The following is a 57,671-nucleotide window of genomic DNA, read 5'->3' on the forward strand; positions in this document are numbered from 1 at the left end:
GATCGACAGGATCGAAGGCGGCAAGCTGGCCGGGTTGGCCTGCAGCTGCGCCGCCGACGAAGACAGGCCCAGTGCCCACACAGCGCCCAGGCCCAGGTAGGCGGCCGCACCCGCAGCACGGTAATCCATCTTCAGGTCGGTGCGCCGCGCCAGGGCGCGCACCAGCAAACCACCGAACACCAGCGACAAACCCCAGTTGAGCAAGGAAGCCAGCATCGAGATCAGTGCCACCCAGCACACGGCCGAGCGGCCATTGCCAGGGATACGCGCCAGGCGATCGATCAGGCGTGCCGCCGGTGGCGAACTGGCGACCACATAGCCACCGATGACCACGAAAGCCATCTGCATGGTGAACGGAATCAGGCTCCAGAAACCATCGCCAAAGGCCTTGGCGGTGTCGGTCGGCTTGGCCCCCATGGCCAGCGCGCCGATGCACACCAGCAGCACCGCCAAGGCGGCGAATACCCAGGAGTCGGGGAACCAGCGTTCGGCCCAGTTGGAGCAGCGCAAGGCAAAGCGCGCGCTACGGCTGTCTTGAATTTCAGCGGCCACAGTGGCATTCCTTTTATTGGTTTTATGAGGTGAAACAGACAACGCAAAAACCCTGTAGGTACAGGTTGACTCGCGACCATGCCGGTAATGTACCGATACACTCAGCGGTGCAACCTACGCCTACAGGGTTGGGTGGCGTAACGCCTTAGAACGTCATTTCCTGCACATCATCCGGCACGATCAGTTTGCCGGCAGTCTTCTCGACGATTTCCTCGATGCTCACCCCTGGTGCGGTTTCGCGCAGGATGAACGCACCGTCTTCAATTTCCAGGTAGGCCAGGTCGGTCAGCACCTTGCGGATGCAACCGGCACCGGTCAGCGGCAGGCTGCACTGCGCCAGCAGCTTGGACTCGCCGTCCTTGGACGCGTGGGTCATGGTCACGATGATGTTCTCGGCGCCCGCCACCAGGTCCATGGCGCCGCCCATGCCCTTGACCAGCTTGCCCGGGATCATCCACGAGGCGATATTGCCCTGCACGTCTACCTCGAACGCACCCAGCACGGTCAGGTCGACATGGCCGCCACGAATCATGGCGAACGACTGCGCCGAGTCGAAGATAGAGGCACCCCGGCGGGCGGTGACGGTCTGCTTGCCGGCGTTGATCATGTCGGGGTCGAGGGTGCTTTCGGTGGGGAACTCGCCCATGCCGAGCAGGCCGTTTTCCGATTGCAGCATCACATCCATGTCAGCGGGTACATAGTTGGCCACCAGGGTCGGAATGCCGATACCCAGGTTGACGTAGTAGCCGTCCTTCAGTTCACGGGCGACGCGTTGCGCCATCTGTTCGCGGGTCAGTGCCATGGTCAGGATCTCTTTGTTGTTCTGGTGGAGGCCGCTCAGGCCTTGACGGTGCGCTTTTCGATACGCTTTTCGAAGGTGCCGACGATCACCCGGTCAACATAGATGCCTGGGGTGTGGATCTCGCTCGGCAGCAGCACACCCGGCTCGACAATTTCTTCCACTTCGACCACGGTGATCTTGCCAGCAGTGGCCGCGAGCGGGTTGAAGTTCTGCGCGGTGTTGCGGTACACCACGTTGCCGTAATGGTCGGCCTTCCAGCCCTTGACGATGGCGAAGTCACCGGTGATGGACTCTTCGAGGATGTACTTGCGGCCCTTGAATTCGCGAACCTCCTTGCCTTCGGCAACCGGCGTGCCGTAGCCGGTGGCGGTGAAGAACGCCGGGATGCCGGCGCCGCCAGCGCGCATTTTCTCGGCCAGGGTGCCTTGGGGTGTCAGCTCCACTTCCAGCTCACCGCTGAGCAACTGGCGCTCGAATTCGGCGTTTTCGCCCACGTAGGAGGCGATCATCTTGCGGATCTGCCGGTCTTCCAGCAGCACCCCCAGGCCAAAGCCGTCCACCCCGCAGTTGTTGGAGACCACGGTCAGGCCCTTGACGCCACGGCGCTTGATTTCGCTGATGAGGTTTTCCGGAATGCCGCACAGGCCGAAACCACCGGCCAGTACCGTCATGTTGTCGGTCAGCCCGTCGAGGGCCTGTTCGTAGGTTGCAACGCGCTTGTCCAGTCCGGCCATGCTGATCCGCCTTTTGTAGTTGTTGAACCGACGAGGCTGTCGGTGAGCGTGTGCAGACATCTTCACCGCAAGCGACTGATTTGTTAATTTTGTTTTCATCATCGATTGATAAATTTCGCAAAACAAACGATAGGCCCGTCATGAACGTCAAGCAACTGCGCGCCTTTGTCGCCGTGGCCAAGTACCAGAGCTTCGCCCAGGCCGGTGAACACCTGCACGTATCGCAACCGGCACTGAGCCTGACCATCAAGGCCCTGGAAGAGAACCTGGGCGGCGCCCTGCTCAGCCGCACCACCCGCAGCGTCAGCCTGACGGCCGAAGGCGAAGTGCTGCTGCCGCTGGCGCGGCGGCTGCTGGCCGACTGGGACGATACCGAAGAGATGCTGCGGCAACGCTTCACCCTGCAACTGGGCCGGGTCTCGGTGGCGGCGATGCCGTCGTTCGCCGGTAACCTGCTGCCCCATTCGCTCAAGGTCTTCCGCCAACGCTACCCCAAGGTCAACGTCACCGTGCACGATGTGATCAACGAACAAGTGCAGGAACTGGTGCGCCACCGCCGAGTCGAACTGGGCATTGGTTTCGAGCCGGACAATACCGACGGCCTGCACTTCCACCCGCTGTACATGGACCGTTTTGTCGCGGTGGTGCCCGCTGACTCACCCTTGGCGTTGTTAAATCAGGTCAGTTGGGCGCAACTGATGGCCGAAGATTTCGTGGCCCTGCAGCGGCCGTCGGCGGTACGCCTGTTGATGGAGCAGAATGTTGCCGCCCAGCACGGCAAACTGGCCGTGGCTTTCGAAAGCCACCAACTGGCGACCATCGGCCGCATGGTTGCCAGCGGCCTGGGCGTTAGCGCGGTGCCGGCCCTGTGCATCAACCAGATGCAGGAACTGGGCGCACGCTGCGTGCCCCTGGTCGAACCCACGGTCGAGCGGCGCATTGGGGTAATTGCCCTGAGCGAGCACAAACTGTCCACCGCAGCGCAGGCGTTGCTTGAAGTTCTACTGTCCAATACACAGCCCCCGGAGGTGACATGCATTACGTGAAACTGGCAGGCGCGAGCGTGCCGGCCATTGGCCAAGGCACCTGGTACATGGGCGAAGACCCTGGGCGCAAGGCGGCAGAGGTAGCGGCCTTGCAACAGGGTATCGAGCTGGGCCTGAGCCTGATCGACACCGCCGAAATGTATGCCGAAGGCGGTGCGGAGACCGTGGTTGGCCAGGCCATTGCCGGGCGCCGCGACCAGGTGTTCCTGGTCAGCAAAGTCTACCCGCACAATGCCGGGCGGCAGGGCATGGCAAGCGCCTGCGAGCGCAGCCTGGCACGCCTGGGTACCGAGTGCATCGATCTGTACCTGCTGCACTGGCGGGGCCAGCACCCGCTGGAAGAAACCGTCGACGCCTTCGAGCGTTTGCGCGAGCAGGGCAAGATCAAGCGCTGGGGCGTTTCCAATTTCGATATCGACGACCTGCGCGAATTGAACAACCCTGCCTGCGCCACCAACCAGGTGCTGTACAACCCGGCCCAGCGGGGCATCGAATTCGACTTGCTGCCCTGGTGCCAACAACGCGCGCTACCGACCATGGCCTACTGCCCGTTGGCCCAGGCCGGGCGCTTGTTGCAGCACCCGGTGCTGGCAGAAATAGCCGAGCGCCATGGTGCCACGCCGGCTCAGGTCTGCCTGGCCTGGGTTACCCGTGATGATGGCATCATTGCCATCCCCAAAGCCGTGGCGCCCGAGCATGTTCGGCTGAATGCAGCAGCGGGTGCATTGGCCTTGACCCGCGAAGACCTGCGCGCAATCGACCTGGCCTTCCCGGCGCCCACCCGCAAGCAGCGCTTGGCGATGGTGTAGTCCGCCAGGGCATTTTCGTGAATGCGTGGCCGCGCCGCCGCGGGGTAGCCCGCGGCGTTAATGAAAGTCGCGGCTACGCACGTCCAACCCCTGCAACAGCGCGGTCACATCTTCCAGGCGCCGTGCTATCAGGTGGCGCACGCCATCTTGCTGCTCCAGCCGCCCGCTGACCTTGAGCAACTGCGCCCCCACCAGCGCCCGCCTTTGGCGCTCGGCCAGCGCCCGCCATACCACCACGTTGACCATACCGTGTTCGTCCTCGAGGGTGACGAACGTCACCCCGCTGGCGGTCTGCGGCCGCTGCCGCCCTACCACCAGCCCCGTCACGGCGATGTTGTCGCCATGCTCCAGGCCTTGCAGTTCTGCAGAACTGCGGCAGCCCAGTGCCCGCAGACGCGAACGCAGCAAGGTCAACGGGTGCGGCCCCAACGTGGTACCCAATGCCTGGTAATCGGCCACCAGGTCCTGCGCCACTGTCGGGGCCGGCAACTGCACCGCCACCTCCGGCACGGCCTGTACATCGGCAAACAGCGGCAGTTGCGCCTGCACGGCCGCCACCTGCCAGCGCGCCTGATGCCGGTCGCTGGCCAAGGCGCGAAGCGCGCCGGCATCCGCCAGGCAGGCCCGCGCGCGGGTGGCCAGCCCGGCACGCAGGCACAGGTCTTCCACGTCGCGCCATGGCTGCTGCGCCCGGGCCTGTTCCAGGCGCCTGGCGTCGGCTTCGGCCAGGCCCCGGACCAGGCGCAAGCCCATGCGCAAGGCCAACGTGCCCAGGGCGTCCGGCTCCAGCGTGCAGTCCCATTCGCTGTGGCAGACATCCACCGGCCGTACCTCGATGCCCTGGCGCCGCGCCTCCTGCAGCAGTTGGTCGGGGCTGTAGAAGCCCATGGGCCAACTGTTGACCAGGGCGCAGGTGAAAATGGCCGGTTCATGGCACTTGAGCCAGCTGCTGGCATAGCACAGCAAGGCAAAGCTGGCGGCATGCGACTCTGGAAAACCATAGCTGCCGAAGCCTTTGATCTGTTCGAAAATGCGCTCGGCGAATGCCAGCTCGTAGCCATTGCGCAACATGCCCTGCAGCAAGCGCTGGCGGTGCGGTTCAAGACCGCCATGGCGTTTCCAGGCGGCCATGCTGCGCCGTAACTGATCGGCCTCGCCGGGTGAATAGTCGGCTGCGACCATGGCCAGCTCCATCACCTGTTCCTGGAACAGCGGCACACCCAAGGTGCGCTCGAACACCTCCTTCAGTTTTGGCGACGGGTAGGTCACCGCCTCTTGCTTCAGCCGCCTGCGCAGGTAGGGGTGCACCATGTCGCCCTGGATTGGCCCCGGGCGCACGATGGCCACCTCGATCACAAGGTCGTAGAAGGTGTTGGGCCGCAGCCGCGGCAACATGGCCATTTGCGCGCGTGACTCGATCTGGAATACCCCCATGGTCTCGGCGCGGCTGATCATGGCGTAGGTGGCGGGGTCTTCGCTGGGGATGGTCGCCAGGGTCAGTTCACGGCCACGGTGGCGCTGCAGCAGGTCGAAGCAACGGCGCAAGGCACTGAGCATGCCCAGCGCCAGCACGTCCACCTTGAGCAGGCCGACCATGTCGAGGTCGTCCTTGTCCCACTGGATGACGGTACGTTCGGCCATGGCGGCGTTTTCCACCGGCACCAGCTGGTCCAGCGGCTGCTGCGAGATGACAAACCCGCCCGGGTGCTGCGACAGGTGCCTGGGGAAGCCGATCAACTCTCCGGCCAGTATCAGCACCCGCCGCAACAACGGGCTGCCAGCTTCGAACCCGGCCTCGGCCAGGCGTTGTTCGTCGGGTATGCGGTCGCTCCAGCGGCCACAGCATTTGGCCAGGGCATCGACCTGGTCCATGGGCAAACCCAGCACACGCGCGACATCGCGCACGGCACCTGCAGCATGGTAGGTATTGACCACCGCCGTCAGCGCAGCACGGTGCCGCCCATAACGGCGGAACACGTACTGGATCACTTCTTCACGGCGGTCGTGTTCGAAATCCACGTCGATATCGGGCGGCTCGTTGCGCTCGCGTGACAGAAAACGCTCGAACAGCAGGCGGTGCTGCATGGGATCGAGCTCGGTGATACCCAGCACGAAGCACACCACCGAATTGGCCGCCGAGCCGCGGCCCTGGCAGAGGATACCCTGGCGCCGGGCGAAGGCGACAATGTCGTGCACGGTCAGAAAGTAGCTTTCGTACCCCAGCTCTTCGATCAACCCCAGCTCCCTGTCCAGCACCTGCCGCACCTTGGCACTTGGCCCTTGTGGCCAACGCACCGGCAACCCCTGCTCGCACAGTGTTCGCAGCCAACTGGCCGGGGTATGTGCTTCAGGCACCAGTTCTCGTGGGTACTGGTAGCGCAGTTGGCCAAGGTCGAACTGGCAGCGCTGGGCAATGGCCAGGGTCTCGGCCAGCATCTCGGGCGGGTAGAGTTCTGCCAGTTGTGCCGGGCTGCGCAAGTGCCGTTCGCCATTGGCAAACAGAAAACGCCCGGCTTCGGCCACCTGGCAATGCTGACGAATCGCAGTCATGCAGTCCTGCAACGCCCGGCGGCCGCGCACATGCATATGCACATCGCCACAGGCCACCGCGCGAATACCCAGCTCGGCCGCCAAGGCTTGCTGGCCCTGAAGGTGCCGGGCATCGTCACTGCCACGGTGCAGGTGCACGGCCAGCCACAGGCGCTGGGCAAACAGCCCGCGCAACCACTGGCCGGTGGCCGTATCGCCCCTGTCGCCCGCCACCCACAAGGCCAGCAAGCCGTGATGGTGCTGCTGAAGGTCATCCCGAAAAAGCTGGTACTGGCCCTTCTCCGCCCGCCGTCGGGCGCGGGTAATCAGTGCGCACAGGTTCTGGTAGCCCGCCAGGTCGGCAACCAGCAGCACCAGCTTGGGGCCGTCGTGCAGCTGCACTTCGCTGCCGACGATCAGCGGCACCTGGTGCACTTTGGCAGCCTGCCAGGCGCGCACGATACCGGCCAGCGTACATTCGTCAGTGATCGCCAGGGCCTGGTAACCCTGCTCTTTGGCCCGCCGGAACAGTTCGTCGGCGCTCGAAGCGCCGCGCTGGAAACTGAAATTGGACAGGCAATGCAGCTCGGCATACGGGGCGGGGTTCATGCGAACCAGCCCTGCAACCAAAGCGGGCCGGCCTGGCCCAGGTCACGGTAGGCCCAGCCACGCAGGCCGTCGCGGGTTTCGATGCGGTAGTAATCGCGGCGTACATCGCCACCATCCCACCAGCCCGACTCGATGCGCTCGCCAGGGCCCAGCAAGCGGTAGCCAGCCTCGTCCAGCGCCAGCGGCGCGGGCAGCAACCAACCAGGGCGACTGCCCGGGGCCACCGGCATGCCCCCGAGCGCCCCCTGCTCTGCCAGTTGCCAGGCACATTCGGGCCGGTGATCGGCGGCCGCGCTCAGGCCTTGGACAGCCTCATCGCCCAGCCGCGCGCGCAAGCGCTCGCGCAATTGCTCCCAAGGTTGCGCCTGTTGCGCCCGTGGGTCGAACAACGCCTGGTGTTGTGGCACAAAGGCTGGCAGGTCTTCGGCGACCAACCGCAGGTTGCGCACCGGGGCCGGAATACGCAGCGGCTCCAGGCGCCCACGGGCCAGTTCGAACAGCATCGCGGCGTCGCGCTCGGCGGCCAGCAAGCCGACCTTCAGCAACGTGTCCGGGCCTTCGACATGCTCCAGGTGCAGGCAAAAGCGCTGCACGCCACAATCGCGACCGGCCAGGAATGCGGCCAGGTCGTTGAGCATGCGCCGCAGCGGAAACAACAGCGCCTGGTGCGATTCAACATCGAAGTTCAGCTCCAGCCGGCTCTCGAAACGATCGGGCGGCAGGTAGAAGTCCAACCCCAGGGTGCGCAGGCCGAGCAACTGATCCAGGTGCAGTTGGACCTGGGCGGGAAAGCGTTTGGCCAAGGTGTCGCGCGGCAACGCCAGCACCTGGCCGAGTTGCCGCAAGCCCATGCGGGCAAAGGCTTCGGCAGCCTCTGGCGGCAAGCCGATGCGCTGGATGGGCATGTTCAGCAACGCGTTACGGGTGGCTTCGGCATCGGCGACCACCAGGCCATCGTGGGCATTGGCCAGCATGCGCGCTGCCACCGGGTTGCTGGCTACCACGATGCGCTGGCGCAAGCCCAGTTCAGCCAGTTCCTGGCGCAGGCGTGCTTCCATCACCGGCCATGGGCCGAACAGCTGCAGGCTTGAGCCCACCTCCAGCAACAGCGCACGCGGGTAATGCAGGCTGACCTGGGCACTGAAACGGTAGGCCCAGGCGGCCAGCAGTTGCTGCATGCGCTCGATGCGCCTGGGGCCTGTTTCGATACAGGTGAAACCATCGGCCAGCGCACGTGCAGCGGTCAGGGTTTGCCCGGCCCGCAGGCCGAGTGCTGCCGCTGCCGGGTTGACTGACTGCAACACCCGCCGCTGGCTGGGCCCGCCAATGATGACCAGGGGGTTGGCTGGGTCTTCGCGCTCGCGCAGGACGGTGTCCAACGCCAGTTGCGGAAGCAGGATGCAGGCCCAGAGCATGTTGCATCAGCCCTGCCACGGGCTGGCAATGGGCAGGGCCGGCGGCATGCCGCCGCGGCTTTTCAGCACCCGCCATTGGGCTGGGCGGGTATCCACGGCGATGCGCAATGCTGCCGGTGACGGGTTGTGGGCGGCCTGCTGCGGCCGGCAGGCAAAGGCCAGCGCCTGGCCGGTTTCCGCCGCCACTTGCAGGCGCCGCAGGGCACGGTCATCGGCACGCTCGGGCCAGCACAGCACTGCCGCGCAACTGCCCGAGCGCAGGCACTGCTCGGCGGCCCACAGGGCGTCAGCGGGCTCGGCGTTTACCTGCACCAGCCAGCGCAGGTCTACCCCCGCGGCCTGCCAGGCCGGCGCATAGGGAATGAAAGGCGGCGCCACCAGCACCACGCGGCTGGCTTCTGCGCTCAGGCGTGCCAGGGTTGGCCACAGCAACTGCAATTCGCCACAACCCGGGTTCGCCAACAGCAGTTCGCTCAATGCGGCTGCCGGCCAACCGCCTTCCGGTAAACGTTGGTCCAGCGCGGCATGGCCGGTTGGCTGCAGCCCCAGCGGTCGCGCCTGGGCCTGCCGGCCGCGCCATACCCGGCGCTGGTCCAACAACCGGTCGAGGTCGACCACCGCGCCCATCAGTCACGCCTCAGCAAGCCACAGAACACGCCTTCGATGAAGAACTCCTGTGTGGGGAGCACATCGATAGGCGCATAGGCTGGGTTACGGGGCAACAACCGGTAGTGCTTGCCCACGCGTTGCAGGCGCTTGATGGTGACTTCGCCGTCGAGCCGGGCTACCACGATCTGGCCATCACGGGCATCGGCCTGTTGCAAGATGCCGACCAGGTCACCGTCGAAGATGCCGTCATCGATCATCGAATCGCCACGCACCTTGAGCAGGTAGTCGGGGGTGCGGCGGAACAGGCTGGGGTCGAGCAGCAACTGCTCGTGGATGCCCAGGTCCGGGCCGATCGGGGCGCCTGCCGCCACTTGGCCGAGCACCGGGACTTCGAGCATTTCTGGCCGGCGCAGGGGGTCGGCCAGGCGAATGCCCCGCGCCTGGTTGGGGGTGACATCGATATAACCCGCCTGACACAGGGCGGTGATGTGTTTGCGCGCGACGCTGCGCGAGGCAAAACCGAAGCGCGTGGCGATGTCCGCCAGGCTCGGCGGCTGGCCGTGGTCGCTGATGCGCTCGCGGATGAAGTCGAAAATGGCGCGGCGTTTGGGGGTAAGGTTATTCATGGAGCACATTTGTACTCCTTTCGCCGCGTGCTGAACAGACCCCTTCGTCGTCTGCATTGGTTATGATCCCCCGGCTTGTGTTTTTCTGAACGGGATACCCCATGCTCACCGCCCTGCTGTTCGACCTCGACGGAACCCTTACCGACACCGACAGCCTGCACTTGCAGGCCTTTCGCCAACTGCTGCGTGACCATGACGGCCGCGAGCTGAGCCAGGCCCAGTTCGAGGCCCAGGTCAGCGGCAGGGCCAATGGCGAGCTGTTCGCCGAACTGTTCCCCGGCGCCAGTACCGAACAGTGCGCCAGGCTGGCCGACCGCAAGGAAGCCTTGTTCCGCGAGATGTCACCGGCGTTGCAGCCCATGCCAGGCCTGCTGCGCCTGCTGGAACATGCCCAGGCCCACGCCCTCGGCATGTGCGTGGTCACCAACGCGCCGCGGCTCAATGCCGAGCACATGCTCGCTGCCATGGGCTTGGCCCAGCGCTTCGAGCATGTGGTCGTGGCCGACGAGCTGGCCCGGCCCAAACCCGACCCGCTGCCCTACCTTACCGGGCTGCAGCGGCTGGGCGCCGCGGCCGGGCAAGCGCTCGCTTTCGAGGACTCCTTGCCGGGGGTGGCTGCAGCCACTGCGGCCGGTATCTTTACCGTCGGGGTAGCCACCACGCAAACGCCTGAGCGGTTGCGGGCAGCGGGGGCACAGTTGGTCATCGCTGATTTCAACGATACCCAGTTGTGGGCATTGCTCGAGTAACGCCACCGCGCTTGATCCTCGACAGCACTATTGAAGCCCTAGCCATCCCAACCACCGCCCTGCCCAGGCCACCCCATGCTGATCGACGAAGAACTCACCCTGAAAAAGCTGGAAACCTTCCTCGCCTTCATGCGCAGCGGCAACCTCAGCCGCGCTGCCGCCGAACTGTGCACCAGTTCGGTCAGCGTGCACCGTGCCATCCACTCGCTGGAAAGCGCCCTGCGCTGCGCCCTTTTCAAGCACGAAGGCCGGCAGCTGATTCCGCTGGAAAGCGCCTACGTACTGGAAAAGAAAGCCCGCCTGCTGATCCAGGACGCCGAGCAGATGGTGCGCCAGACCCGCGAAGCCGCCGGCTTCTACGCTGAACGCTTTCGCCTGGGCGCGCTGTACTCGCTAACGGTAAAAACCGTGCCCAAGCTGGTGATGGGGCTTAAGCTGCGGCGCAGCGAACTGAACATCGACCTCACCCTGGGCTCCAACCTCGACCTGCTGCAGCGCCTGAAAAACCATGAACTGGAGGCCATTCTCGTCTCCCTGGACGAGAGCGTCAGCGACCCGGCCTGCGAACAACTGCCGCTGTTTTCCGACGACATCTTCCTCGCCGTACCCACCGACTCCCCCTTCGCCGAGCAGGCCGAGGTGGACCTGGCCGACCTGGCCGACTCCACCTTCATCACCCTGACCCAAGGGTTTGCCACACACCGCGATGGCGCCCGGGTCTTCCAGCAAGCCGGCTTCGAGCCAAAGGTGGCCATGCAGGTCAACGACATCTTCACCCTGCTGAGCATGGTCAGCTCGGGCGTGGGCTTTGCCCTGCTGCCGGGGCGCATCGCGGCCGTCTACGAAAACCGCGTCAGGCTGATAGCCCTGCAGCCGCAGTACCGTTTGCAGCAGCATATCGGCGTGGTGTTTCTGAAGGCGCGGGAGCGGGAGCCGAACCTGCTGGCCTTGCTGGCGGAATGCCGGATGTACAGCCTGGAGCGCTAGGTTGTTGCACTGGCAACGATGCAGGGCGGCACCAGGAGCGTAGTGCTGTCCACTTGAGCAGTTGGGGCCGCTCCGCGACCCATCGCAGGCAAGCCAGCTCCCACAGGGATCGCCTTAGGGCTGACTGGTGTTTGTCAGAAGATATGCAGCGCCTGTTAGAGCGAGCGCCGCCCGCGCGGCGCATCGCGAGCTGCGCTCGCTCCTACGTTTGTTTCGGGCCAGTAACCCCTGTGCCAGATGCGCGCGGCCGCCTTGTTCGTATGACGCGATTTTGAGGCATGCGCCAAGGCGTTCGCGCGCAAATCCCACAGGAATAATTGGCCCGAAACAAACGTAGGAGCGAGCGCAGCTCGCGATGCGCCGCGCGGGCGGCGCTCGCTCTAACAGGCGCTGCATACCTTGTGGCAAACACCTGTCTGCCCTGATGCGATCCCCGTGGGAGATTCTATGGTTTTAGGGAAGTTTTTTAAGCGGCTTTTGACCGATACTCGTCTCCGCTTTTCAGTAGGGCAAATACTACTCGCGCCAGTTTGCGTGCGAGCATGACAAGCGATGCTGTCGTGCTAAAACCACGCGCCAGGCGCTCTTCGTAGTACGACTTCCATGCTGCTGTGCGGGATGCTGACATAGCCGCGTTGTGAAGGAGGCGTCGAGCTTCGGGGTCTCCTCGCTTCGTGAGCTTGGATTGCCCTTTTTTCTGCCCCGACTGCGCAATCCTCAGATCCATACCCAAAAAGGCGATAAACGCATCACCCCCGCTGAAGTTGCCACGCTGAAACGTCGCTGTCAGGCGAGCAGCAGTTAGAAAACCCACCCCTTCGACCTTCATGCAGCGCTTTACCTGAGGCATCAGCCCGGCCTTTTCCAGCAGGCCCTTGATCATCTTCTCCACCAGCAGCTCAAGCCGCTGCATCGCACGCAGATGCGTCTTGAAGGCGGCTTTGAGTAGCGGTTCATTGGCCCACCCCTGAGTCAGGCTGGTTCGTGCCTGAACCAGTCCTGCACGTCGCCGGAACAAGCTCAGAAGCTGTCGATAGATAGCCGGTGGCGGCGCCCAGGGCGTTAGGTCCTGCCCTTCGTTCTTCAGATAGCGGGCCAACAGCTGGGCATCAATTGCATCTGTCTTAGCGCGTACGTTGACACCTTTACGGTAATGGCTCAGGGCGTACCCATCTACCACGTAAATCGTATGCCCGAACTCAAAGGCCAGATCCGTAAACAGGACGTGATAGATGTTGGTCGCTTCGATAGCGACGGACATCGCACCCGAGAGGCCTTTGAGCCATTTCTTGATAGCTGCTTTAGTATTGGGGATTGCTATGAGTTCTGCTGATTCATCGTCCCAAATGACCAATTCTGTTTTGGCCACATCCACGCCAATCAGCCGCTTTGAATCAGCAACCACCATTGCCATGAGCAACTCTCCTCGATAGTGTTGGAGTACTTGAAGGGTCACCCAGAGGCGCTGGCTTGTGTCTTTCGTCGGTCCGAGCCCGGAAGCATTCTTTATCGGCGCTTGGGTGAAAAGGGAGGAGGGGCGAGGTCTCCCACGGTCTGTACTGCGCTAACAGTCAGAAGCTGGCTTTGTCCCTCCTCCTCCCTTCAAGTCTAACCATACAAGCTGGCTTGCCTGCGATGGGCTGCGCAGCAGCCCCGATCAGTGTGGCATCACCCTCAAGTAAGCAGCATCAGGCACCAAGAGCGGCCATAGGGTGCGAAGGCACCGCCGCCAGCCTCAGGCCAACGCCCGCTGCACCTCGCCAACCGTGCTCGCCAGGCTGCTCAGGTGCAGGCTCAGTACCCGCTCGACCGGCGCCTGGTCCAACGGCCAGTGCAAGGCGATGCTCCCGGCCAGGCGGCCTTCGGCATGCACGGGCAAGGCAATAGCGCGAATCAGGTGCGGCAGGCGTACCGGGTACTCCCAGTGGCCCTCGGTGCGCTGGCCGAAACCTTTGTGTGCCTCTTCTTCGATATCGCGCAGCAACGCATCGTCCCCCAGCCGCGCATCGGCCGCCAGGCGTTGTACCTCCTCCAGCCCCAGCTCACCCAGGCAGGCACGGCCCATCGCCGAATGGAACAGGCTGGCATGATGGCCGACGATCTGGCAGGTATGCGGGTAACGCTTGCGCAGGATCTGCGGAATGGCGCTTTCCATGACCTCCAGCCGCTGACCATCGAAACACGACAGGTCCACTACCAACCCGGTACGTTCGCTCAACTCCAGCAGCATCGGCGCGGCGCGTTCCACCAGGCGCCGCTTGAAGCGCAACTGGCGGTCACCGTACAAGCGCCGCGAGCACAGCCGATAGCGCCGGTCGCTGAGGCCGCGATAAACCCAGCCCTGCACCTGCAAGGTAGCAAGCATGCGCGACACCGTGGCCTTGGGCAGTGTGGTCAGGTAATGCAGTTCTTCAAGGCCCAGTGCCTGGTGCTCGCCCAGCAGGTCGACGATGGCCAGCGCCCGCTCCACCGAACGCACGCCGCCACCTTCTGCCGTGATGCCCATGGGGATGACCTCCTGGTTGCCAGAGGGTCAGCATAGCCAGCAAAAAGCGCGCCTGGCCAGCACCTCATGGCGCCTGCAGGCTGGGCGGCGGGCAACGCTGCACCCAGCCGGTGAGTTGTTCATGGGCATAGGCCAACTGCAACACGGCATGGTCTGCCTGGGCCGGGCCAATGATCTGCAAGCCCATGGGCAAGCCGCCAGGGTTGAAACCGATCGGCACGCTCATGCTCGGCAAGCCGGCCAGGGTCGGCCCGATCACCACTTCCATCCAGCGGTGGTAGGTGTCCATGGGCCGCCCGCCTACCCGCTGCGGCCATGGCAGGCCCGCATCGAAAGGGAACACCTGGGCCGATGGCAGCAGCAGGAAATCGTAATGCTCGAACAGCTCAGCCATGGCGCGGTACCAGTCACTGCGGTCCAGCGAAGCCTGGTACAGCGCTGCAGCACTCAACTGCAAGCCGCCTTCCACCTCCCACTGTGCTTCGGGCTTGAGCAGTGTGCGCCGGGCCGGGTCGGCATAGGCTGCGCTGAGGTTGCCATGCACCAGGAAGTGGCGGTGCGTGAGCCAGCACTGCCACAAGCGAGCCAGGTCGAATGCCGGTTGGCAGGCCTCGACCCGGCAGCCCAGCTCGGCAAAGTCGGCCAACGCCGATTCGCACAGGCTCATCACCCCGTCATCCATCGGCAGGTAGCCGTTGTAGTCCCCCAGCCAGCCCACCCGTACCCCGCGCAGATCGCGCTGCAAGCCGGCAGCGAAATCGCGCCGGCCTTCGCTCAGCGCCAGCGGTGCCCGCGCATCTGCCCCGGCCTGAACCGACAACAGCCGCGCCACATCGGTCACGCTGCGGCCCATCGGCCCCTCGGTGGCCAACTGCTGCACGAACAATTCCGGCGCAGGGCCGTGGGGCACCCGCCCCTGGGATGGGCGCAGGCCGAACACGTTGTTGAACGCCGCCGGGTTGCGCAACGAGCCCATCATGTCGCTGCCGTCGGCCACCGGCAGCAGGCGCATCGCCAGTGCCGCCGCCGCGCCACCGCTGCTGCCCCCTGCCACCCGTGTCGGGTCGTAGGCATTGGTGGTGGTGCCGAACAAGGTGTTGTAGCTCTGCGACCCCAGGCCGAACTCGGGCACGTTGCTTTTGCCCACGATCACGGCGCCACTGGCCCGCACCCGCGCCACACTGATCGCGTCGTGCAGGGGAACCTGGTCGGCGAACAGCGGCGAACCCAGTGTGGTCCGCAGCCCGGCCGTGGCCGCCAGGTCCTTGATGGCCTGGGGCATGCCATGCATCCAGCCGCGTGAATGGCCGGTGGCAAGTTCGCGGTCACGTTGGTCGGCCTCGGCCAGCAGCGCCGCGGCCGGGCGCAACGAGACCAGCGCATTGACCCGTGGGTTGCACCGCTCGATGTGCACGAGGTAGGCCTGCATCACCTCGCGACACGACAGCTGGCGGGCGTGTATGGCTTGGGACAAGGCTTCGGCGCCGAGGGCGACAATGGGGTCGATGACAAGCGGCTTCACGGTTTCACTCCAAGGTTGAAGGCAGCCCGGTTGCCCGCCCGGGGTGCGTCTTTCAGGCAGTAGGTAGCCAACAAGGTCAGCAGGCAGGCAAACAGTACATAGAACGATGGCGCCACCGGGGTTCCCAGCGCCTGGGTCAGCCAGGTCACGATCAACGGGGCAAAGCCACCGAATACCATGACGGCCACGTTATAGGCCACCGACACGCCGGTGGAACGCACCTCGACCGGGAACTGCTCGGCCAGGGCAGTCGGCGCCGGGCCGAAGAAACCGCCGATGGCCGTGCACAGCAGCAATTGCATGACCAGCAGGCGCTCCAGGGATGGCGCCGCGGCGACCCAGACATACAGCGGGTAGACCATCACGAAGAATGCCAAGGTGAAGGCCATCAGCACCGGCCGCCGCCCAAAACGGTCCGACAGCGCCCCGGCCAGTGGAATGACCACCGTCATCAGGCCCACCGCGAGCATCTGCACCAGCAGCACCTGGTCCAACGGCAGGCCCAGGCTTTTGTGAGCAAACGTCGGCATGTTCACCAGCACCACATAGAACGACACTGTGGCGCCAGAAGCCAGGCCCATGGCCACCAGCACGCTGCGCCGGTGTTCACGCAGCACCTGCGGCAGGCTGGGCGAACGGCCCTTGGCCTGGCGGCGGGCCTCGATGAACGCCTCGGGCTCTTCCATGTGCTTGCGAATCCACAGCCCTACTGGGCCGATCAGCAGGCCCAGCACGAACGGGATACGCCAGCCCCAGCTGTCCAGCGCCGCAGGCGAGCACAGGTGGGTAACCAGTGCCACCATCGCCGCACCGCCGAACACCGCCAGGCATTGCCCCACCAGTTGCCAGGAGCCGTACAGGCCCTTGCGGTGGGCCGGGGCACTCTCCACCAGGAAGGCCGTGGCGCTGGCGTACTCACCGCCCGTGGCAAAGCCCTGGAGCATGCGCGCCACCACGATCAACAGCGGCGCGGCCATGCCAATGGCCAGGTAATCGGGGGCAAAGGCGATCATGGCGATCGACACGGTCATCAGGCGGATGATCAGTTGCATCGCCGCCTTGCGACCCTTGCGGTCGGCGTACATGCCCAGCAACACACCGCCCACCGGGCGCATGAAAAAGCCGACACCGAAGGTGGCCAGGGCCATCAGCAGCGAGGCGTATTCATCGTCGGAGGGGAAGAACTGCCGGGCAATGATGCTGGCCAGAAAGCCGTACACGATAAAGTCATACCACTCCAGGGCGTTGCCGATGACGGCAGCCACCACTTGCCGGGTGCGCGACACGCCATTACTCGAAGTCTGCATAGGGAACACTCCACACGGTGATTGGGTGATCGCCCGGGCACGGTCGCACCCGGGTTCCAGCGGCAGTCGGTAAAACGGCAGGATCAGGCAGGTGCTAGCCAGCGCTCTGCCAGCGCGCCCCAGTAGGCAGCGCCGGTCAGCAGGATGTCGTCGTTGAAGTCGTAGCCGGGGTTGTGCACCATCGGCCCCGCGACGCCGTTGCCGATGAACAGGTAGGCCCCCGGGCAGCGTTGCAGCATCCAGGCAAAATCCTCACTGCCCATCAGCTTGCGGGTGTTGGTATCCACCGCGTCGGCGCCCAGCAACTCCACGGCTACCTGGGTGGCGAAGGCGTTTTCTGCCGGGTGGTTGATCAGCACGGGGTACGCCGGGCGGTGCTCGATGCTGGCGCGGCAGCCGAAGCTTTCAGCCTGGTGGGTGATGATCGCCCGCACCCGCTGCAGGGTCTGCGCCCGTACTTCAGCATCCAGCGCCCGCAGGCTCAGGCGCAGCAGTGCCTGTTGCGGGATCACATTGGCCGCTTCGCCGGCCTGCAGGGCCCCCACCGTCACCACCGCTGCCTCCTGGGCATCGATATTGCGCGCCACCACCGTTTGCAATGCCATCACCACACTGGCGGCGGCGACCAGCGGGTCGACGGTCAGGTGCGGCATGGAGCCGTGGCCCCCCACGCCGTCCAGGGTCACGGTGAGCAGATCTTGCGAAGCCATCATCGGCCCTTCCCGCAAGCCCAGCTGCCCCGCGGGCAACCCTGGCATGTTGTGCATGCCGAACAATGCATCGCAGGGAAAACGCGTCAGCAAGCCATCGGCCAGCATCGCCTCGGCACCACCCTGCCCCTCTTCCGCCGGCTGGAATATCAGCGTCAGTGTGCCGTCGAACTGCCGGGTGGCGGCCAGGTAACGGGCGGCACCGAGCAGCATGGTGGTATGCCCATCGTGGCCGCAGGCGTGCATGCAGCCCTGGTGCTGGCTGCTGTAGGCGGCACCGGTGGTCTCATGAATGGGCAACGCGTCCATGTCGGCACGCAAGCCCAGGCGGCGCTGGCTGCTGCCATTGCGCAGCACGCCCACCACGCCGGTCTTGCCGATGCCGGTGTGCACCTCGTAGCCCCATTGTTCCAGGTGGCGGGCGACCAGCGCTGAGGTGCGGTTTTCTTCGAAGCCCAGTTCCGGGTGGGCGTGAATATCATGGCGGATCGCGTGCAAGTCGCTGGCCACATCGTTCAGCCAGGCCAGGATGTGCTGATGTCGGGACATGTGCAGTCTCCTTGTGCGGGTGGTTTCCCGTTCTTGTTGTTCGCCTTGAGGTCACGACGGGTGAGGCAGGTCGTGCTGGCTGCCAGCTAAACCTGGCCTGCCGTGGCACACAACCGAAACTGGTTTCATGCTGCGGAACAAAAGCCTGGTGCTGGTGGTGCTCCATCCGCGGCCACGCATAGGAAACCGTCGCTGGCGCATAGGTTACAGACGCGAATGATTCTCGGTCAGGCGCTACAATGCCGGCCGTTGCGTGCCCGTGCGGGGTGCGCGTTGCCAACATCGAGGAACGGGCATGGCCAGAACAACGCTGGTGGGGGTTTTCACAGGGCTGGTGGTCGCAGGCGGTATGACGCCGACGAGCGCGAGCGAACGGCTGGTGCTGGAAGACACGGTGGTGGCCAGCGACAAGCTTGAACAAGCCCGCGACCAGTTGCCTGCCAGCCTCTCGGTGATCGACGCCCGGACCCTGCAGAGCACACCGGTGGACTCGCTGGAACAACTGGTGCGGCGCACCCCGGGGTTCACCTTCCAGCCCTTTGGCCAGTCGGGTACGCAACTGCCGGTGGTGCGCGGCCTGACCTCCAATGCCACGGCCTTCTCCAACTCGCTGCTGATGCTGGTCGACGGCGTGCCGGTGTTGCGCGGCCAAGGCTTCGACAATGACCTGGTGGGCGTCGAGCGCGTGGAGATCCTGCGCGGTCCGCAATCGGCACTGTACGGTCGCAACGCCGAGGCCGGCGTGCTCAGCGTGTTCACGCGCCAGCCGGGCGACGCCGACTACGCCCGGGTGGAAACCGGGCTGGGCAGCCGTGACAAGCGCCTGGTCAGCGCCGACCTGAGCACCGCGCTGATAGAAGGCACCCTGTATGCAGGTGCCGCTGGCCAATGGACAAGCCAGGACGGCTACCTGGACGACGACTTCGCCGGTGGCAAAACCGACGACCGCGAGCGCCAGAGCGGCCGCCTGACCCTGCGCTGGACGCCGGATGCGCTCACCGACGCGACCCTGCGCTACAGCACCCTGAAATACCGCGACCAGGCCGCCCAATGGGGCAGCCGCACGGGCCCCGACCGGGCAGTGAATTCCGGGCTGGCCGGGCGTAACCATTCCAGCGGCGACACCTGGTCGCTGGACCTGCGCCGGCAACTGGGCGGCGACCTGGAACTGCGCTCGATCACCGCACGCAGCGTGTTCGACGACCGTCTACGCCAGGACACCGACTTCCAGCCAAGCGACCTCATGCACCTGGCCCGCGACTACCACTTCGAAACCCTGAGCCAGGAACTGCGCCTAAGTGGCAGCCACGGGCAAGGCCGCTGGCTGCTGGGCGCGTACGCCGACCGTGAAGACCACGACCTGGATTACCAGCAGAAACTGCCGATGGGGCTCAGCCGTACCCAGGCCGGCCTGGGTGGCAATACCGCCGCGCTTTTCGGCCAATGGCTGCAGCCGCTGGCCGGGGCCTGGTCGTTGACCTTGGGTGGCCGCTATGAGTACGCACGTGCCTGGATCGACCCGGCAGGCAACCGCAACCAGTCCGACAGCTGGCAGCACTTCACCCCCAAGGTGGCATTGCAGTATGCGCTGAGCGACGATGCCCAGGCCTACGTCAGCTACAGCCAGGGCATGCGTGCGGGCGGCTTCAATGCCTTCGCCAGCAGCGCCGGCAACCCGGCGTACGACCCGGAGCAGGTGCGCAGCCTTGAGTTGGGCCTGAAGGGCCTGACCGCGGACCAGCGCCTGCGCTACTCGGCGGCGCTGTACCGCATGCAGGTGCGTGACATGCAGGTGCAGCAACTGGTGCAGCAGGGGCTGGTGTACATCACCAATGCGGCGGCGGCGACCTCCACCGGCCTGGACCTGGACCTGGAATACCTGCTGGGCGAACGCTGGACCCTCACTGCGGCGCTGGGGCTGAACCGCACACGCTTCGAGCGGTTCCGCGAGGGGAGCAACGACTACGAGGATAACCGCAACCCGTTCGCCCCGGACTTCACCGGCCACCTGGGCCTGCGTTACGACGCCGATGCCGGCTGGTACGTACAGGGCGCGCTGAGTGCGGTGGGCAAGGTGTATCTGGACGCTGCCAATACCTATCGGCGCCCCGGCTACGGCCTGGTGGACCTGAGCGCTGGCTACCGCTTCGGGCAGTACACCGTCAGCACCTACGTCGACAACCTGCTGGACAAGCGCTACGACGCCCAGGGATTGCTCAATGGCGCTGTGACCGTGTACAGCCCGCCACGCGAGGTGGGGATGAGGGTCAGCTTCGAGCTGTAGCGGTGGCGCGCCGCTGCGACCCTCGCCATGGCCTGCAGCGGCGCCCTGACCGGGCTCAGCGCTTGCGCCCGAAGATCGACTTCGGTGACCGGCCAAAATAGCGGGTGAACGCCACGGTGAAGTTGTTCGGGTATTTGTACCCCACCTGCCACGCCGCCTGCGCCACCTGTTGCCCGGCCTCCAGCAAGGTCATGGCCTTGCGCATGCGCAACTCCAGCAGCATGCGTGCCGGTGTGGTGTCGAACAGGTAACGGAACCCCTCCTTGAGCTTGTGTTCGTTCATGCCCACCGCCGTGGCCAGGTAATCCACGGTCAACGGCTTGTCCAGTTGCTCGCACAACAGGTTGCGCGCCCGCTCGATACGCTGCACGTCGCTGGTACTCAAGGCCGCAGCGGTGCTGGGCGGCGGCGCCAGCAGGTTGAACTGCTCGGCCAGCAGGCTGAGGGTATGGATATGCAGGTCCAGCCGGTGGGCCGGGTCCAGACCGCCCGGTTGCAGGTAGCGCACCAGCGCGGCGGCATGGGCTTGGGCGGCCTGGGAGCTGGGCCGGAAATCCAGGCGGTGCAACCGGCCGCTGCCCAGCACTTCAGTGGCGCGTGCCTCGCCCACGTACTTGCACAGCGTCGCGTGGTCGATCACCACGCGCAGTTGCGAAGCGGTTTCATTGGCCTGGTAACGGCGCTCGCCAGGCGTGGCACGGAAGGCGGTGATGGTGGTGTGCCCCGCCTCGAACGCCAGGCTGCTGCCGTCCTGGCCGATGAAGCCGGATTTTCCCTGCAGCCCCACCGTCACCACCATCACGTGGCCGTCATGCGGCCCGCAGGTCTCCTCCACCAGCGGGCGTGTGGGGTGGTAATGCAGGCGCCCCAGCGACAGGCCTTGCTCCAGTTGCAGCAGGTCGGTGTGGCACTGCCCGTAGGCTTCGTCCAGTTGCAGGCGCAGGCGCCCGTCGGCGCTCAGCGAACGGTGCCGGGGCTGGTCCAGGCCCAGGCGGCAGGTGGCGTTGCTCGTGTTCATGAAGACATCCCTGAGGATCTGCGGCCGTCGCACCGCATAGAAACGGCTCCGGCTCGCATATTTTATGTGAATGATTCTTATTTAATATATACCACCCTTTGAGCTGATTCGGCCATGCCCCGTTTCGTTCCTTATCCGTGGGCCCGCAACGGCCACACACGCGACAACTACAGGAAGTTACCGTGACCCGACTTGCACCCCGCCCCCGCGACCTGCACCCCACCGCCACCCACCCCTTGCAAGCCTGTTGGGACCTGCAACTGGGAGGGCTGGCGGCCGACGCCTTGCAACTGGCGCTGGCACACGGCCTGTTCGATCACCTGCAGCAATACCTCGCCCCCGCCCAGGTGGCGCAGGCCCTGGACTGGCATGCCGAGAGCACCGACTACTTCCTCGAACTGCTGTGGAGCCTGGACCTGCTCGAACGCCATGCTCAGCGCCCGGCGCGCTACCGCAATAACCCGCTGGCCGACCGCCACCTGCGCAGCGACGCGGTCCAGTACTGCGGCGCACGATCGCCGCCTGATCCAGCAGCAGCTGGAGCGGGCGATCAGCACCGGCGACCGGCGCTTTCGCCGGGTGCGGGTTCAGCTGTTGGCCCAGCAGAACGGCCACCGCATGTTGATCTTCCGGGTAGACGCTGTATTGCGTCTGCAGGATATCAGCCGCCAGGTGTCATTCGACGCCGTGCTGCAGGTCAACACCCAGGAATACAAAGTACAGAACCTCAACTGATGCTCGACGAACTGCTGCCCTACTACGAAAAGGAACTGTCGCACCTGCGCTTCCTCGGCCAGGAGTTTGCCGCGCAGTACCCGAAAATTGCTTCGCGGCTACTGATCGAGGGCGACAACTGCGAAGACCCGCATACCGAGCGCCTGATCGAGGCGTTTTCGTTCCTTTCCGCGCGGGTGCATAAAAAACTCGATGACGAGTTTCCGGAAATCGTCGAGTCCTTCCTTGAGGTGCTGTACCCGCATTACCTGCGCCCAACCCCGTCGATGTCGATCGCCGAGCTGAGCCTGGGCAAGCACGAGAAGGTGACCGAAGCCTACCGCGTGGCGCGCCATACCGAGATGCATGCCAACGCCGTTGAGGGCGTGGTGTGTAAATTCCGCACTTGCTACCCGGTTGAGTTATGGCCGATTGTCGTGCAGAAGGCCACGTTCGCCGAAATGGAGCGCTCCGCTTTCAACGGCCACAGCGCCGACCTGGTCGCCCGCCTGAGCATCGATCTGGCCGCCACCGGCGACGCCCTGTTCGGGCAAATGCAAATCGACCGCCTGCGCTTCTTCCTCGACGGTGAAGCAACGCTGATGCTGCATTTGTACGAGCTGCTGTTCAACAACCTCGCCAAAGCGACCCTGAGCTTCCACGACCAAGGCCGCAGGCGCGAAATCGTGCTGCCAGCAGGTGCCCTGAGCGCTGTAGGTTATGGGCGTGACGAAGGCCTGGTGGACTATTCCGAACGCTCGTTCCTCGGCTACCGGCTGTTGCACGAGTATTTCACCTTCCCAGACAAGTTCATGTTCTTCGACCTCGGCGGGTTCGCTCGCCCCCTGAATGGTCAGGCCGTGGAACAGGTACAGGTCAATTTCTATTTCAGCGACTACGACCTGGGCGACCGCCTGGCGCGGCTGAGCCAGAACATCGGGCGCAACAACTTCAAGCTCAACTGCACGCCAATCATCAACTTGTTCCGGCAACAGGCCGAGCCGATCAAGCTTACCCATACGCGGCACGAGTACCCGGTCACCCCCGACACCCGCCTGCACAATGCCGCAGAAGTGGTGTCGATCGATCGGGTACGGCGCGTGCGCAAACTGGGTGGCATAGACCAGGTCGCCACCTGCCAGGCATTCTTCGAGCCGCGTGGCGAGCAAGACCCGCACACCAGCTTCTGGATCGCCCGCCGTCGCAACCAAGGCGATGCCACAGCGATGAGCATCCGCGTGGTCGACCGCGACCTGGAGCTGATAGACGCCAGCAGCGATACCCTCAGCATCAGCCTTACCTGCAGCAACCGCGATGTGCCGCTGATGCTGCCTTTCGGTGGTGAACGCGGTGATTTCAACATCCCGGCCAACTCGGTGATCAAGGACATCCGCTGCCTGCGCAAGCCCACCGCCACCATGCGTGTGCCACTGGGCAAAGGCCTTATCTGGCGGCTTATTGCGCACCTGTCGCTCAACCACCTGTCGCTGGTAAGCCAGGGCCGCGAAGTACTGCTCGAGTTGCTGTCGCTCTACAACTACCGCAACGTCTCGGCCATTCGTAAACAAATCAACGGCATCAAGGCTATCGCCAGCGAACCGGTGGTTGCGCGTATCGGCCACCCGCGGCCGAACTTCGTGCGCGGTGTGGGTATCACCCTGACGCTGGACGAAAGCCAGTTCACCGGCAGCGGTGTGTTCCTGTTCGGCATGGTGCTGGACCATTTCTTCGGCCAGTACTGTTCGATGAACAGCTTCACCCAACTGACGCTGCGTACCCAACAACGAGAAAAGAGAGTCGTCCAATGGCCAGCACGCACTGGCGATCAGCCCCTGGTCTGATCGATCAGGCCCGAGCCGAGCCGCACCGATTCGAATTTTTTCAATTGGTGCGCCTGCTTCGCCTGCACTACAGCCGCACCGGGCGCATGGACCTGGCAACGCGCCCGCACGAAGACCCGCTACGTTTTCGCACCCAGCTGTCCCTGGCGTTCCCGGCGAGCGAAGTCAGCGACTTGCATTTCGAACGCGAGGGCAAGGTTTCGCCTGCCGGCCGGCCGTTGTCGGAGGTCCAGGTGACCTTCATGGGCCTGGTAGGGCCGTCTGGTGTGCTGCCACGCCCGTACACCGAGCTGCTGCTGGAGCGGCACGTACAGTATCGCGACGATGCTGCGCATGCGTTCCTCGACATGTTTTCGCACCGCATGACCACGCTGTTCTACGAAGCCTGGCAAAAGTACAAGTTTCATATCGAACACGAGCGCAACGGCACATCGCGCTTCGACGGCTACCTGCTCAACATGGTGGGGTTCGGGCCCATGGCCCAGCGGCTCAAGTTCGAGCAGCAGCCCACGGCGCTGCGCCGCGAGCTGTTCAGCTACTTTGCCGGCCTGCTCAGCCAGAAGCCGCGCAACGCCCTGAACCTGGAGCGCATGCTCGGCTTCTACTTCGCGCTGCCGATCAAAGTCCGCCAGTTCGCCGGGCGCTGGCTGCGCCTGCAGCCGGAACAATGTACTCAGCTGGGGCGGCGCAATGCCCAGCTGGGCCACAGTGCCGTGGCCGGTAACCGGGTCTGGGACTACCAGTCGTGCATCCGCATCGAGCTCGGCCCGCTTGGCCTGGCCGATTACCAACGGTTCCAGCCCGGCACCGCGTGCTACCGCAAGCTGGTCGAGCTGGTGCGCTTCTACCTGGGTGCCGAGCTGGATTTCGAAATTGCCCCGCGGCTCAAGCCCGAGGCTGTACCACCCGCCCAGCTCGGTCGCACAGGCAACCTTGCCCTGGGCTGGCTGGGCTGGCTCAAACGCCCTGGCCGTGACGCGGAGCCATCGCGTTGCGCCGTCTTCCACATTCCTTACGATGGGGTCGCCTTGTGAACCTGAAGTCTTTGTTCGCCAAGCTCAACGAAACCAGCCGCACGGCGACAGAAAGCGCTGCAGCCCTGTGCCTCTCGGAGCAACACTACGACGTGGAAGTCGAGCACCTGCTGTTGCAGCTGCTCGATGCCGGCGACACTGACCTGGCGCCGATCCTGCGCCACTACGATGTGGTAGCCGAGCGCCTGCAGGCGCAACTGGTAACGGCCCTGGGCACATTCAAGAAAGGCAACACCCGCACCCCGGCTCTGTCGCCACATATCACCCGCATGATCGAACAGGCCTGGCTGCTGGCATCGATCGAGTACGGCGTCGCGCAAGTACGCAGTGCCCATCTGCTGCAAGCCCTGCTGGACGATGCCGAACTGCATCGCGTAGTGGTCGCCTCGGCCCCTGAGCTGGAGAAGATCAACCCAGACGACCTTCGCCTGAACCTTGCCGCCCTGGTCGAGGGCAGCGCCGAATCGCGCCACGCCAGCGCCTTGGCTGGCCCAGCGGCACCGGCCCCTGCCCCGGGCAAGGCTGGCGGCAAGACCCCGGCGCTGGACCAATACACGGTCAACCTTACCCAAAGTGCCCGCGAAGGCCGCATCGACCCCGTGCTTGGGCGCGAATTCGAGGTGCGGCAGATGGTCGACATTCTCACGCGCCGCCGGCAGAACAATCCGATCCTCACCGGTGAGGCCGGGGTGGGCAAAACAGCCGTAGTCGAAGGTCTGGCCCTGCGCATTGCCCAAGGCGACGTGCCGGCCGTGCTCAAGGATGTGGCACTGCATACCCTCGACCTGGGGTTGCTGCAGGCGGGCGCCGGGGTCAAAGGTGAGTTCGAGAACCGCCTCAAGGCAGTGATCGAAGAGGTCAAGCGCAGCCTGCACCCGATCATCCTGTTCATCGATGAAGCCCACACCCTGATCGGCTCCGGTGGCCAGGCGGGGCAAAATGACGCCGCCAACCTGCTCAAGCCTGCACTGGCACGTGGCGAGCTGCGCACCATCGCCGCCACCACCTGGGCCGAGTACAAGAAGTACTTCGAAAAGGACGCAGCCCTCGCCCGCCGCTTCCAGGTGGTCAAGGTCGAAGAGCCGGATGAAGACAAAGCCATCCACATGCTGCGCGGCCTGCTAGGCAAAATGCGCGAACACCACAAGGTGGCGGTCATGGACGAAGCGCTGGTGCAGGCAGTGCGCCTGTCCAACCGCTACATCACCGGCCGCCAGCTGCCAGACAAAGCTGTCAGCGTGCTCGACACCGCCTGCGCACGCATCGCCTTGGCGCAAACCTCGCAGCCTGGCGCACTGGAAGACTGCCGTCGGCAGATCGACAACCTGCAAGCTGAAATCAGCGTGCTGGGCGACGAAGCCGGCAAAGGCCACGATCATGCCCGCCGCCTCGGCGAACTGCAGGCTGCCTTGCAAGCCGCGCAGTTGCAGGAACAGCAACTGAACACCCAGTGGCAACAGGAACTGGCACTGGTCGAACAGCTCAAGGCGCTGAGCGCCGCCAGTGAAGCCGACCCCGCGCAGCTCAATGCCCTGCGCAGCGAACTGGCCCGGGTGCAAGGCGACCAGCCACTGGTGCATGCCTTGGTCGACAGCGGCGCCATCGCCCAGGTCATCAGCGGCTGGACCGGTATTCCGCTAGGCAAGATGCTGCGCGACGAGATCGATACCGTTCAGCGCTTGCCTGAACTGCTGAGCCAGCGCGTACTGGGCCAGGACCATGCCCTGCACGAAATCGGCAAACGCATCAAAATTTCCCGTGCGCGCATGGAAGACCCGAACAAACCGATCGGCGTATTCCTGCTGCTTGGCCCCAGCGGCGTCGGCAAGACCGAAACCGCCCTGGCCCTTGCCGACACCCTGTATGGCGGTGAACGCAACCTGATCACCATCAACATGTCCGAGTACCAGGAAGCGCATACGGTATCCAGCCTCAAAGGCTCACCACCGGGCTATGTCGGCTACGGCGAAGGCGGCGTGCTGACGGAGGCGGTGCGCCGCAAACCGTACAGCGTGGTACTGCTGGACGAGGTGGAAAAGGCTCACCCCGATGTACTTGAACTGTTCTTCCAGGTGTTCGACAAAGGGGTGCTGGACGACGGTGAAGGCCGCGAGATCAATTTCCGCAACACGGTGATCATCCTCACCTCCAACACCGGCACCGAGCACATCATGCACACCTGCCTGAATGCCGAGCAGCAGCCCACCCCCGCAGCCATCATCGAAGGCCTGCGCGGTGAGCTGAACCAGGTATTCAAGCCAGCTTTCCTTGGCCGCCTGAGCATCGTGCCGTTCTACCCGGTGCAGGACCAGGTGCTGGAGCGCATCGTCGCGCTCAAGCTCGAGCGCATCGCCAAGCGCTTCGCGCGCAACCACCAGGCCGAACTGAGCTACGAACCGGCGTTGGTGAAGGCCATCGCCGCACGCTGCACCGAAGTCGATAGCGGTGCGCGCAACATCGACAACATTCTGTCCCAGACCCTGATGCCAGAGCTCGCCCAGCGCGTGCTAGAGCGCATGGCCCAGGGCACGCCCATCGAGCGCCTGGTCATCGAGCTGGGCAGCGATGGCGATTTCGCCTATCGCCTGGCCTGACCCGCACCCGGAGGTTTTTGCCGTCATGTACCACAAGCACACTACCCTCAAACGCTTGACTGCCCTTGCCCTGCTGTTGGCAATGGCCGGCTGCGGGGTTACCGACCGCATCGGCAAGCGCATGGAAGACAGCTGGGCGGCCGACATGCTGGCCGACAGCGAAAAAGTCATTCTGACCTCTGATGGCGGCAACCAGCTCAACCCGGATGACGACGGCAAACCGCTGTCGGTGGTGATGCGCGTGTACCAGCTGACCGACCTCGAGCGCTTCGCCGCCAGCGATGCCGAAACCCTGTGGGCTACCCCGCAGAAAGCCCTGGGCAACACCCTGGTGGAGGCACGCGAGATCACCCTGCTACCGGGCATTGGCCAGATCGACCAATGGCCGCTGGCCAAGAGCGCCCGGTATGTCGGCGTGGCAGCGTTTTTCCGCGACGAGCAGGATGCCCGCTGGAAAGTCGCCTTCGACGCCGACTCGCTGCGCAAGGACGGGATCTGGTTCTCATCGGACGGCCTGCGCGTACTGGTGGACAAGACCGAGATCCATGCCATGCGCGGTGTGGACGTATTGAACAAGCCGCCGACCGCCGAGCAGCAGGCCGCCGCCGAGCGCGCCAGGCAAGCCGCGCCTGGCCTCACCGACAAGGTGCGGGACGCCGCGCTCGACAAGGCCAGCGATATGGCTGGCAAATCAGCACAAAACGCCGTCGACAATTCCTTCAACTCTTTCGTGGATAGCGTCAAATGAGCAAGCAGAGCCGGGTGATGTGGTCGGAAGGCATGTTCCTGCTGCCCCAGCACTTTCAGTATCAGGACGAGTTTCACCAACATCAGTTGGCCGAAGCGACCCTGCGCAGCACCCCCTTCCATTGGGGTGTACAGGCGCTGCAAGTGGACGAGGACGCCCTGAGCAACGGTTCGCTGCAACTCAAGCGCCTTAAGCTGGTATTCCCCGATGGCAGCCTGTACGACGCGCCGCAGCACGACCCACTGCCGGCCGCGCGTGACCTCAAAGATCTGCTCAAGGCCAACGACCTCAAGGTGTACGCTGCCCTGAAGCTGCCTGAGCCGTTCGGCCTCAATTACGTCGAAGACGGCCAGGAACACAAGGCAGCGCGGCGCTATCGCAAACAGTTCGACACCCTGCCCGACCTCAACGAAGGCGAGCTGGAGAACGAGATCACCAGCCTGCGCCTGAACGTCGTGCTGCTGGTCGACGGCGATAGCCTCGATGGCTATAGCTACTGCCCACTGGCCAAGCTGACCCGCAACAGCATGGGCGGTTTCAATCTGGACCCGCATTTCGTCCACCCTACCCTGCACCTGGGTTGCCACGAAACCCTGGCCGGCATTGGCAAGCGCCTGCTCGGCGCCTTGCAGGCCAAAAGCAAGGCACTGTCTGGCCGGCGCCGCGAACGCGCCGACCAGATCGCCGAGTTCGGCTCCAGCGATGTCACCTTGTTCTGGCTGCTGAACACCGTCAACCGGGCGCACCCGCAACTGGCCCACCTGCTGGCCCACCCACGCCTGCACCCAGAGCGCCTGTACCTGTTCCTTGCCGACCTTGCCGGTGGCCTGCTGACCTTCACCCTCGACACTCAACTGGCCGACATCCCCGAGTACGACCACCACGACCCAGCCGCATCGCTGGTCAAGCTGGACGAGATGATCAGGGTGATGCTGGACAACGTCGTGCCCAACCAGTGCATCGTCATCAACCTCACCCAGACCAAACCGTCGTATTGGCAAGGGCAGTTGCACGACCCGCGCCTGGTCGAGGCCGACTTCTACGTGTCGGTCCATGCCGACATGCCCGGTGCCAGCTTGCTGGAACTGGTGCCGCGGGCCTTCAAGATCGGCTCGCCCGAAGACATCGAGGTGGTGGTCAACAGTGCCATGCCCGGCGTTACCCTCAACCACGCCGCGCGGCTCCCCAACGCGATCCCGGTGCGCCTGGACAATCAGTACTTCGCCATCGAGCCGCATGGCCAGGTGTATGAGCGAATGATGAACGCCCAGACCATCTGCTTCTACGCGCCCAGCGCCTTTACCAACCTCAAGCTTGAACTGATGGCGGTGCTCAAATGACCGAAGCCGTACTGCAACAGGGCGCTACCGTGCCCACCCCTGCCAAACCGTCGCTCAAGGACCTGGTGCAAGACTTCATCAGCATGGCGCTGATCGTGCGCCGTGGCCGCCAGGTCACTTCGGTGCAGGCCTTCGAAGGAAGTGTCGAACGCTTCTTCGCCAACCTTGAACGTGACGCCCGTGCCGCCAACTACAGCGCCGAACAGGTCAAGGACACCCAGTACGCGCTTTGCGCCTTCCTGGATGAAAGCGTGTTGCGCGCTGGCGACAACGCGTTGCGCCAGCACTTCGAGCTGCAACCCTTGCAGTTCCGCTATTTCGGCGTGCACCTGGCGGGTGAAGGCTTTTTCGAAAAGGTCGAGGCTCTGCGGGGCGATGTCAAACAGAACCTCGATGTGCTCGAGGTTTATCACCTGTGCCTGGCGCTTGGCTTCGAGGGCAAGTTCAGCCTTGGCCAGAAAGACCAGCTGCGTTACCTGGCCAACACCCTCGGCCAGGACATCGCCCGCTACCGCAAGGCACCCAAGGCCTTGTCACCGGACTGGGCACTGCCGGACCAGGTGTCGCAGATGCTGCGCCACGAAGTGCCGCTGTGGGTGTACCTGGCGCTGATCGCGCTGGTTTGCGTCGCCGTGTACCTGACCCTTGACTGGTTGCTGGACAAGGACGTCGCCGCCCTCTCCGAACAAATCCGCCAGCTGTTCAGTGCCTGAGTGCACCTCAGGTAGCCGAGTCAGGAAGACATGAAAACATTACTGCGCCTCTTGAAAAGTTTCTGGGTTCTGCTGCTACTGCTGTGGCTGGGGAGCCTGTTGGTCTGTTGGCTGGTGTCGCCGCTGCTGCCGTGGCTGCAGCAGCACCTGCCCGAAGCCCTGGCCATCATCAGCGCCTGCTTCCTGCTGGCCGTCGTGCTGCGCCAGTACCAGCGTATTCGTGCCGAGCACAACCTGGAGAACCTGCTGCAGATCGAAGTCGACCGCTCGTGGAATGCCACCGGCGAGTTCCGTGACCAGCAGGTACTGCGCGAGCGCCTCAAGCATGCCATCAGCATGCTGCGCACCGACCGCTCCGCCGGCGGCGGTGGCAAGTCGGCGCTGTCCGACCTGCCCTGGTACCTGGTGGTCGGCATGTCGGCGGCAGGCAAGACTTCGCTGCTGACCCACTCCGGCCTGTCAGCCAGTATCGCCACCGCCAACGACAGCGAAAGTGGCACCCAGCACTGCGACTGGTATTTCAGCCCCGACGCGGTGATGATCGACACCGCCGGCCGTTACCTGCGTGACGACCAGTCGGCAAGCGAGTTTTCGGCGTTCCTGCGCATGCTGCGCAAGCAGCGCGGCAAGGCAGCGATCAATGGCCTGGTGCTGGTGGTCAGCCTGCCCGAACTGCTGGCCGCCAACAGCGAAGAGCGTGATGCCCTGGCAGCGCAGCTGGTAGCCCGGGTGGAAGAATACGCCCAGTGCCTCGACACCAACCCACCGCTCTACCTGATGCTCAGCAAGACCGACCAGTTGCCGGGCTTCAGCCAGGCTTTTGATGGCCTGGACTTGCACCAACGCCAGCAACCGCTGGGCATGACCTTCGCGTTGTCGGAAATCCGCAATCAAGGCCTGCAGGCGGTGCTGCAGGCGCGCCTGGGCAACCTGCACAGCCACATTCGCCAGCACGTCGACGCACAAGTGATCGCCTTGGGCGCTGCAGCCGACAGCACGCTGCTGAACTTCCCGCAATACTTCGCCGCGCTGGGCGGTGTGCTCGAGCAGTTCCTCGGGCACTTCACCCACGGCCAGCGCAGCGGCGCCCCACTGATGCTGCGCGGCCTGTACTTCACCAGCGCCCTGCAGACCGGGCAACAACTGGGGCACGTGTACGAAGACGCCATCGCCGACGAATTCGCCTTGCAGGCGGCCGAAGATGGCCAGGCCGAACAGGCTGGCACGGCAGCGGGCAACCGCAGCTACTTCATTACCGACACCTTCCGCCGGGTCATTTTCCCCGACCGTGACCTGAGCCTGTATCACTCGCGCCAAGGCCGCCAAGCGGGGCTCAGCCCGCTGCTGCTGGGCCTGGCCGTCGCCGCCGGCGTGCTGCTTGTCAGCTGGCAGGCAGTGTCGTTCGTCAACAATCGCCAATGGCTGGACAATCTGCGCCTGCAGCTGGCACAGATAGGCCAGGCCGAAGACAGCCAGCAGCAGTTGGCCGCGGGCAAAGGCCTGCAAGTGCTGCGCGAGCAGATGGCCACTGTCGAGTCGCATCGCACACAAGGCGTGCCGCTGCGCCTCAGCGCCGGCCTGTACCACGGTGAGGCGGTTGACCAGGTGACCCGCAGCGCGTATCTGGCGCAATTGCGCAGCCAGGCCCTGGAACCGATCGCCCGTAGCCTGCAAGTGCAAATGCGCGCGTTCAATTCCTTCGCCGCGGGTATCAACCAGTCACTGGAGTTCACCCCGGCCCCGCCGAAAAAGCGCAACGCCAAGCCATTGGCCCCAGCGGTTGCAGCCAAAGCGCAGGCCGCGCTGGCCAACACCCGCGCAGGCGCCCATGCGGCCAAGGTCAACCTGGCCACAGCCAGCGATGCCGCCGAGCTGTCCGCGACCACCGGTGGTCTGTCGTTGTCCGAAGAGATGCTGGGGCGCCTCGACGAGCAGCAAGTCGCCTCGATCATCGACGCCTACAACACGCTCAAACTGTACCTGCTGCTGACGGCACCCGACGCCCACCCAGACCCGGCCTTCATTGCCGCAAGCCTGCCACAGGCCTGGGCCGCGGCGGCCGGCGAAGGCACCCCCGCCAGCGCCGACGTGATCGCCGCAAACACTCCGCTGTATGTGCAGTTGCTGGAGCAGGGCCAGGCGCCTTCACTGCCACGCAACGACCAACTGATCAACGAAACCCGGCAGAACCTCAAGTCGTTCATGATTTCCAGTTCGCTGGTCGATCGCGAATACCTGCGCCTGCAACTCGAATCCAGCCGCCAATTCCCGGCACTGAGCCTCAACGACCTTGTGCCTCAACCTGGGCGCGCACTGCTGTACGGGTCGGCCGGGGTACCTGCGATCTATACCCGCCAAGGCTGGGATACGTTCGTCAAGCCTGAACTGATCAAGCTGGTATCGAGCAACTTGCGCAACGAGTCCGACTGGGTACTGGACGGCGACGGCGGCGATGCCCTGGTGCAGAAGGCCAACTTCGTGCGCGAATTCATGAGCCGCTACAAGCGCGATTACACCCAAGCCTGGTACAAGATGGTCAGTAGCGTGGGCGTGCGCCACTTCGCCGACCTGGCATCGGCGACCCAGCAGTTGGGGCTTTTGAGCGACGTTCAGCACTCTCCCGTAAAGAACCTGCTGCAGGCTGTGAACGACAATACCCAGTGGGACCTGCCGGTCAAACGCGAAGTACCGTCGGCCGGCACTGGTCGTGATGACGGTTTCTGGAGCAAGGTTACCGGGCTGTTCGACGCCAACGACAGCCTGCCTGCCAACGTAGCCCCGGCCCTGCCGGCGGTGGACGACGGCAGCCTCGCCAAGCGCTTCGAACCGGTTGCCCGGGTATTCGCCCAGAACAACGCCGAAGGCGCCGACAGCACCATCATGGACCGCTACCTGGCGGCGCTGCGCAAGCTCAAGGTCCGCATGAACAACATCCAGCGGTCGCAGGATGTCGGCAAAAGCAGCAAGCAGCTGATCAGCGAAACCCTGGAAGGCCAGCCAAGCGAGGTCACCACGGTACGCAATTACGTGGAAACCAGCGTTGACACCAGCCAGGACAGCCTGTCGCGTTCGCTGCAAGGCTTGTTCAACCTGCCGATCCAGTACGCCTGGGCGACCTTGCGTGACCCGGCCGGCCAGCAGATCGCCAAAGCCTGGGCGCAGCAGATCGCCAAGCCCTGGCAGCAGGTCATGGCGCACCGCTACCCGATTGCCGGTGGTAGCCGCAACGAAGCCTCGGTCAAAGACCTGCAACGTTTCGTAGACCCGGACTCGGGGCTGCTGCCAGCCTTCAAACGCAACGAAATCGGCAACCTCGCCGGCGGCGAAGGTCTGGGCGTAGGTGATGGCAAGGCACCGGCGTTGGTCAACCCTGGCATGCTCAACAGCATCGACCGGGCCAGTTCGGTAGGCCAGGTGATCGCCAGCCTGTCAGACCGCGACAACGGCTTTGAAATCATGCTGGAGCCCTCGGCCAACTTCACCGACATCGTGTTCACCCTCGATGGGCAGGAACAGCACTACCGCAACGGCCGCAGCAGCTGGAGCCGCTTCGCCTGGCCAGGCACCAGCAACGCCCCGGGCGCTCGCCTGGATGTGGTAACGCTCAGTGGCGCACGGGTAACGGTGTTCGACTTCCCCGGGCGTTGGGGCCTGCTGCGCATGAACGAAAGCGCCCGCGTCGACGACCTCGACGGCATCCAGCAGCGCTTCAGCTGGAACACCGCCAATGGCCGAGTGAGCCTGGTGGTGCGCAACTTCGGTGGGGTAAAACTGACCGACCTGAGCCAGGTCAAGGCCCTAAGCGCACTCAACGACAGGAGTGCCCAATGATCGGCTGCTTCGGCAAACTGCCATCGAGCGCAGACTTCGTCAGCCTGCATGGCGCGGCGGAGGAAGTCTGCGAATTCGACAGTTGGCTGCAGACCTCGCTGGCCGCCATGCGCCACCGCGAAGACTGGCAGGCACTGTTCGATGGGTTGCCGATGTGCTTCTTCACGTACCGCGCACGCAATGGCAACTGGCTGCTGGGCGGGCTGTTGAGCTCGCGTGACGCCAGTAACCGGCGCTATCCGTTCTTCATCTACCAACTGCTCAAGGGCAAAGAAGGCATGGCCCTGGGCAACCCATTCACCTTGGGCGAGCTGTTCTGCGCACAGATAAAGCCTTTGCTGCACCAGGCCGTGCAAGGTGCCGACGGCCCCCGTTTGTTCGAACAGGTCAAGGCCTTGCGCCCACTGCAAGCCCAGGACCTGGACCTGTTCCGCCGGGTGCACGCCAAGTTCCTGCGTGACTTCAGCTTCACCGATATCGCGCGTGCACTGCACGGCTCCTGGCCAGGTTTCGACAGCGCCGCCGCTTTGACACGGCTGCGCGCATGCCGGCCGGCGCTGCACAGTGACTTCGAGGGTGGCATTGAGTTGCCCCTCCCCGCTGAGCGCGGTTTGAAAAACCCTACAGCCGATCTGTGGCTGACTTGGCTGTGCCACATGAACGGGCAGCCAGATACGCCAGCCGTGAGCCTGCTGGCAGACGATTTCATGCACCCGCGCCTGTTCTGCTTCCCGTCACGCCACGCCAGCAGTGCCTATCGCCTGCTCTGCGGCTGTGCCGAAGCCCAGCAGCATCTGGCGCTACTGGGCCCTGCGGCATCGGCCCGCGGCCAACACGACTTCGATCTACCCCTTGAACGCGTTATCGAGCAATTCGTCGATGCGCTGGATGCGACGCCTGTATGAACAAGATCAAGTACTACTGCCTGCGTTACCAACCCTATCTGCTGGGGGTGGCGTTTTTCCTGGTGATCTTCCTGGTATGGGCGATCGGCAGCGCGTTGGGCTTCGCTTCGCTGCACAGCCTGTTGGCTGGCATCGGGGCTTTCCTGCTGCTGTCGGCGGGCTACGTCCTGCTGCTGTACCGTGGCGCCGGCCAGCATCACAACCTCGAAGGCTTGCTGCGCGACGACGCCGACCAGGCTGTACTCAATGCCACGCCGGCCGACCGCGAGGAGGTCAGCCTGTTGCGCGAGCGCCTGCTGCAGGGCATCGAGCGCCTGCACAAGAACACGCCACGCGGCACCTCTGCCAAAGACGCCCTGTACGCGCTGCCCTGGTACCTCGTGATCGGCCAGCCCGCCGCTGGCAAGAGCACCATGATCCTGCAGTCCGGCCTCAACTTCCCTTACGCCGAGCGCGAAGGTGCACGCGTCGCAGGGTTGGGTGGCACGCGCAACTGTGACTGGTTCTTCAGCTCTGAAGCGGTGCTGCTGGACACTGCCGGGCGCTACATGAACAGCCCGGAAGAGGCCGGCAAGTGGCGTGGCTTCCTGCAGTTGCTGCGCCAGCACCGGCAACGCCGCCCGCTCAACGGTCTGATCGTCAGTGTCAGCATCGCCGACGTTGTGCACGGCTCGGCCGAAGACCAGCAGCGGGTGGCCAAGCGTTTGCGCGAACGCATCCAGGAAAGCTGCGCCTTGCTGGAAGTGCGCCTGCCGATCTACCTGGTATTCACCAAGTGCGACCTGATACCCGGCTTCACCCCATTCTATCGCCAGCTGGATGAGGCCGCGCGCGGCGAAGTGATGGGCAAGACCTTCGCGCACAAAGGCTACGAACAGGCGGACTGGGGCCAGCGTTTTGGCCAGGCGATGGACGACCTGACCCGGTACTGGCAGCAGGTTGCCAGCCAGCAACTGGTGCAGCAGGACATTCAGGTAACGCGGCAAAACGACGCCGCTTACCGCTTCCCGCTGGAGCTGGCCGCAATCAAGCCACGGCTGCAGGCGTTCGTCGACAGCCTGCTGCGGGCCAACCCCTACCAGAATGCCGAAATGCTGCGTGGCTTCTACTTCACTGCCGCCTTGCAGGCCGATGAAGCGCTGTGGGGCAGCCATGGCCAGCATGTTGCCGAGCGTTTTGCCCTGGAACACGGCGAGGGGGCGGTCAGCGCAGGCAGCCAGCCTGCGCCGCTGTTCATCAACAGCCTGTTCCGCAAGGTCATCATCCCCGACCAGCACCTGGTGGCCCTGTACACCAGCAACCACCGCGAGCGCCGGCGCAAGGCCGCCTGGGTGGCCTGTGCCAGCCTCGCCGGGTTGGTGCTGTGCAGCCTGTGGGGCTGGTCGTACCTGAACAACCGTGCGGTGCTGGGCAGCATCGCGAGCGAGCTGGCCGAGGCCAAGCGCCAGGACCAGGCTGCCGATGGCCAGTACGCCGCCTGGCGCAGCCTGGACCGCCTGCGCTTCTGGGCCGCCCATTACTACCGGCAGCACCGTGAGCAGGGTGTACCGTTCAGCCTGCGTCTGGGCCTGTACCAGGGCCATCAGGTTGAGCCGCTGCTGCGCGACCGTTACTTCACCACCCTGCAGCAGGTGATGCTCAAGCCCACCGCAGACAACCTCACCCGCACGCTCTACCTGCTGACCACGCTCAAGGTCTACCAACGCAATACCCGCGAATTGCAACCGGTGAGCGGCGTGGACAGTGTGGAGGCCGAAGCCCTGCCACATGACAACCGCGCCCAGTCGATCGCCGATTTCGGCAAGGCGACACTGGACACCTACGTGATGCTTTCGCCCGCCCAGCGGGAGAAGGCCGACCCGGCGTTTCTCAAGGCGCACCTGCCCGACTACTGGTACCCGGCCATTGCCCGGCACACCGGCCACAGCCTGTCCGAGGCCAACCAGGGCAAGGGCGACCAGGACTACCTGTACGCCAGCCGGCAGATCACCTTCTATGCCGACCAGATCCGCGAAACGGATGTGCCGCGCATTCTCGACAACGCCTTCCTGATTTCTAGCTCGCGCAACTACATCGACAGCCTGCGTGCCCAGTCGCTACGCGCGATCGAGACCATCACGCTGGAATCGGACACCTTGTTCGCCTTTGGCCGGGCAGATTTCCAGAGCCTGAAAAGCGAGGGCCAGAACCAACTCAGTGCCATCGCCAGCAAACTGTTGAACACGCCCAATATCGGCAAGATCGTCATCTCCGGCCACGCCGACCAGCTCGGTGACAGCCAGAGCAACCTGCAGGTATCGCAACAACGGGCGCAAACCATTCGGACTTATCTGGTCGGCAAGGGCGTCCCGGCCGAACTGGTGGTGGCCCAGGGCGAAGGCAGCCGTAAACCGTTGGTCAACTGTGACATGCAACAGGCACGGGCCCAGTTGATCAAATGCCTGGAGCCCAACCGCCGGGTAGAAATCGAAGTGCGCGGGCTCAACTGAGCGCGCGCCGCACCAACCGGCCACCCGGGCTCACAGGAGGAGCACCGGGTGGCGGCACGCTACCTCTGCCGGCCTGTTCGGCGAGGTGAAAAACCAAGGGTCGCATGAGCAACCCTTTACCAGTTGTTAATGGAGAGTTTCACAATGGCATTTGACGCGTATATCCAAATCGACGGCATCCCAGGCGAAGTACTGGACGAAAAGCACAAGGACTGGATCGAAGTGCTGGGCTACGAGTACGGCGCCACCCAGGCGACCTCGGCGACTGCCAGCTCCTCGGGCGGCGCGTCGTCCGAGCGTGTTGCCCTGAGCGACTTCAAGATCCGCAAATCGGTCGACAAGGCATCGGCCAAACTGTTCGAGCACTGCTGCACCGGCAAACACATTGCCAAGCTGAAGCTCAACGTCAACCGCGCCGGTGGTGACAAGGTCACCTACCTGACCATCGACATGGAAGAAGTCGTGGTGTCGTCGGTCAGGTTCGTTGCCGGTGGCAACCAGGCCGGTGAAGACAAGGCGGTCAGCGACCTGCCGATCGAAGAAATCACCTTCAACTTCGCCCGCATCAAAACCACCTACACCCAGCAGAACCGTACCGACGGCCAGGCCGGCGGCAACATCGTCGGTGGCTGGGACCGCACCGCGAACAAAGTCTTCGCCTGATTACCTGCATGCCCAGGGCCGCTTCAGCGGCCCATCCTTCACAGCGTGCCAGCCAGCCTGGCACGCTGTTCACTAGCCAGAACCTGAGTGCTTTATGCCTGACATTCTCAATGACCTTTCGCTGGCCGCACTGGTCGCACCCATCGAAGGTGGCAGTGGCGAAGACTTGAGCTTCTCTGCGTTGTTCGACCAGATCAAGGAGGCGCGCCGGGCCGACCCGGACTACCTGACCCAGGGCGACTGGCAAACCGATTTGAAAACCGCCGACTGGGAGCAGGTGATCAACTTGTCTGCCCAGGGCCTCGCCCAACACAGCAAGGACCTGATGCTGGCAGCCTGGCTCAGCGAAGGCCTGGCCCAGCGCGCGCACTTCGAAGGCATCACCTTCGGCCTGGTACTGACTGAACAGTTGCTGCAGGCGTTCTGGGAAAACTTGTACCCAACTCTCGAAGAGGGCCTTGACGAGCGAGCGGCCCGGTTGTCCTGGCTCAAGAGCACACTCACCGACATCGCCGGTGGCTTGCCCATCACCCAAGGGCAGAATTTTGGCGTGTTGCGTTACGACGAATCACGTCTTGTGGAAAACCTGGCCCTGCGCGACACCAAGGCCATGCAGACTGCATTGAACGAAGGCAAGATCAACGCCGAGATATTCCAGCGCTCGGTGGCGCTGTCCGACACCGAATACCTGCGCAACAAGGCGCTGCAGATCAACGACAGTCTGCAAGCCTGCAAACGCCTGCAGGCCACTGCGGAGCAACTGTTCGGCCACGAGGCACCGAGCTTTGCCAGCCTCGCCGACATGCTGACCCGGGCCAGCCAGCTGGCTGAAAAACTGCTGAAAGACCGTGGTGTCGAGCTGCAGCCGCCAGCCCCCGTGGTCGACGAACCCGAAGCCAGCGTCGCCCCCGTCGAACAGGCAGGTGAAGCCATGAACACTCCCGCCCAGCCCACTGCCCCTGCGCCCATGCGTACCACCCCGCTGACCCGGGACGAAGCCTTCAGCATGCTGGCCGGCATCGCTCAGTTTTTCAAACAGACTGAACCGCAAAGCCCGGTGCCGTATCTGATAGAACGTGCCATCAAGTGGGGCAACATGCCGCTGGAAGGCTGGCTGAGCGATGTGATCAAAGACAGCAATGTGGTGGACAACATTCGCGACGTACTTGGCACCCGCGAACCGAAACCCTGACCCACGTCAGCGACTATGCTGCTACCGTGAGCTTCCCGTACCGCCAAGGAAAGCGCCATGCCGCCACGTTCCACTCCCCCCACCGGTTTCGTTCGTGTCCGTGGTGCCCGCGAGCACAACCTGAAAAACATCGACGTGGATATTCCGCGCGATGCGCTGGTGGTGTTCACCGGGGTGTCCGGCTCGGGGAAATCCTCCCTGGCGTTCTCCACCCTGTACGCCGAAGCCCAGCGCCGCTATTTCGAATCGGTGGCACCCTACGCGCGGCGCCTGATCGACCAGGTGGGTGTGCCGGATGTGGATGCCATCGAAGGCCTGCCCCCGGCAGTTGCCTTGCAACAGCAACGGGGCACACCAAGCGCCCGTTCTTCGGTAGGCAGCGTGACCACATTGTCCAGCTCCATCCGCATGCTCTATTCACGCGCGGGGCAGTACCCGGCAGGCCAGGCCATGCTGTACGCCGAGGACTTTTCGCCGAACACCCCGCAGGGTGCCTGCCCGCAGTGCCACGGCCTGGGCCGCGTCTACGAGGTGAGCGAGGCGACCATGGTGCCCGACCCGTCACTGACCATCCGCGAACGCGCGATCGCGGCCTGGCCAATGGCCTGGCAAGGGCAGAACCTGCGCGACATCCTGGTCACGTTGGGGTATGACGTGGACATACCCTGGCGCGACCTGCCCCAGGCCCAGCGCGACTGGATCCTGTTCACTGAAGAAACGCCCACCGCACCGGTCTATGCCGGCCTGACCCCGGCGCAAACCCGCCAGGCCCTCAAGCGCAAGCTGGAGCCCAGCTACCAGGGCACTTTCATGGGTGCCCGGCGCTATGTCATGCATACCTTCATGCATTCGCAAAGTGCACAGATGCGCAAGCGCGTCGCCCGGTACATGCGCCCCAGCGCCTGCCCGCTGTGCCACGGCAAACGCCTGAAGCGTGAAGCGTTGGGCGTGACCTTTGCCGGGCTGGACATCGCCGAGCTGTCGCAGTTGCCGCTGCAAGCGCTGGCCGAGGTGCTGCGCAAGGTCGCGGCAGCGGGCTACCTGGAGCCACAGCAAAGCCAGCTGACCCTGGAAAAGCGCCTGGCCGCGCAGCGCATCGCCCATGAGCTGCTGGAGCGCATCGACACCCTGCTCGAACTGGGCCTGGGCTACCTGGCCCTGGAGCGCAGCACGCCCACCTTGTCATCTGGCGAACTGCAACGCCTGCGCCTGGCCACCCAGCTGAATTCGCAGCTTTTCGGCGTGATCTACGTACTCGACGAACCCTCGGCCGGGCTGCACCCGGCCGACAGTGAAGCGCTGTTCCAGGCACTGCAACGGCTGAAGCAGGCGGGCAACTCGGTGTATGTGGTGGAGCACGACCTGGACACCATGCGCCGGGCCGACTGGCTGGTGGATGTAGGCCCCGCCGCCGGCGAGCACGGGGGTAGCATCCTGTACAGCGGGCCCCCGGCGGGGCTGGCCAAGGTCGAGCAGTCCTGCACCCGCGCCTACCTGTTCGGCGCCCAGGCCCAGGCCCCACGTGCGCCACGCCAGCCCCGTGGCTGGCTGAAGCTGGAATGCATCAGCCGCAACAACCTCGACAACCTCAGCGCGGCATTTGCGCTGGGCTGCTTTACGGCGGTAACGGGTATTTCCGGTTCGGGCAAGTCGAGCCTGGTCAGCCAGGCCCTGCTGGAGCTGGTGGGCGCGCACCTGGGCCATGCCGGGCAAGGCGACGAGCCTGAGGAGCAGAGCCTGGAAGACGAACCGCAACAGACCAGCAGCGGCCATGTCAGCGCCGGGCTCGAGGCTATCAAGCGCCTGGTGCAGGTAGACCAGAAGCCGATCGGGCGCACGCCGCGCTCCAACCTGGCGACCTACACCGGGTTGTTCGACCATGTACGCAAGCTGTTTGCCGCCACCGAACAAGCCAAGGCGCAGGGCTTTGACGCCGGGCGCTTTTCCTTCAACGTGGCCAAGGGCCGCTGCGCCAATTGCGAAGGCGAGGGTTTCGTCAGCGTCGAGTTGCTGTTCATGCCCAGCGTGTACGCACCCTGCCCGACCTGCCACGGTGCGCGCTACAACCCCGAAACCCTGGCGGTCAGCTGGCAAGGCATGAACATTGCGCAAGTGCTGCAACTGACCGTCGACCAGGCCCTGCAGGTGTTTGCCGAACAGCCGCCGGCACGGCGGTGCCTGCAGGTGCTGCAAGACATCGGCCTGGGTTACCTGCGCCTGGGCCAGCCAGCCACCGAGCTGTCCGGGGGTGAGGCGCAACGCATCAAGCTGGCGACCGAACTGCAACGCATGGCCCGGGGCGCGACCCTGTACGTGCTGGATGAGCCGACCAATGGCCTGCACCCGCAAGACATCGACCGGCTGCTGGTGCAACTGAACCGCTTGGTCGAGGCTGGTCACAGCGTGGTGGTGGTGGAACATGACATGCGGGTGGTGGCGCAGAGTGACTGGGTGATCGATATTGGGCCAGGTGCCGGGGCTGCCGGGGGCAAGGTGGTGGTCAGCGGAACGCCGCAAGTGGTGGCCAACTGCAAGGAAAGCCGCACGGCGGCGTTTCTGGCCAAGGCATTGTAAGGGCCTGTACCGGCACTTTTGTACATTGCCAGTTCTGCAACCCGGGGCATAGAATGCGATCAATTCCTAATTGCACCTATTTCCCGGAAACCCGCGCCCCATGCCGCCCGCCGACCCCACCCTCAACCTGCAGGTTCAGACGCTGTACACCGAGCACCACGGCTGGCTGCAGGGCTGGCTGGGGCGCAGGCTGGGTAATGCCTGCGATGCGGCCGATCTGGCCCATGACACCTTCCTGCGCCTGCTCAGCCGTCAGGGCAACAGCTATTTCGGCGGTGAGCCTCGGGCATTGCTGACGCACATTGCCAAGGGCCTGGTGATAGACCGCTGGCGTCGCCAGGATGTCGAACGGGCGTATCTGCAGGCCATCGCGCATCTGCCCGAACCCGAAGTGCCGTCGGCCGAGACCCGCTGGATGATCCTCGAAACGCTGTACCGCATCGATGCCATGCTGCGCGAGTTGCCGGCGCGGGTTCGCCACGTATTCCTGCTGTCGCAACTGGACGGGCTGACCTACGCGCAAATCGCCGAACAACTGCAGGTTTCGCTGGTGACCATCAAGCGCGACATGCGCACCGCCTTCCTCGCCTGCCTGAGCATGGACGAATGAGGCCACCTATCGACCCACTGATCCTCGGCGAGGCCGCCGACTGGCTGGTGCAGCTGCAGTCGGGCGCAGCCACCGACGATGACCATCGCGCCGTCCAGGCCTGGTGCCAGCGCAGTAGCCAGCATGCCCTGGCCTGGCAGCGCGCCGAGGCCATCCTCGGTGAGTTTCGCCGCCTGCCTGCGCCGGTTACCGGGGAAACCTTGCGCCGGCTCAGCCGCCAGGGTGCGGTCAGCCGCCGCCAGGCCCTGCAGCGTCTGGGGATGTGGCTGCTGACGGCACCAGCAGCCTGGATGGCCTGGCGCGAGGCACCCTGGCAGCAATGGGCCGCCGATGCCCGCACGGCGGTTGGCGAACAACGCTCACTGACACTGGCCGACGGCAGCCACGTACTGTTGAACACCCACACCGCCATCGATATCCGCTTCGATGCCCGCCAACGCCGTATCGCCTTGCTGGCAGGTGAAGTGCTCGTGACCAGCGCTAACGACCCGGCAACCCCGCCGCGCCCGCTGGTGGTGAGCACCCCGCAGGGCCATGCGCGGGCGCTGGGCTCGCGCTTCAGCGTACGTATCGACGGCGCACTGACCCGGGTAGCGGTGTTGCAGGGTTCCGTCGCCAACCGCCCGCTGCACGCCGCCGCCAGCGTGCAACTCACGGCGGGCGAGCGCAGCGCGTTCGATGCCGACCGGGTACTGCCCGCCACCCCGCTGGAAAACGGCGACCTGGCCTGGGAACACGGCATGCTGCTGGCGCGCGACATGCGCCTGGCCGACCTGTTGCAGGAGCTGGGCCGCTACCGCCCGGGCGTGCTGCGCTGCCACCCGGCGGTGCGCGGCCTGAAAGTGTCTGGCGCCTTTCCGGTGACCGATACCGATGCCAGCCTGCGGCTGCTGGCCGACACCTTGCCGGTAACTGTCCAGGGCCTGACTCGCTATTGGGTGACGGTCGAGCCCGTGAGCTGACCCGGACTCAGCGCACACGGAAATCAACGACAGGCTTTTTGATACCTTTTCCGGCGTCGTCCGGTGATCAGTGCAGAACCTCCCTTCTCTGCACCTACAGGACCCTCGCCCAATGCCCCATCTGCCTTTCAAGGCACTGAGCCTTGCCATCGCCATGGCCGCCCTGGCACCAGCGGCGATCGCTGCCGACGCCACCACCCGCGACTATCACCTGGCCGCTGGCCCACTGGCCGATGTGCTGGCACGCTTCGCCGCCAATGCCGGGGTGCCCTTGTCATTCGACCCGGCGCTGCTTCAGGGCAGGCAAAGCCAGGGCCTGCAGGGCAGTTTCAGTGTGCCGGAGGGTTTTGCTCGCCTGCTGGCCGGCAGTGGCTACAGCCTGATCAGCACCGGCAGCGGGGGCTACACCCTGGCGCCGGCAGTGGACCTGGGCAGTGCCCTGGAGCTGGGCGCCACCACCATCAACAGCAACCTAGCCGCCAGCGGCGATACCTGGCAAGGCGGCCAGGTGGCGCGTAGCGCACGCCTGGGTGTGCTTGGTGAACAGCCGACCAGCGATGTACCGTTCAGCGTCACCAGCTACACCGCCAAGACCATTGCCGATCAACAGGCGCGTACCCTGGGTGATGTGTTGCTCAATGACGCGGCAGTGCGCCAGTCGGCAGGCTTTGGCAATTTCTCGCAGGTGTTCACCATCCGCGGGCTGCCACTGAGCACTGACGACATCAGCTACAACGGCCTGTACGGCGTGCTACCGCGGCAGATCATCACCACCGAAGCACTCGAGCGCGTCGAGGTGTTCAAGGGCCCGAACGCCTTTCTGAACGGCGTCGCCCCCCAGGGCAGCGGTATTGGCGGTGCGGTCAACCTGGTTCCCAAGCGTGCCGCAGACACGACAACCCGCCACGTCAGCCTCGATTATGCCACCGGCGCCAATGTCGGCGGCCACCTGGACCTGGGCCAACGTTTTGGTGAAGACAACCGCTTCGGCGCCCGTATCAACCTGGCCCAGCATGACGGCGGCACGGGTGTGCACGACGAAGCGCAGCACGCCACCTTGGTAGCTGTAGCCTTGGACTACCGGGGCGAACGCCTGCGCCTGTCCACCGACCTGGGTTACCAGAAAGAACGCATCAACCAGGGCCGGGCGGTGATCTACCCAACCGGCAGCAAAGTGCCCCATGCCCCCTCGGCGCGCGACAACTACGCCCAACCGTGGACCTGGTCACAGCTGGAAGACACCTACGGCATGCTCAACGCCGAATACGACCTCAACGACAACTGGGTGCTTTATGCCGGTGCCGGGGCCAAGCACACTCGCGAAAACGGCGAATACTCCTCGTTGTACGTCAGCGATGCCAACGGCACTGCGCGGGGTGGCTACCTCTATCCCCCGCACGATGAGGACAACAAGAGCGCCATGGCCGGTATCAATGGCCAGTTCGCCACGGGGGCGGTCAGCCATCGGCTCAACTTCGGGCTTTCGGGCATGTGGGGCGAACAACGTTCGGCTTACGTCGCAGTTGCTGCTGCAAACCGCTATGCCACCGACCTGTACCACCCGGTCAAGGTGCCGCGCCCGACCAATACGTACACGGGCAGTGACCTGCACGACCCGCGTATCGTGGGCAAGAACCGGGTCAAGAGCGTGGCGCTGTCCGACACCCTTGGCTTTGTGGATGACCGTGTGCTGCTGACCCTGGGCGTGCGCCGGCAATCGATCGGTGTCGACGGCTGGTCTACCGCTAGTGGTGAGCGCAACGCCAACTATGACGAGTCGGTGACCACGCCGGTCTATGGCCTGGTGCTCAAGCCTTGGGAGCATGTGTCGTTCTACGCCAACCGCATCGAGGGCCTGGCACAAGGCCCCACTGCCCCGTCGAGCGTGACCAATGCCAATGAAGTGTTCCCGCCCAGGCGCAGCAAGCAGGTCGAGGCCGGGGTCAAGCTGGACTGGGACAGCTTTGGTGCAACGCTTGGCCTGTACCGCATCGAGCAGCCCAACAGCACCACGTTCCGCAGAGCCGGTGCCGAGCGCGACACCTTCAGCATGGACGGCGAGCAGGTCAACAAAGGGGTGGAATTGAGTGTGTTCGGCGAGCCGGTGCTCGGCTTGCGCCTGCTGACCGGTGCAGTGTTCATGCACACCGAGCTCAAGAACACCGCCAATGGCGCCAATGACGGCAACCGTGCGCCGGGCGTGCCACGCTTCCAGTACAACCTGGGCGCGGACTGGGACGTTCCAGGCATCGCCGGCGCGGCATTGAATGCACGGGTGTTGCGTACCGGCGGCCAGTACGTCAATGCCAGCAACAGCCTGAACATCCCGGCCTGGACCCGGGTCGACCTCGGTGCACGTTACCGTTTCAAGCTGGATGAGCAGTGGGTGACTTTGCGGGCCAACCTGGAGAACGTCGCCAACAAGGCCTATTGGGCGTCGGCCTCGACCACCAACAACTACCTCACCCAAGGCACACCACGGGTGCTGCGCTTGTCCGCCAGCGTAGATTTCTGACGCCCCCGTCAGCCAGCAGCCCCGGCCCTTTAGCGAGTAAACCCGCTCCCTTGTGGGAGCGGGCGTGCCCGCGAACACCGGCGCAGCCGGTGCCAGCCACCGCGTGGGGTTCGGTGCCACCCGCGAATACGGTGCTACCGGTAACGCACAATATGCTCAAAACCGAAGCCTGCACCTAGCAGCACCAAGCGCCGCTCAAGTACAGTCTGCCCCATGGACAAATACGCCCCACACGCGTGGCTACCCCACGAAAAACCCACCCTGCCAGGCTCCCCTTCCACGCCTTTGCATTCGCCAGCCAAACGCCTGGCGTATGGCGTGGTCGGCCTGCTGGTAGCCATTACCGGTGGCTTGGGCAACGCGCTGGTCACCGCCAACCTGATGTTCCTGCAAGGTGCGCTAGGTGCCACCACGGCGGAAATGGCCTGGCTGCCAGCGGCCTACGTGATGACCAACGTGTCCATGAACCTGCTGTTGGTGAAATTCCGCCAACAATTCGGCTTGCGCGCCTTCACCGAGGTGTTCCTGGTCCTTTACGTTCTGGTCACCTTCGCCCACCTGCTGGTCAACGACCTCAACTCGGCCATCGCCGTACGCGCGGCCCACGGCATGGTGGGGGCGGCGCTCAGCTCGCTGGGGCTGTACTACATGATTCAGGCCTTCCCCGCCCAATGGCGGTTGAAGGCCATGGTACTGGGCCTGGGCGCTTCGCAGCTGGCATTACCCCTGGCGCGGATCTTTTCCGAAGACTTGCTGCAAATAGCCGAATGGCGCGGGCTGTACCTGTTCGAACTCGGGCTGGCCCTGGCGGCACTGGGCTGTGTCCTGCTGCTCAAGCTGCCGCCCGGTGACCGCTTCAAAACCTTCGAGCCACTGGACTTTCTGACCTTCACCCTGATGGCCAGCGGTACCGCGCTGCTTTGTGCCGTGCTGTCGCTGGGGCGCATCGACTGGTGGCTGGAGGCCCCGTGGCTCGGTGTGGCGCTGGCGGCATCGATTGCGCTGATGCTCAGCGGCCTGGCCATCGAACACAACCGCCGCAACCCGTTGCTGATGACCCGCTGGCTTGGCAGTGGCGCCATCATCCGCCTGGCCCTGTGCGTGGTGCTGATCCGCATGGTCACCTCGGAGCAATCCACTGGGGCGGTAGGCTTCCTGCAGGCCTTGAACATGAGCAGCGAGCAGATGCGCAGCCTGTACTGGATCATGCTGCTGGGTGCCGTGGCGGGCCTGGCCAGCAGTGCCCTGACCATAAATCCCAACCACCTGATCATCCCGCTGTTCGTCTCCTTGCTGGCCATGGCCGTCGGTGCATTCATCGACAGCGGTTCCAGCAACCTCACGCGCCCGGCACAAATGTACTTCAGCCAGTTTCTGCTGGCCTTTGGCAGTACCTTCTTCCTGGGGCCGTCGATGGCCCTGGGTATCAGCCATGTGCGCGCCAACCCCCGTAACCTGGTGAGCTTTTCGGTGCTGTTCGGCATCTGCAACAACGTTGGCGGCCTGATTGGCGCGGCACTGCTCGGCACCTTCCAGACCTGGCGGGAGAAGTTCCATTCCAGCCACCTGATGGACCACCTGAGTTATTTGGAACCACTGGTCAATGCCCGCGTACAAAGCGGTGCAGCAGCCTACAATGGCATCCTCGCCGACCCGGCCCTGCGCACCGAAGCCGGCATGCGCCTGCTGGCCACGGCCGCCAGCCGCGAAGCCAATGTCATGGCCTACAACGATGTGTTCGTACTGATCGGCAGCATCGCCATACTGACCATGATCTGGATCTGCATCCGCAGCACCTGGCTCTGGTACTCGAAACGCCAGGCCACCACCACCGACTCCACCCCCGGCGTGCCCACCCGATGACCGACGACACCCGTACCACGACCACCACCGCCATCGCTGAAACCCCGGAAGGCGCAACGCCCCCCAGCGAACCGGGTAGCCCGGTACGCACGCGGCGGGTGCGCTTGCTGTCCTCGATCTGCTTTGCCGCGGTGGCCCTGGCAGGTGTTCTGCTGGTGCTGTATGCCTGGCGCCTGCCGCCCTTCAGCAGTGCCATCGAAAGCACCGAAAACGCCTTGGTGCGCGGGCAGGTCACCCTCATCGGCCCCCAGCTCAGTGGTTACATCGTCGACGTGCCCGTGCACGACTTCCAGTTCGTCAAGGCCGGCGACCTGCTGGTGCAACTGGACGACCGTATCTACAAGCAGCGCCTGGCCCAGGCCCTCGCCCAGTTGCAGCAGCAACAGGCAGCCCTGGCCAACAACCTGCAACAGCGCAAGAGCGCCGAAGCCACCATTGCCCAGCGCCAGGCCGCCATTGGCGATGCCCAGGCCCAGGCGGCCAAAGCCAAGGCCGACCTGCGCCGCAATCAGGCGCTGGTCAGCGACGGCTCGGTTTCCCGCAGTGAACTGGACGTGACGCGCGCCAACGAGGCAGCTGCCGTCGCCAGCCTGGCCCAGGCCAAGGCCGCGCTGGAAATCGCCCGCCAGGACCGGGAGACCGTGGTGGTCAACCGGGCTGCGCTCGAAGCGGCCGTGGAAAACGCCAAGGCCGCCGTGGAGCTGGCGCGCATCGACCTCGACAACACCCGGGTTACCGCCCCGCGTGACGGCCAACTGGGGCAGATCGGCACCCGCCTGGGTGCTTATGTCAATTCAGGTGCGCAGTTGATGGCGCTGGTGCCCGACACCCTGTGGGTCATCGCCAACATGAAGGAAACCCAGATGGCCAATGTGCGCATCGGCCAACCCGTGAGCTTTACCGTGGACGCGCTGAACCACCTGAAGCTGTACGGGCACGTGCAGCAGATTTCGCCGGCCACCGGTTCGGAGTTCGCCTTGCTGCAGGCCGACAATGCCACCGGCAACTTCGTCAAGATCGCCCAGCGGATACCGGTACGGATCACCGTGGATGCCGGCCAGCCACCCGCCCGGCAGTTGCGGCCGGGGATGTCGGTGGTGGTCAGTATCGATACCCGGGTGCAGCGTTAGCTGCCGGGCGCAGTTGCCTGGCTGCCTGCGGCGTCTCGTCGCAGGGCCAGGCCCCTTGGGCAAACCCTCGCAACCCCGTAGAATCGCGCTTCCTTTTCGCCCGTCGCCGTCAACGGTGGCAACCAGCAGCAATGACAGAGTCCGTGCCTGAACACATGCCCACCATGTGAAATAGGCTCAACCCTCCCCGCCCGGCCCCATCCCCTACGGCCCAGCGGTTGAGTCTTGCCCAGGTCGCATCCGTGCAGCTACTCGCCCCTTGCGGGGTCGAGCCGGTGTGCGCGTCCGAAAAGGCGCTCATTCCGCACATCCAACCAGAGGTACCTATGTCTCCGCGTTTGCTGGCCATGGCGCTGGCGCCCCTGCTCGGGCTGTTCATCATCGCCCTGGGCAACGGCTTCATGTCTTCCCTCACCACCCTGCGCCTGGGCGCTGCCGGTGAGTCTGCCACCACCATTGGCATCGTTTCGTCGACCTACTTCATCGGCCTCACACTGGGCGCCATCTTCAACGACCGGCTGATCCTGCGCATCGGCCACATTCGCGCCTATACCAGCTTCGCCTCGCTGATTGCCGTGACCATCTTGCTGCAGGGCTTGTTCTACGACGTGACCTGGTGGTCGGTGCTGCGCCTGATCAACGGCTGGGCCGCCGTGGGCGTGTTCCTGGTGATCGAAAGCTGGCTGCTGCTGGCCGGCGACGCGAAAATCCGCGGCCGCCTGCTGGCGCTGTACATGATCGCCTTCTATGGCGCCGGGGTCATCGCCCAGGCCGGCCTGGGGGAGATCACCCAGTTGGGCGATACCGCGCCGTTCATGCTGGCCGGCGTGCTCGCCGCGCTGTCGGTGCTGCCCATCGTGATCCTGCCGCGGGTATCGCCCTTGCTGGAGCAGGTCGAACCCCTCAAGCCCCGGCAGTTGCTGGGCGTGGCCCCCTCGGGCCTGGTGGGTTGCTTCGGCTCGGGCGTCGCCATCGCCGGCATCTATGCCCTGCTGCCGCTATACCTGCAACGCATCGGCCTGGAGGTGGGCGAAGTCGGCAACATGATGGCCTGGGTCATCCTTGGCGCGATGCTGTTGCAGTACCCGGTCGGGCGCTGGTCGGACCGCAAAGACCGCCTGGACGTACTGCTGGCGCTGGCCGCCTTGTGCGTTGTGCTGTCGCTGGTCACGGTCTTCCTGCCCTCGGACTCGTTCCTGCTGCCGGCCATGCTGTTCCTGTTGGGCGGTGGCGTGTTCACCCTGTACCCGGTCGCGGTCAGCCATGCCGCCGACCGCGCACCGTCCGATGCGCTGGTGCCGATGATCCAGGGTTTGCTGCTGATCAACTCACTGGGCTCGGCCATGGCACCGGTGGCCATTTCGCCGATGATGACCGAGTTTGGCGAGGCCGGACTGTTCTGGGCGTTTGCCGTGGTCAACCTGGCGATGCTGTGCTTCTTCATGTGGCGCCGTGGCAAGCGCCCGGCGGCAGAACACCCGGCGCCCTTCGCCGCCTCGACCACGTTCTCGCCCACCGGTGCCGAACTGCGGGTAACCGAAGACCTGATGCATGCCGCGCAAGAGCACCCGCCGCTGGAGCCCGCCGACCCTGTACCGGCTGCCCCGAGCAAGGCCCACTGAGCCAACGGGCTGCCATGCAGCCCGGTTGTCTACCCCACCAAACCTCGCACACAGAAGTACAGGATCGACGGCCCCATCAGGCACCCCAAGCCGGTATGGAACGTGGCGGTCAGTGCCCCATAAGGCACCAGCCGCCGGTCCGTCGCCGCCAACCCGGCGGTCACACCCGACACAGTCCCCGCCAGACCGCCAAACACCATTGCCGAGCGTGGGTTGTCCAGCGCCAGCAAACGGGCCGATACCGGGGTGAATACCATCACCAGAATCGCCTTGATCAAACCGGTGGCGATCGACAGGGCCATCACGTCCGAACTGGCACCCAGCGCCGCGCCGGTTACCGGGCCGACGATGTACGTCACGGCGCCGGCACCAATGGTGGTCATGCTCACCGCGTCGCGGTAACCAAAGGCGTACGCCACGCCCGCCCCGACAATGAATGGCAAGACCGTGCCGAGCAGCAGCGCCACCGCGCCGATCATCCCGGCACGGCGAGCCTCGGTGGCCTGCACCTCGAACGCCGTGGCAACGATGGCGAAGTCGCGCAGCATGGCCCCGCCCATCAGGCCGATACCGGAAAACAGCGCCATGTCGGCCAGGCCTTTCTGGCCGCCTGTGAGGGTGCCGCCCACCCAGGCCAACACCAGCCCGATGACAATGGCGATGGCCGAGCCGTGCACGCGGCCGAAGGTCAGGTACTTGGACAACAACACCGACAGCCACATGATGCCGCCCACCACCGCGAAGGCAGTGATCAAGCCGTTATGTTCCAGGGCATTATCAATGATCGGCCACATGTTCAGCGCCCCCCTGCAGGGGCAGCATGCCCATTGGCCTGGGCTGGTGCCTCGACCGCGGGTAGCGGTTCGCCGCGGTGGCTGCGGCTGATCAGTGCAATGGTCGCACCGCACACCAGCACCGCACCTATTGCAGCCAGCAGCGCCACCGGCCCGCCGTGCAGGGCGGTGACCACGTTCTGTTGCGCCGCCATGGCCACCACGACCGGAATGTACATGGCCCCCCAGAACCCCACACCGAACTCGCACTCCTTGCTCATGCCACCGTGACGGTGCATGTAAAGGCGTGCGCAGATCAGCAGGATCATGGCGATGCCGACCCCGCCTACATTGGATTTGACGCCCAGCAGTACGCCCAGAAAGTCGCCGACGATAACCCCAGCCAGCGTACAGACCGCCAGCAGTGCCACACCATAGATGATCATTGTTGTTGTCCTCAGGTAGTGTCGAAGTTGCTTGTTGTTGTTCTTCGCCATCGGTAAACCCGCAAGCGCCGCACTGGCTTCATTGGCGGGCGTAGCCCGTGCCAGCCGGCGCGATGCCCGCCATCATCGCCGGTCCGCCACCTCCTGGCGCAGCAGCGCATCCAGGCTGTCCCATCGGGTGCCTTCCACCGCCAGCACCCTGCCCTGTTCGAACACCGGCCGGGCCAGGCCGCTGAGCGTGCTGCCAGGCGGCATTTCCAGGTGCAGGCGCACGCCGCGTTCATAGGCATTGCGCAACGCCGCCCGCCAGTCCACCCGGCGCGCCATGTTGCCGGCCAGATCGTCACGCAGGCGCTGCGGGTCGACTATCACCCGTGCGCTGCTGCCACTGAGGTAAGTGATACGTGGCCGCTGCAGTTCGACCGCAGCGAAGGCCGCAGCCAGCTCGGCTGCCGGGCCAGCCAGCAACGGGCAATGCGATGGCACGCTGACTGCCAGCCGGCGCGCGATGCCCCTGCCCAGGCTGCGCGCGCGGGCCGCCACCGCCGCCATCGCCGTTTCGCTGCCGGCAATGACGATCTGCTGCTCGCTGTTGAGGTTGGCGACATACACTTCGCCACCCACCTCGCCGAGCAAGCGCTCGACACTGGCCAGCTCCAGGCCACTGAGCGCAGTCATGCCATAGCCGCGCGGATAGGCCCGTTGCATCAGTTCGCCGCGCAGGGCAACCAGGCGCACAGCGTCGGCAAAGCCCAAAGCACCGGCCACCACTGCCGCCGGATAGGCGCCGACCGACAAGCCCGCCACGCAATCCGGCCCTGGGCTGCGCTGCATCAACCAGCGCGCCCAGGCCACGCCACTGAGCAGCAGGCACAGCTGCACGGCGCGGGTCGACTGCAGGGCGTGCTCGCTGTCCAACGCCAGTGCGGCCTGGCCAAGGGCATCGCTGGCCTCCTCCAGCACCGGCGCGCTGCCTTCGGGCAGGCGCTGCAACATGCCCACCTGCTGGGCACCCTGGCCCGGGAACGCGAACAGAGTGCTCATGGGGCACGCTCCCGTACAGCCCACGGGTCTTCGCACAGGCAAGGCCCCACGGGCGACTTGAGCAACACACGCTGGGCGAAACCGGCCCACTCACGCAACGCCACAGCCCCGGCCGGGGTTTCCAACTGCGCATCGATACGGCATGGCGCGGCGGCCAGCGTCGCCAACAGCGTGCGGGCCTGCGCGCGCGCCAGCGGTTGCGGCGTGCGTACCAGTATGTCCAGGTCGCTGTCGGCGTGCAGCACGTCGATACCCGTTGCAATCTGGTAACCCACGCCACCTGTCGGCCCCCAGGCCAGGCCGCAGGCATCGAGCATTGGCGCTATCGAGGCCAGGGCCTGCTGTGCTGGCCAGGCGCACTGTGTAGGCCGCTGCAAGGCTTCAGGGGCCTGCTGGCGTTGAATGTCGGCAACCCGCATCACAGCAGCCAGGCGCTGCGCGCGCCCTTGGCCACGCACGCCAACGGCGACCCAGCCGGCGTCACACACCGCGCGGCGCACGACCACCGGCTGGCCGCCGGCCAACACTTCCCGTGCCCACTGCGGCGCGTCAGCCGGCAAGGCCGAAGTCGGCATGCCCCACAGCAGGTCATGAGGGCGTGGCGCGTTCATCTCAGGCACCCTGCCATTGGCGGCGCAGTTGCTCACGCACTTGCCGCGAGGCACTGCGGTGTTCGCCCGCCAGCCGCGACGACAGGTCGGTCGAGCTGCCAATATCCCGGACCGCGTCGGCAAGGCAGGCACGCACCCGGGCAATGTCGGCGCTGCCAGGCGCTTCGGCGTTGGCCACCGTCAACCGACGCCACAGCAGGCCCAGTGACGCATAGCTGGCCAGGTCATAGGCCATGGGCGGCACCTTGGCGGCCAACGCTTCCAGTTGCTCGACACTGCGCAGGGTAATCCGCGCGGCTGCCGCCTTGCCCATGGCATGCACCATTACCCCGGCATCGTCTAGGGCGATCAGGCGCTGGGCCTGGTAGCCGTGGGCAAGAAAAGCGCCAGACATGGCCTTGCCGACCAGCAGCCCGATTACCGGGTGACCGGCCAGCCGGGCCTGGGCGTAAGCCTGCACAGCGCCAGCCAAGGCCTGATGGATACCCAAGGCCTCCTCACGGCGGCCGTAGGCCTGGCTGGGCACATCGATCACCGCGACAATTGCGCGCTTGTGCCCCTGGCTGTCAGCGTCGACCGCGTCGCTCACGGCCTTGGCCAGGCCCCAACCCTCCAGCAGGCCGACTTCGCCCCCGCGGGCGCGGGGGAACGGATTGGCGGGATCGGGGACCACGGCGATAAAGCGCGCCAGGCGGTTGTCCAGTTCGCCATCGATAACCTGCAACGACGCCGGGTAGCCCGGCAAGGGTTGGCCGCCCGCCAGGCCCGGCAACCAGTTCATGGCACGGTTCATTGGGCTTCTCCTTGGTAAAGGGCACGCACAGCGGCAGCGTCCAGTTGCGGGCACTCGGCGCCCAGCCGGGCCAGGCGCTCGAGGAACCAGGCGTGTTGCCGGGCGCGGTCAGCGCCAGGCGAGTCGAGCAGTTGCAGCAGGCAGTCGCGCAGCGCCTGGATGTCATCGGCCACATAGCCATCGACCAGCCCGCTGGCATGGCGCTGTTCGCCGCCGCTCAGGCTCCAGATGAACGGCCGGTCCTTGGCGTCATACTCGGCAATGCCGGCTTCCTGTTCGATGACCTGAGGCCCGTTCAGGCCCAGGCGGGCCTCGCGGGTGACCAGTAAATGGCTGCACAAGCCAGCGGCGATCGACATGCCGCCGAAGCACCCGACGGAACCTGCAATCAGCCCGATTACCGGCTGCCAGGCCCGCAGTTCGACAATCGCCGCCTGGATTTCGGCAATCGCTGCCAGGCCAAGGTTGGCTTCCTGCAACCGCACACCGCCGGTTTCGAGCAGCAGCACTGCACACGTGGGGATGCCATTGCGGTTGTCTTCGATGGCCAGCTCCAACGCCCCGGCAATCTTGGCGCCGCCCACCTCGCCCATGCTGCCGCCCTGGAAGCCGCCCTCGATAGCGGCGACCACCGCATTGCGCCCGTTCAGCGTGCCTTTGGCGATGACCACGCCGTCGTCAGCCTGCGGCACGATGCCCTGCAAGGGCAGCCAAGGCGACATCAGCCGGTCGAAGGGGCCGAGCAGCTCGTGGAAACTACCCGGGTCGAGCACGGCGCGGGCGCGCTGCCGGGCACCCAGTTCTACGAAGCTGCGGCTGCGCAGCAAGCGTGCGGTGTCAGTCATGGGCGATCTCCTCGAAGCCTTGTTCCAGGCGCAGGCGGACCACCCCCGGGGTGGCGCCGAAGTCATGAATGTCGATGTTCACGGCCGGCCAGGCGCGGCCCTCGAACAGGCGCTGGAACAGTTGCGCCCAGCGCGCGGCGCTGCCATCGACCGAAGTCACCACCTGGATCTGCAGGTGGCCGGCGGTGCCGGGTTCAATCAGTACTTCAAGGTCGCCGGAGCTGACACAGCCCACCAGCGTGCGGCCACGCCCCGGTTCGGCGGCGGGGAAATCGAAGGTCAGGGTTTCCATGTCACAGGCTCCCGGCTTTGTCGAGGAACAGGCAGGCGGCCAGTAGATCGGCGGCGCCGCCCGGTGAGGCGTTCAGTTGCAGCAGTTGCTGGTCCAGCGTACGCAGGTAGCGGCGCCCGGCCAGGGTGGCACTGCCCCCGGCACCCAGTACCGCGCGGGCGCCCTGCTGCACGGCGGCCAGCCCGGCAGGGCCGCTGCGCCACAGCACACAGGTATCGCTGAGCACGGCCATGATGGCGAGCAAGGCATCGAGCCGGGCGTTGGCCTCACTGGCACCGCTGGCACGGCTGCGTTGCAGGTGTGGCAAGCCGTGGCCGGTAACCGCAGGGAAGCCTTGTTGCGCCTGTTCGCGGGCACCGCTGCTGCCATAGCGCTGGCGCACCTGCAGGCCATGGCTGTGCTGCTGCGGCATGGCCGGGTCGTCGAACAGGGCGATGCGCCCGGCCCGCGCGGCTACCGTGCTGGCGCTGGCATCGGGGTCGAGGGCCTTGGCGGCGACCAGCAGGCCCAGGGCCCAGATAGCGCCGCGGTGGGTGTTGACCCCATGGGTCGCGGCCAGCATCGCGGCTTCGCCTTCACGGCCGAGCTGGCCCAAGCTGGCGCGCAGGGGTTGGCCGATGGTGCCAATGGTTTGCGCGGCTGCGGCCATGTTGCGCAGGCAGGGCCACAGGGCCAGGGCCGAGGCGTGCATCAGGGCCAGGGTCATGTCGGTGTGAGCGCCGTTGCTGCGGCGGTCGACCAGGCCGGGTTTGGGGGACAGCTCGGCTTCGTCGATCAGGGCTTCCACGGCCAGGTCGGCCAAGTGGTCTGGCAGTTGAATCCGGGTTGTGTGGGCTGGCCTCTTCGCGGGTAACCCCGCGCCCACAGGGACCGCAACAGGTTCAAGGCGCAAGTCGCGTGCTTTCATCACCAGCTCCTGAACCGTGCCGGCGGGTTGTACAGGCCGCCGGACCATTCAACCAGGTCGGCAACGCTGCGCGCTGCCAGCAGCTCGCGGCTGGCGTCGGTGCGGCGGATGCCCAGGTCTTCGGGCAATGCGACCAGGCCTTGCTGGCGCAGGCGCGCAGTGTCTTTCGGGTCATGCCGCAGGCCGATGGCGGTAACCCCGGCCACAGCGGCAATCATCTGCTGGCGCTCTTCCAGACTGCGGGCCTTGTACAGGTAGGCAATGCCCTCTTCGGTCAACAGGTGGGTAACGTCGTCACCGTAGATCATCACCGGGGCCAGCGGCATGCCGGCCTTTTTCGCCACGGCCACCGCATCGAGGGTTTCCACGAAGGTCGGTTTGCCGCCTTCCTGGTAGGTTTCGACCATCTGCACCACCAGCTTGCGGCCGCGCTCCAGCAGGGTTTGCGGCACGGTCATGTCGAGCCAGGCCGGCGTTGCATGGCGCCGGCCCCGGGGGTCGTGGCCCATGTTCGGCGCCCCGCCAAAGCCGGCCAGGCGGCCGCGGGTGACTGTCGACGAGTGGCCATCGCCGTCTACCTGCAGGGTCGCGCCAATGAACAGGTCCACGGCGTACTGCCCGGCCAGCTGGCACATCATGCGGTTGGAGCGCAGTGAACCGTCACGGCCGGTGAAGAACACATCGGGCCGCTGGGCGATGTAGTCCTCCATGCCCAGCTCGGTGCCAAAGCAATGCACGCTTTGCACCCAACCGCTTTCGATAGCCGGGATCAGCGTAGGGTGCGGGTTGAGGGTCCAGTTGCGGCAGATCTTGCCCTTGAGCCCCAGCGACTCACCGTAGGTGGGCAGGATCAGCTCGATGGCAGCGGTATTGAAGCCGATGCCATGGTTCAACGACTGCACCTGGTGTTTTTCGTAGATGCCGCGAATGGCCATCATCGCCATCAGCACATGCACCGGCTTGATATGACGCGGGTCGCGGGTGAATAGCGGTTCGATGTAGAAAGGCTGGTCGGCAACCACCACGAAATCGACCCATGACGCCGGGATATCGACCCGCGGCAGGTCATCCACACGGTCGACCAGGTGGTTGACCTGGGCGATGACGATACCGTCGCTGAACGCGGCCGGCTCCACCAGCGCCGGGGTGTCTTCGGTGCTGGGCCCGGTGTACAGGTTGCCTTCACGGTCGGCCATGAAGCCTGCCACCAGGGCCACGTTGGGGATCAGATCGACCAGCAGCCGCGAGTACAACTCG

General features: G+C 64.9%; 45 protein-coding genes and 2 pseudogenes (2 of these 47 running past the window's edge). 25 read left to right on the forward strand and 22 right to left on the reverse strand.

Annotated elements, in window-relative coordinates; translation table 11 throughout:
- The 3 genes from L1P09_RS13450 to L1P09_RS13460 all read right to left on the reverse strand — a co-directional run.
- Positions 1-552 carry the 5' end (the start) of a short-chain fatty acid transporter gene (locus tag L1P09_RS13450; RefSeq protein WP_029885422.1) on the reverse strand. The gene continues 867 nt to the left of window position 1, outside the view, so only the first 552 of its 1,419 coding nucleotides appear in the window; the start codon lies at positions 550-552; its stop codon lies beyond the left edge, outside the window.
- A 145-nt stretch (positions 553-697) separates the two neighbouring features.
- Complete coding sequence (locus tag L1P09_RS13455) at positions 698-1,354, reverse strand: CoA transferase subunit B (protein WP_009682728.1); 657 nt, start codon at positions 1,352-1,354, stop codon at positions 698-700.
- A 35-nt stretch (positions 1,355-1,389) separates the two neighbouring features.
- Positions 1,390-2,088 carry a CoA transferase subunit A gene (locus L1P09_RS13460; RefSeq protein ID WP_054912455.1) on the reverse strand — a complete coding sequence of 233 codons (699 nt, stop codon included), beginning with the start codon at positions 2,086-2,088 and terminating at the stop codon, positions 1,390-1,392.
- Positions 2,089-2,228: 140 nt separating this feature from the next.
- Here L1P09_RS13460 and L1P09_RS13465 point away from each other — a divergent pair, with 140 nt between their 5' ends.
- Complete coding sequence (locus tag L1P09_RS13465) at positions 2,229-3,134, forward strand: LysR family transcriptional regulator (RefSeq protein ID WP_235767730.1); 906 nt, start codon at positions 2,229-2,231, stop codon at positions 3,132-3,134.
- Positions 3,122-3,943, forward strand: a complete 822-nt coding sequence (locus tag L1P09_RS13470) for an aldo/keto reductase (RefSeq protein WP_235767731.1) — start codon at positions 3,122-3,124, stop codon at positions 3,941-3,943. Before L1P09_RS13465 ends, L1P09_RS13470 begins: the two co-directional genes overlap by 13 nt.
- A gap of 57 nt (positions 3,944-4,000) precedes the next feature.
- Here the strand turns inward: L1P09_RS13470 and L1P09_RS13475 are convergent, their stop codons facing one another.
- From L1P09_RS13475 to lexA, 4 genes are read right to left on the reverse strand one after another with little or no spacing between them, the layout of a single operon-like run.
- The gene (locus tag L1P09_RS13475; RefSeq protein ID WP_235767732.1) at positions 4,001-7,081 is read right to left on the reverse strand and encodes an error-prone DNA polymerase; all 3,081 of its coding nucleotides are present in this window, start codon (positions 7,079-7,081) and stop codon (positions 4,001-4,003) included.
- A complete protein-coding gene (locus L1P09_RS13480) occupies positions 7,078-8,496 on the reverse strand; it encodes a Y-family DNA polymerase (RefSeq protein WP_235767733.1) in 1,419 nt (472 codons plus the stop codon). The genes L1P09_RS13475 and L1P09_RS13480 overlap by 4 nt, the downstream gene beginning before the upstream one ends.
- 6 nt (positions 8,497-8,502) lie before the next feature.
- On the reverse strand, positions 8,503-9,123 hold the full coding sequence (gene imuA / locus L1P09_RS13485) for a translesion DNA synthesis-associated protein ImuA (RefSeq protein ID WP_115294065.1): 621 nt from the start codon (positions 9,121-9,123) through the stop codon (positions 8,503-8,505).
- On the reverse strand, positions 9,123-9,731 hold the full coding sequence (lexA, locus tag L1P09_RS13490) for a transcriptional repressor LexA (protein WP_009682717.1): 609 nt from the start codon (positions 9,729-9,731) through the stop codon (positions 9,123-9,125). Before lexA ends, imuA begins: the two co-directional genes overlap by 1 nt.
- 101 nt (positions 9,732-9,832) lie before the next feature.
- On the opposite strand from lexA, the gene L1P09_RS13495 reads away from it, so the two are divergent.
- Positions 9,833-10,480 carry an HAD family hydrolase gene (locus L1P09_RS13495; RefSeq protein ID WP_235767734.1) on the forward strand — a complete coding sequence of 216 codons (648 nt, stop codon included), beginning with the start codon at positions 9,833-9,835 and terminating at the stop codon, positions 10,478-10,480.
- Between the two features lie 75 nt (positions 10,481-10,555).
- Positions 10,556-11,467, forward strand: coding sequence for a LysR family transcriptional regulator (locus L1P09_RS13500; RefSeq protein ID WP_009682715.1), 912 nt, complete (start codon positions 10,556-10,558; stop codon positions 11,465-11,467).
- Positions 11,468-11,933: 466 nt separating this feature from the next.
- Here the strand turns inward: L1P09_RS13500 and L1P09_RS13505 are convergent, their stop codons facing one another.
- From L1P09_RS13505 to L1P09_RS13525, 5 genes are all read right to left on the reverse strand, one after another.
- Positions 11,934-12,881 carry an IS110 family transposase gene (locus tag L1P09_RS13505; protein ID WP_029886225.1) on the reverse strand — a complete coding sequence of 316 codons (948 nt, stop codon included), beginning with the start codon at positions 12,879-12,881 and terminating at the stop codon, positions 11,934-11,936.
- Positions 12,882-13,202: 321 nt separating this feature from the next.
- Positions 13,203-13,973, reverse strand: coding sequence for an IclR family transcriptional regulator (locus L1P09_RS13510; protein WP_235767735.1), 771 nt, complete (start codon positions 13,971-13,973; stop codon positions 13,203-13,205).
- A gap of 64 nt (positions 13,974-14,037) precedes the next feature.
- Entirely contained in the window at positions 14,038-15,495 is a 1,458-nt protein-coding gene (locus L1P09_RS13515) for an amidase (protein ID WP_235767736.1), read from the reverse strand.
- Positions 15,492-16,802 (reverse strand): citrate-proton symporter, encoded by a 1,311-nt coding sequence (locus L1P09_RS13520; protein ID WP_235767737.1) that lies wholly within the window; start codon positions 16,800-16,802, stop codon positions 15,492-15,494. The genes L1P09_RS13515 and L1P09_RS13520 overlap by 4 nt, the downstream gene beginning before the upstream one ends.
- A gap of 83 nt (positions 16,803-16,885) precedes the next feature.
- Positions 16,886-18,061, reverse strand: a complete 1,176-nt coding sequence (locus L1P09_RS13525) for a M20 aminoacylase family protein (RefSeq protein WP_235767738.1) — start codon at positions 18,059-18,061, stop codon at positions 16,886-16,888.
- Between the two features lie 295 nt (positions 18,062-18,356).
- Here L1P09_RS13525 and L1P09_RS13530 point away from each other — a divergent pair, with 295 nt between their 5' ends.
- A complete protein-coding gene (locus L1P09_RS13530) occupies positions 18,357-20,345 on the forward strand; it encodes a TonB-dependent receptor (protein WP_235767739.1) in 1,989 nt (662 codons plus the stop codon).
- A gap of 55 nt (positions 20,346-20,400) precedes the next feature.
- On the opposite strand, the gene L1P09_RS13535 is transcribed toward L1P09_RS13530, so the two are convergent.
- On the reverse strand, positions 20,401-21,363 hold the full coding sequence (locus tag L1P09_RS13535; protein ID WP_009681743.1) for a helix-turn-helix domain-containing protein: 963 nt from the start codon (positions 21,361-21,363) through the stop codon (positions 20,401-20,403).
- 182 nt (positions 21,364-21,545) lie between these two features.
- On the opposite strand from L1P09_RS13535, the pseudogene L1P09_RS26360 reads away from it, so the two are divergent.
- The 20 genes and pseudogenes from L1P09_RS26360 to L1P09_RS13635 form a co-directional block, all read left to right on the forward strand.
- Positions 21,546-21,791 (forward strand): annotated as a pseudogene (locus tag L1P09_RS26360) (methyltransferase family protein); the annotation flags it as partial.
- Positions 21,792-21,876: 85 nt separating this feature from the next.
- A pseudogene (locus tag L1P09_RS13545) lies at positions 21,877-22,098 on the forward strand (type VI secretion system baseplate subunit TssE); the annotation flags it as partial.
- Entirely contained in the window at positions 22,098-23,918 is a 1,821-nt protein-coding gene (gene tssF / locus L1P09_RS13550) for a type VI secretion system baseplate subunit TssF (RefSeq protein ID WP_182368102.1), read from the forward strand. The pseudogene L1P09_RS13545 and the gene tssF, both read left to right, overlap by 1 nt.
- A complete protein-coding gene (gene tssG, locus L1P09_RS13555) occupies positions 23,882-24,952 on the forward strand; it encodes a type VI secretion system baseplate subunit TssG (RefSeq protein ID WP_009686740.1) in 1,071 nt (356 codons plus the stop codon). The genes tssF and tssG overlap by 37 nt, the downstream gene beginning before the upstream one ends.
- Positions 24,949-27,546: a type VI secretion system ATPase TssH gene (gene tssH / locus L1P09_RS13560; RefSeq protein WP_235767741.1), complete on the forward strand. Its 2,598-nt coding sequence runs from the start codon at positions 24,949-24,951 to the stop codon at positions 27,544-27,546. Before tssG ends, tssH begins: the two co-directional genes overlap by 4 nt.
- A gap of 25 nt (positions 27,547-27,571) precedes the next feature.
- Entirely contained in the window at positions 27,572-28,294 is a 723-nt protein-coding gene (tssJ, locus tag L1P09_RS13565; protein WP_192440127.1) for a type VI secretion system lipoprotein TssJ, read from the forward strand.
- Positions 28,291-29,634 carry a type VI secretion system baseplate subunit TssK gene (gene tssK / locus L1P09_RS13570; protein ID WP_009686737.1) on the forward strand — a complete coding sequence of 448 codons (1,344 nt, stop codon included), beginning with the start codon at positions 28,291-28,293 and terminating at the stop codon, positions 29,632-29,634. Before tssJ ends, tssK begins: the two co-directional genes overlap by 4 nt.
- Positions 29,631-30,347, forward strand: a complete 717-nt coding sequence (gene icmH, locus L1P09_RS13575; protein ID WP_054904740.1) for a type IVB secretion system protein IcmH/DotU — start codon at positions 29,631-29,633, stop codon at positions 30,345-30,347. The genes tssK and icmH overlap by 4 nt, the downstream gene beginning before the upstream one ends.
- Positions 30,348-30,377: 30 nt before the next feature.
- Positions 30,378-34,178 (forward strand): type VI secretion protein IcmF/TssM N-terminal domain-containing protein, encoded by a 3,801-nt coding sequence (locus tag L1P09_RS13580; RefSeq protein WP_235767742.1) that lies wholly within the window; start codon positions 30,378-30,380, stop codon positions 34,176-34,178.
- Entirely contained in the window at positions 34,175-35,083 is a 909-nt protein-coding gene (tagF, locus tag L1P09_RS13585) for a type VI secretion system-associated protein TagF (RefSeq protein WP_182368109.1), read from the forward strand. The genes L1P09_RS13580 and tagF overlap by 4 nt, the downstream gene beginning before the upstream one ends.
- Positions 35,080-37,572: a type VI secretion system membrane subunit TssM gene (gene tssM / locus L1P09_RS13590; RefSeq protein WP_054904742.1), complete on the forward strand. Its 2,493-nt coding sequence runs from the start codon at positions 35,080-35,082 to the stop codon at positions 37,570-37,572. The genes tagF and tssM overlap by 4 nt, the downstream gene beginning before the upstream one ends.
- A 144-nt stretch (positions 37,573-37,716) precedes the next feature.
- The gene (locus tag L1P09_RS13595; RefSeq protein WP_029887856.1) at positions 37,717-38,235 is read left to right on the forward strand and encodes an Hcp family type VI secretion system effector; all 519 of its coding nucleotides are present in this window, start codon (positions 37,717-37,719) and stop codon (positions 38,233-38,235) included.
- 94 nt (positions 38,236-38,329) lie between these two features.
- Positions 38,330-39,427, forward strand: a complete 1,098-nt coding sequence (gene tssA, locus L1P09_RS13600; protein WP_054904743.1) for a type VI secretion system protein TssA — start codon at positions 38,330-38,332, stop codon at positions 39,425-39,427.
- A 57-nt stretch (positions 39,428-39,484) separates the two neighbouring features.
- Positions 39,485-42,001, forward strand: a complete 2,517-nt coding sequence (locus L1P09_RS13605) for an excinuclease ABC subunit UvrA (protein WP_054904744.1) — start codon at positions 39,485-39,487, stop codon at positions 41,999-42,001.
- Between the two features lie 100 nt (positions 42,002-42,101).
- Positions 42,102-42,611, forward strand: a complete 510-nt coding sequence (locus tag L1P09_RS13610) for a sigma-70 family RNA polymerase sigma factor (protein WP_009686728.1) — start codon at positions 42,102-42,104, stop codon at positions 42,609-42,611.
- Positions 42,608-43,573 (forward strand): FecR domain-containing protein, encoded by a 966-nt coding sequence (locus tag L1P09_RS13615; RefSeq protein WP_235767743.1) that lies wholly within the window; start codon positions 42,608-42,610, stop codon positions 43,571-43,573. Before L1P09_RS13610 ends, L1P09_RS13615 begins: the two co-directional genes overlap by 4 nt.
- A gap of 112 nt (positions 43,574-43,685) precedes the next feature.
- Positions 43,686-46,088: a TonB-dependent receptor gene (locus L1P09_RS13620; RefSeq protein WP_235767744.1), complete on the forward strand. Its 2,403-nt coding sequence runs from the start codon at positions 43,686-43,688 to the stop codon at positions 46,086-46,088.
- A gap of 213 nt (positions 46,089-46,301) precedes the next feature.
- The gene (locus L1P09_RS13625) at positions 46,302-47,951 is read left to right on the forward strand and encodes an MFS transporter (RefSeq protein ID WP_235767745.1); all 1,650 of its coding nucleotides are present in this window, start codon (positions 46,302-46,304) and stop codon (positions 47,949-47,951) included.
- A complete protein-coding gene (locus tag L1P09_RS13630) occupies positions 47,948-49,081 on the forward strand; it encodes an HlyD family secretion protein (protein WP_235767746.1) in 1,134 nt (377 codons plus the stop codon). Before L1P09_RS13625 ends, L1P09_RS13630 begins: the two co-directional genes overlap by 4 nt.
- Before the next feature lie 326 nt (positions 49,082-49,407).
- Positions 49,408-50,703 (forward strand): MFS transporter, encoded by a 1,296-nt coding sequence (locus tag L1P09_RS13635; RefSeq protein WP_232892731.1) that lies wholly within the window; start codon positions 49,408-49,410, stop codon positions 50,701-50,703.
- 29 nt (positions 50,704-50,732) lie between these two features.
- On the opposite strand, the gene madM is transcribed toward L1P09_RS13635, so the two are convergent.
- The 9 genes from madM to mdcA form a co-directional block, all read right to left on the reverse strand.
- Positions 50,733-51,497, reverse strand: a complete 765-nt coding sequence (madM, locus tag L1P09_RS13640) for a malonate transporter subunit MadM (protein WP_054904748.1) — start codon at positions 51,495-51,497, stop codon at positions 50,733-50,735.
- A gap of 2 nt (positions 51,498-51,499) precedes the next feature.
- Positions 51,500-51,922, reverse strand: coding sequence for a malonate transporter subunit MadL (gene madL / locus L1P09_RS13645; protein WP_054904749.1), 423 nt, complete (start codon positions 51,920-51,922; stop codon positions 51,500-51,502).
- 123 nt (positions 51,923-52,045) lie between these two features.
- Positions 52,046-52,966: a malonate decarboxylase subunit epsilon gene (mdcH, locus tag L1P09_RS13650; protein ID WP_054904750.1), complete on the reverse strand. Its 921-nt coding sequence runs from the start codon at positions 52,964-52,966 to the stop codon at positions 52,046-52,048.
- The gene (locus tag L1P09_RS13655) at positions 52,963-53,577 is read right to left on the reverse strand and encodes a malonate decarboxylase holo-ACP synthase (protein ID WP_054904751.1); all 615 of its coding nucleotides are present in this window, start codon (positions 53,575-53,577) and stop codon (positions 52,963-52,965) included. Before L1P09_RS13655 ends, mdcH begins: the two co-directional genes overlap by 4 nt.
- Position 53,578: 1 nt before the next feature.
- Entirely contained in the window at positions 53,579-54,370 is a 792-nt protein-coding gene (gene mdcE, locus L1P09_RS13660; protein WP_054904752.1) for a biotin-independent malonate decarboxylase subunit gamma, read from the reverse strand.
- Entirely contained in the window at positions 54,367-55,215 is an 849-nt protein-coding gene (locus tag L1P09_RS13665; protein WP_235767747.1) for a biotin-independent malonate decarboxylase subunit beta, read from the reverse strand. Before L1P09_RS13665 ends, mdcE begins: the two co-directional genes overlap by 4 nt.
- Positions 55,208-55,507 carry a malonate decarboxylase subunit delta gene (locus tag L1P09_RS13670; protein ID WP_009686716.1) on the reverse strand — a complete coding sequence of 100 codons (300 nt, stop codon included), beginning with the start codon at positions 55,505-55,507 and terminating at the stop codon, positions 55,208-55,210. The genes L1P09_RS13665 and L1P09_RS13670 overlap by 8 nt, the downstream gene beginning before the upstream one ends.
- A gap of 1 nt (position 55,508) precedes the next feature.
- On the reverse strand, positions 55,509-56,414 hold the full coding sequence (locus L1P09_RS13675) for a triphosphoribosyl-dephospho-CoA synthase (RefSeq protein WP_232892730.1): 906 nt from the start codon (positions 56,412-56,414) through the stop codon (positions 55,509-55,511).
- Positions 56,414-57,671, reverse strand: partial view of a malonate decarboxylase subunit alpha gene (mdcA, locus tag L1P09_RS13680; RefSeq protein WP_054904755.1) — the 3' portion only. It continues 404 nt past the right edge of the window; the window shows 1,258 of its 1,662 coding nt (coding positions 405-1,662); the start codon falls outside the window, past its right edge; the stop codon is at positions 56,414-56,416. The genes L1P09_RS13675 and mdcA overlap by 1 nt, the downstream gene beginning before the upstream one ends.

Origin of the sequence: Pseudomonas juntendi (assembly GCF_021560075.1) — a bacterium.
Classification (GTDB): domain Bacteria; phylum Pseudomonadota; class Gammaproteobacteria; order Pseudomonadales; family Pseudomonadaceae; genus Aquipseudomonas; species Aquipseudomonas juntendi.

Bases quoted from the DNA above. Each gene is read 5' to 3' on its own strand.
- L1P09_RS13455 (WP_009682728.1), bottom strand. From the start codon at position 1,354: ATGGCACTGACCCGCGAACAGATGGCGCAACGCGTCGCCCGTGAACTG.
- L1P09_RS13460 (WP_054912455.1), bottom strand. From the start codon at position 2,088: ATGGCCGGACTGGACAAGCGCGTTGCAACCTACGAACAGGCCCTCGAC.
- L1P09_RS13465 (WP_235767730.1), top strand. From the start codon at position 2,229: ATGAACGTCAAGCAACTGCGCGCCTTTGTCGCCGTGGCCAAGTACCAG.
- L1P09_RS13470 (WP_235767731.1), top strand. From the start codon at position 3,122: ATGCATTACGTGAAACTGGCAGGCGCGAGCGTGCCGGCCATTGGCCAA.
- L1P09_RS13475 (WP_235767732.1), bottom strand. From the start codon at position 7,081: ATGAACCCCGCCCCGTATGCCGAGCTGCATTGCCTGTCCAATTTCAGT.
- L1P09_RS13480 (WP_235767733.1), bottom strand. From the start codon at position 8,496: ATGCTCTGGGCCTGCATCCTGCTTCCGCAACTGGCGTTGGACACCGTC.
- imuA (WP_115294065.1), bottom strand. From the start codon at position 9,123: ATGGGCGCGGTGGTCGACCTCGACCGGTTGTTGGACCAGCGCCGGGTA.
- lexA (WP_009682717.1), bottom strand. From the start codon at position 9,731: ATGAATAACCTTACCCCCAAACGCCGCGCCATTTTCGACTTCATCCGC.
- L1P09_RS13495 (WP_235767734.1), top strand. From the start codon at position 9,833: ATGCTCACCGCCCTGCTGTTCGACCTCGACGGAACCCTTACCGACACC.
- L1P09_RS13500 (WP_009682715.1), top strand. From the start codon at position 10,556: ATGCTGATCGACGAAGAACTCACCCTGAAAAAGCTGGAAACCTTCCTC.
- L1P09_RS13505 (WP_029886225.1), bottom strand. From the start codon at position 12,881: ATGGCAATGGTGGTTGCTGATTCAAAGCGGCTGATTGGCGTGGATGTG.
- L1P09_RS13510 (WP_235767735.1), bottom strand. From the start codon at position 13,973: ATGGGCATCACGGCAGAAGGTGGCGGCGTGCGTTCGGTGGAGCGGGCG.
- L1P09_RS13520 (WP_235767737.1), bottom strand. From the start codon at position 16,802: ATGCAGACTTCGAGTAATGGCGTGTCGCGCACCCGGCAAGTGGTGGCT.
- L1P09_RS13525 (WP_235767738.1), bottom strand. From the start codon at position 18,061: ATGTCCCGACATCAGCACATCCTGGCCTGGCTGAACGATGTGGCCAGC.
- L1P09_RS13530 (WP_235767739.1), top strand. From the start codon at position 18,357: ATGGCCAGAACAACGCTGGTGGGGGTTTTCACAGGGCTGGTGGTCGCA.
- L1P09_RS13535 (WP_009681743.1), bottom strand. From the start codon at position 21,363: ATGAACACGAGCAACGCCACCTGCCGCCTGGGCCTGGACCAGCCCCGG.
- tssF (WP_182368102.1), top strand. From the start codon at position 22,098: ATGCTCGACGAACTGCTGCCCTACTACGAAAAGGAACTGTCGCACCTG.
- tssG (WP_009686740.1), top strand. From the start codon at position 23,882: ATGGCCAGCACGCACTGGCGATCAGCCCCTGGTCTGATCGATCAGGCC.
- tssJ (WP_192440127.1), top strand. From the start codon at position 27,572: ATGTACCACAAGCACACTACCCTCAAACGCTTGACTGCCCTTGCCCTG.
- tssK (WP_009686737.1), top strand. From the start codon at position 28,291: ATGAGCAAGCAGAGCCGGGTGATGTGGTCGGAAGGCATGTTCCTGCTG.
- icmH (WP_054904740.1), top strand. From the start codon at position 29,631: ATGACCGAAGCCGTACTGCAACAGGGCGCTACCGTGCCCACCCCTGCC.
- L1P09_RS13580 (WP_235767742.1), top strand. From the start codon at position 30,378: ATGAAAACATTACTGCGCCTCTTGAAAAGTTTCTGGGTTCTGCTGCTA.
- tagF (WP_182368109.1), top strand. From the start codon at position 34,175: ATGATCGGCTGCTTCGGCAAACTGCCATCGAGCGCAGACTTCGTCAGC.
- tssM (WP_054904742.1), top strand. From the start codon at position 35,080: ATGAACAAGATCAAGTACTACTGCCTGCGTTACCAACCCTATCTGCTG.
- L1P09_RS13595 (WP_029887856.1), top strand. From the start codon at position 37,717: ATGGCATTTGACGCGTATATCCAAATCGACGGCATCCCAGGCGAAGTA.
- tssA (WP_054904743.1), top strand. From the start codon at position 38,330: ATGCCTGACATTCTCAATGACCTTTCGCTGGCCGCACTGGTCGCACCC.
- L1P09_RS13605 (WP_054904744.1), top strand. From the start codon at position 39,485: ATGCCGCCACGTTCCACTCCCCCCACCGGTTTCGTTCGTGTCCGTGGT.
- L1P09_RS13610 (WP_009686728.1), top strand. From the start codon at position 42,102: ATGCCGCCCGCCGACCCCACCCTCAACCTGCAGGTTCAGACGCTGTAC.
- L1P09_RS13615 (WP_235767743.1), top strand. From the start codon at position 42,608: ATGAGGCCACCTATCGACCCACTGATCCTCGGCGAGGCCGCCGACTGG.
- L1P09_RS13620 (WP_235767744.1), top strand. From the start codon at position 43,686: ATGCCCCATCTGCCTTTCAAGGCACTGAGCCTTGCCATCGCCATGGCC.
- L1P09_RS13625 (WP_235767745.1), top strand. From the start codon at position 46,302: ATGGACAAATACGCCCCACACGCGTGGCTACCCCACGAAAAACCCACC.
- L1P09_RS13630 (WP_235767746.1), top strand. From the start codon at position 47,948: ATGACCGACGACACCCGTACCACGACCACCACCGCCATCGCTGAAACC.
- L1P09_RS13635 (WP_232892731.1), top strand. From the start codon at position 49,408: ATGTCTCCGCGTTTGCTGGCCATGGCGCTGGCGCCCCTGCTCGGGCTG.
- madM (WP_054904748.1), bottom strand. From the start codon at position 51,497: ATGTGGCCGATCATTGATAATGCCCTGGAACATAACGGCTTGATCACT.
- madL (WP_054904749.1), bottom strand. From the start codon at position 51,922: ATGATCATCTATGGTGTGGCACTGCTGGCGGTCTGTACGCTGGCTGGG.
- mdcH (WP_054904750.1), bottom strand. From the start codon at position 52,966: ATGAGCACTCTGTTCGCGTTCCCGGGCCAGGGTGCCCAGCAGGTGGGC.
- L1P09_RS13655 (WP_054904751.1), bottom strand. From the start codon at position 53,577: ATGAACGCGCCACGCCCTCATGACCTGCTGTGGGGCATGCCGACTTCG.
- mdcE (WP_054904752.1), bottom strand. From the start codon at position 54,370: ATGAACCGTGCCATGAACTGGTTGCCGGGCCTGGCGGGCGGCCAACCC.
- L1P09_RS13665 (WP_235767747.1), bottom strand. From the start codon at position 55,215: ATGACTGACACCGCACGCTTGCTGCGCAGCCGCAGCTTCGTAGAACTG.
- L1P09_RS13670 (WP_009686716.1), bottom strand. From the start codon at position 55,507: ATGGAAACCCTGACCTTCGATTTCCCCGCCGCCGAACCGGGGCGTGGC.
- L1P09_RS13675 (WP_232892730.1), bottom strand. From the start codon at position 56,414: ATGAAAGCACGCGACTTGCGCCTTGAACCTGTTGCGGTCCCTGTGGGC.